Here is a 49,090-nt window from a genome sequence, read left to right on the forward strand (position 1 = left end):
CTGAAGTCGACAATCGCACGTGCAGTATCAGGATCGCAGTACGAGTAGACTTTCAGGAACCTCTGCGCCCGCCCGGAGCGCAGCGCCAGTTCGTTTGAAAGAAACAATTCGCCGACTGGTCGGAGGTTGTCTTCTGCTGCGACACTGGTGAACGCTTCTTCGATCTCCTGGATCGACACGCCAGGAGCGACCTTGCGCGACCAGGTGGCTGCCACAGCGGCATCGCCGCCGGCGTGTACCCACTTGCCAAACACCGTGGCAGCTTCGTGTCCGGCGCCCGGCTCGGTGCGCGCAAGGACGCCCAGGGTATTGCAGCCCGAAATCGTAGCTGCAAACGAAATGACGAGAGTGATATGGCGAATGGAAGGATGCATGAGGTTGTTTCAGCCGGGAATCGTGCCAGCAGCATATTCTTCAGGCAATTCCTGCGCAAGTAATTTGCATGGCTCCATCCGCGAACGCGACCTTGCTGGACATCGACACAGGCATACCCAAGCATGGCCCCTCATCACCATTTACTGTGATCGTGGCTGTCGCGCCTGAGCTTGCGCCAGCTTGTTCCTGCCCCCGGGGACATGCCTACCCCATGCGAAAACCGCTACCGTTCGTCACAGTTCTCCATACGAGTGCAGGCCCGACAGGAACATATTCACGCCGATGAAGGCAAAGGTCGTCACCAGCAGGCCCACCACCGACCACCAGGCGGCGACGCGGCCGCGCAGCCCGTTCATCAGGCGCAGGTGCAGCCAGGCCGCGTAGTTGAGCCAGACGATCAGGGCCCAGGTTTCCTTCGGGTCCCAGGACCAGTAGCCGCCCCAGGCCTCCGCCGCCCACAGCGCGCCCAGGATAGTGGCGACGGTGAAGAAAGCGAAGCCGACCGAGATCGACTTGTACATCACGTCGTCCAGCACTTCCAGGCTGGGGAGGCGGTCGGCCAGGATGCCGTGGGATTTCAGCAGGTAGGCACAGCCGACCATCGCGGCCAGAGCGAAGGTGCCGTAGCCGATGAAGTTGGCCGGCACGTGGATCTTCATCCACCAGCTCTGCAGCGCCGGCACCAGGGGCTGGATTTGGGCGGCATCGCGCGACACCGTGTACCAGAGTAGAAAGACGACCGCTGCCGCGATGATCAATAGGACGAAGGCGCCCAACTGGAGCGTGGCGTNCGGCACCAGGGGCTGGATTTGGGCGGCATCGCGCGACACCGTGTACCAGAGTAGAAAGACGACCGCTGCCGCGATGATCAATAGGACGAAGGCGCCCAACTGGAGCGTGGCGTAGCGCTCCTCGTAATACAGGTGGAACAGCGCGGTGATCAGCGCGAATAGGATGAACACTTCGTACAGGTTCGACACCGGAATGTGGCCGACGTCCGCACCCATCAGGTAGGACTCGAACCAGCGCACCGCCATGCCGGTGAAACCCAGGACCACGGCGGCCCAGCACAGGCGGGAGCCGAGCGCACTGCTTGCGTGCGAGCGTGCCAGCATGCCGATCCAGTAGAACACGGTCGAGAACACGAACAGCACGCTCATCCAGAGGATCGCCGACTGGCTCGACAGCATGTATTTCAGGAAGAAATTTTGTTCTGCCGCTGCCAGTGAACCGTCGTAGAGCGACACGGCCCACAAGGACAAGAGCGCAGACAGCGGGAACAGCCAGCGTACCGGCTTCCAGTGCCAGCCGAGCGCGGCCAGCGTCGGCGCGGTCAGCAACAGGATCGCGCGCTCGTAGCCATCCATGAAAGCGGCATAACGGTTCAGCGTGAACAGCGCAGCGGCCAGCAGGCCGGCGCCAAACATCCAGTCAAAGCCCGTCAGACGACGAAAATAGCCGGGTGCCACCTTGTAGGCGGCGCCCGGATTCGGTTGGGATGCTTCCATGCTTGTCTCCATCAATCATTGTTATAATTGCGCCTTGTTGGCGCACACTAGCGAGTGCTTCTCGATGTCGGCCTTCCTAAGCAGGGACTTCGCCGCCACCGAAAGCGCGACAATTCACGCGGCTCAGCACAGACTCCGCCGCCGGCAAGACCACCGCCTGGCGATTACACGGCTTTTCTCGCGACCAGGCCGACGAGTGCCGAACGCCCTGCGTGTTGCGTTCCTTCGTCAAGATTTGCCTCGTATTCCCGCAACTCGACAATGTCCAGAGCACCGAGTTCCGTGCCCAGCATTTCCTCGGTATAAAGATTCTCCAACACCCCAGGACCGCCTGTCTTGTATTCGAGCTGCTTGGGCGTATATCCCTGCAAAATCAGGATGCCGCCCGGCTTCAGCGTGGCGATGATGTTTTCGAACAAGCGAGCCCGCAGTGCCGGGTCGGCAAACTGAACGAAGATCGCAGCGACCATGTCGTAATATGCCGGCTTCCAGCTCCAGGCATCGCAATCGGCAATGTGGAAGTCCACCGCCACCTGCGCATCGCTGGCAAGCAGCCTTGCCTTGCCGACGGCCACTGACGAGACATCGAAGGCGTCCACGCTCAGGCCCTGGCGGGCGAGCCAGACGCTGTTACGCCCCTCCCCGTCTGCGACCGCCAGCACCCGCATCCCCGGCCGGAGCATGTGCCGCTGGCTGGCCAGGTAGTCGTTGGGCGCCGTCCCAAAAAGGAATTCAGGTGTGCCGTAGCGCTGGTCCCACAGGCTTGCCGCCGTTGCCGCTGTATCGTCCGTCATCGCATTCCTTGTCGTTCAGCAGGCTCGCCGCAGTCTGACCTGTCATGTACTGTTCATCATCCGGGATGTGCAGCGCTCACCCGGCCGTGAGGGGCGAACGCTGCATGCGTCAGACGCTATGCGGCAAACCCAGGTTCTGGTTCGCCGGCACGGCGACGTCGATCCGTTTCGGTTTTGGCAGGTTCAACTCGCCCATCAACTGGACGAACTCGTCGCGGCTGCGGTTGGACAGCCGCGCGTTGTGCTGCTTCTCCCAACCGATCGTCGATACCACCTGCCCCTTGTAGTCGTGCCCCGGCCACATCAACATGTCGTCTGGAAGCGAAAACAGCTTTTTCGTCACGCTGTCGAACAAGGCGTCGGCGCTGCCGCTCTGGAAATCGGTACGGCCGCACCCGTTGATCAAAAGGGTGTCGCCGGTGAACACGTTGTTGCGCCACACATAGCTCATGCTTCCTCCGGTATGGCCGGGTGTATGCAAGACCAGGATTTCTTCGCTGCCGAAGCGAAGCACATCGCCGTCCTTCAACTGGATGTCGGCAGGCGGGATACCGCAGCCGCTCGGGACCGCCGCCTTTGCGCCGGTCAGCTCGCGCAGTTTGCCGGCCGACGTGACGTGATCCGCATGCGCGTGTGTCTCGAGGACGTAGGCCAACTTCAGGTCGAGGCGCCGCAGGTGCGCCAGGTCGCGCTCCCAGTGCTCGTCGACAGGGTCGATCAACACAGCCTCGGCACCAGCCTGGGTCGCGAGAATATAGGTAAAGGTCGAAGACTCGGGGTCAAACAGCTGAATTGGTCTGAGATTCATGGCAGTTCTCCTTGAATAGGATGAGCGCCGCATGGGCGGCTAGAATTATCGGTACAGCACCTTGGCGATCATGCCCACCGCGACGAGTGCCGACACAGCGGCAAAACCGATCTGCAACTGCGGACCGGCGAGCCGGTCCGATACAATGCGGCCGCCCAGCATGCCGGCCAGCGCCCCTGCGGCAAACGGCAGGGCCACCGCCCAAGTCATCGAGCCGGCAAACGCACTTGATGCTACGCCAGTCACCGACACCAGGGCGATCACCGCCAGCGAAGTCGCCACGGTCGATTGCATATCCAGATTGGTATACCGCTGCAGCGCAGGCACCATCACGAAGCCGCCGCCAACACCGAGCAGGCCGGACAGCAAGCCCGCGACCGTGCCGGACAGGGCGAGCGAACGCGCGCAACGCGCAGTCCAGACAAAGCGGCCTGTGCCGCTGTCACGCATACATGGCTGCTCGAGGTCGTCGGCACTGTCCTGGCGGACGGCCTGCTTACTGGTGGCACGCCGGAATGTCTTAAACGCCACAAACAACAGGACCAGTGCGAACAGTACGCTGAGCCAGCGATTGTCGATACGGTGCGCAAGCCACAAGCCGACTGGCGACAATAGCATCCCTGTCGCCGAGATCAGGACGGCGGCCCGGTAGCGTACGATCCCGGCTTTTAAACCCAGGATGGCGCCGAGGGCCGCAGCCATGCCGACCGCCAGCAGGCCAATCGGACCGGCCTGGGCAACCCCCATCTGCATGCCAAAGACGAGCAGCGGCACCGCGAGAATGCCGCCGCCGGCACCAGTGAGCGCAAGCACCACGCCAACCACTAGACCAAGCCCCAGACTGATCAGCATGACGTTGCCCTCACCGTGGCGTTGCGGTTACGCACGCTGCTTGCTTGGGGCAGCTGGCAGGCGCTCCAGCAGCTCGAAGATCGCCATCCCGGCCAGCAGTGCGCCGGTAAAGATGAGCGGCTTCTCACCACCGCCGACCAGCGACACCAGCGCCGGCCCCGGGCAATAGCCCGCCAGGCCCCAGCCCACCCCAAAGGTCAGGCCGCCGAAGACCAGGCGCCGGTCGATCTGCGTGGCGGTTGGCAAGCGCATGGCATCGCCGAGCAGCGACTTTTGGCGTCCGGCGGCAAAATGGAAGGCGATCAGGCCGACTGCAATCGCTCCGCCCATGACGAATGCCAGCGAAGGATCCCAATTGCCGGCCAGGTCGAGGAAGTTCAGGACTTTCGCCGGGTCGGCCATGCCCGACACAAGCAGACCGATACCGAAGACAAGCCCGACGATCAATGCCATTACGATTTGCATGAAAAATTCTCCTTAAACCATTAGGTGACGCACGACATACACGGTGACGAATCCGGCCAGCATGAAGCTCGCCGTGGCGACCAGGGAACGCGGCGAACGCCGCGACAGGCCACATACGCCGTGGCCGCTTGTGCACCCTGCCCCATAGCGCGTGCCTAGGCCGACCAGCAATCCGGCGACGACCAGCGTTCCGGTGCCGGCCTCGATGCGGGCCTCCGGCAGGGTGGCAAACATCCCGTACACCAAAGGTGCACCGAGCAGTCCCCCAAGAAACGCGACACGCCAGGCGATGTCGCCCCGAAGTGGTCGCAGCAAGCCGCCGAGCACGCCGCTGATGCCAGCAATCCGCCCGTTGAACAGTACAAACAGTGCGGCCGATAGACCGATCAGCAAGCCGCCGAACAGCGACGCCCACGGCGTGAACTCGCTCCAGTTGATGGTCATGATTTACTCTCCTTAAGCGTTTTACAGTACAGCTCGTATAGAACTTCCATCACTGCCATCGCGTCCTTGCTCGCGATGGTGTAATAGATCTGCTTGCCCTCCCGGCGTGTATTGACCAGCTGCTCATCACGCAGCACGCCAAGCTGTTGCGAGAGCGTCGGTTGGCGAATGCCGGTCAAGGCTTCGAGCTCGCTGACACAGAACTCCCCTTGGGTCATCTGGCAAAGCAGCAGCAGGCGGTCGGGATTGCCCAGCGCCTTCAACAGGCCGCAAGCCTGCTCCGCGGCGCGGCGCATCGATTCGATATCGATGCCGTCGGCAGGACACAGCCCTTTTTCTTCATCCGTTGTCAGCATCCTACTCACCATTCAAAATACATTTTCATAGTATATCGTGTATCGAACTATTTTCAAGTATATTGTCACTTGTGTCGGCGATCGGCGACATTGTGTGTGCGTGCCGGATCGGGAGTCAGGCGTATGCTTAGAAATGTCACCTGAATTGCTGCAGGCGAGGAATTGTTAACACGACAATTTTTGACCTTCCTTGATCCGCATGGCCGGGCAGCGGCGCTCCTTCTGGCGGCTGTCAGCTCGTAAGCACAGTTGGTCAGACGGAAAAATCAACCATCCAGGAGATCCCATGAAATTCAAGCAGCTCAGCCCGGACCTCGCGGTCTCGCAACAGGTTCAACTTGAGGACATCCCCGCCTTGGCACAAGACGGTTTTCGTTCAATTATCTGCAACCGGCCGGATGGCGAAGGACCAGACCAGCCTGCGTTCAGCCAGATCGAGCAGGAGGCTGCACGGTTCGGCATAGAAGCAAGGTATCTTCCTGCGGCACCTGACAATGTCACCGACACCCATGCGGCCGCGTTCAAGCTACTGATGGCCGAATTGCCAAAGCCGGTACTCGGCTATTGCCGCACCGGGCGGCGCTCGACGTCGATGTGGGCGCTTTCCCGTGCAGGGGAGGAATCACCCGCCAAGTTGCTGGAGGCGGCCTCGCAGGCCGGCTACGATCTCGGCGCACTCGCGCCACGCCTTGAAAAAAAATAACCCGGAGGTAGACATGTCCGCATCACATGAGGTGCTCATCGTCGGCGGCGGCGCGGCCGGTATCGCAGTGGGGGCCAGTCTGCAAGCGCGGCTGCCCGGCATCGACATCGCCATCATCGAACCTGCCACCACCCACTTTTACCAGCCTGGCTGGACCATGGTCGGGGCTGGGATTTTCAAGGCCGGCGATACCGCGCACGACATGGCTTCGGTCATGCCGCGCGGAGTTCGCTGGATCAAGGCCGCGGCTGCCGAGTTCGCACCGGAACGCAACGCAGTGGTACTTGCCGACGGCAGCGAGGTGGCTTACCGCAGCCTCGTGGTCTGCCCGGGCTTGAAGCTCGACTGGCAAGGCATCGAGGGCCTGGCCGATGCGCTTGGCCGCAATGGCGTCACGTCGAACTACCGCTTCGACCTGGCGCCCTATACCTGGGAACTGGTCCAGCAGTTGCGGCGCGGCCGCTTCCTGTTCACCCAACCCGCCATGCCAATCAAGTGCGCAGGAGCGCCCCAGAAAGCGATGTATCTGTCGGCGGACCACTGGAAACGTACAGGTGTGCTTGACGAAATCGATATCGACTTCTGCTCCGCCGGCGCAGTGCTGTTCGGTGTCGCGGACTATGTGCCGGCACTCATGGAATACGTGCAGGCCTACGGAATCGGGCTCAACTTCGGCGAGAACCTGACCGCGATCGACGGCGAAAGCAAGCGGGCTACTTGGGGAGAATAGGGAAAACGGAAAAAATCGGGCGCTAAGCCCTGTTACCGATTCTTGAAGTCCGCAGCGGCCGATATTTTTCTCATCAACCTTCTTGCTCTTCCTTCAAATGTAATATCCGGTCCCGTAGATGTGCTCCCAGGCCAACGAGGACACGAAACTGCAGCATACTGGCGTCGGGGAGCTGCCAGGACCGCGCGCAACCTGTGTCGCCCGCTCCAGAAACACCGCATGCCAAAGAACGATGGCGCCCGTCACCAGGTTTAAGCCGCGGTCGCACATATCACCTAAGAGACGGTTTAATAACTCACCGGAAACGCATCCGGTGCAGTAATGAAGAGCCGAGCGCGATGAAAATCATCGCTTCCGACACATCAAGGCGCTGCTCGTAGTCCCGGACAAGACGGCGATAGCGCATCAGCCATGCAAACGTGCGCTCGACGACCCAGCGTCGCGGTTGTACCTGAAAGCCGTCCTGGCCCTGTAAGCCACGTACGACTTCGACGGTAAAGTCGAGATAGGCTGCCTTGTCGAGCAAGGTGCGTCGGTCGTAAGCCGCATCGCCGAACAGATGCTTGACCCATGGCCAACGCTTGACTAAAGCATCGAGGACCGATTGCGCACCTGTTGAATCGGCGATGTCGGCAGGCGTCAGATTCACTGCCAGCAGTCGCCCGTCGGTATCGACCGCGATATGTCGTTTGCGGCCGCTGATCTTCTTGTGTGCGTCGTAGCCGCGCTCACGTGCGCCTGGTGCCTTGACGGACTGGCTGTCGACGATGCCGGCCGAGGGGACGACTTCGCGCTGTTCGCACATTCGGTCCAGCATCAATGCCAGATCGTGGATCGTTCGGAAGAGGAAGCGTCGCACTAGCCGACGGAACCAGTAATACACCGTTTGATAGGGAGGAAAATCGTTTGGCAACATGCGCCATTCGCAGCCCGAACGGACCAGATAACGAAGTGCATTGATCACCTGGCGAAGTTCCGTCCTGCGGGGGCGACCAGTACGAGCAGCGCCCGGCAGTAATGGCTCGATGAGTTTCCATTCCTGATCACTCACATCAGTAGGATAACCCTTGCGCTCCTTGGGAACCCGGACCTTATGCCGTGTTCGTTGCTCTGCTGTCCACATGGCGTACTCCTATCGAAGAGGACCATTTGGACATCATAGTTGCTTCCGAGTTTTCAAACCGTCTCTAAGCGATGAATCAAGACCGCTCTGGCAAGCGCATTGCGCGACTGCTTGCCAAGCGTATCAGACTGTAACTTTCTGCAATACCACCAAGTTTCTCGTATTAAAAAAATACAGATCCTCGATTTCTAACGGTAGCCGCTAATCGGGCAGTGCTTCAAACGATGCCGAGCATTTTTATCAGGAAAAAACTGATGACTGCCAACGCCAGCAGCGACAACACGACAACTGCGGCGACCCGGCAACCGGCCCGCATGACTGAGCGCGCATCGACGCCGAGTCCGAGTGCGGCCATCGACATAATGGTGAGGAAATTCGCCGTCACGTGCATCGGCGCAATTGCCGCCTCTGGAATGGCGCCGAACGAGCGCAAGGTCAGCAGTAGCAAAAAGCCGACGATGAACCACGGGACCATATGCGACAGCGCAGGACGACGACCACCTTCGCGCCGACCAATCAGCGACAGTACCAGCACGACTGGGCCCAGCATCAGCACCCGCACCAGTTTCACCAGGGTGCCGATGTGGACGCTGCTAAGCGATATCGATGAGGTCGCGGCCAGCACCTGGGGCACCGCGTAGACGGTCAGCCCGGCAAAGACACCGAACTGCGTTGGTGAAAACGACAACAGTGACACCATTAGCGGCAGCACCAGCACCACGACAACGCCAAGCACGGCAGTGAAGGCGATCGCCGCAGCGACGTCCTTTCCATCCGCATCGATAACCGGGGCCACCGCGGCAATGGCAGAGTTACCGCAAATCGAATTGCCGCAGGCAATCAAGATGGCCATCTTGCGCGGCAGACCAAAAGCACGGCCAAGGGCAAAGCTGAGCGCAATCGCGATGGCGACCACTGCCGCGATGCCGCTCATCAGACCGATGCCGTTTTCGAGCAGCGCACCGGCGCTGACCGAAGCGCCCAGCAGCACGACCGCGATTTCCAGCAATAATTTCGCACCGACTTGGATGCCGTCTTCGAAGCGAGTATCGAGCCGATGCACCGTCCGCACGGCGGTGCCTAGAAGAATGGCCAGCACCAGGCTTTCGAGCCATGCGTGGCCAAATAAAGCGCTTTCGATGTTTTCCATTGCGTAAGCTATCGCAGTAACCACAGCGCAAAGTGCCAAGCCTGGCAGCGCGTTGCGAACGAGTTTTAGTGGTTGCTTGACCATTTGCCGCTCCTGATTCTCGAATTCAATAGAACGATTATCAAGTCGACAGATTGTTATGTCCATCTTACAATATCGAATATATCGTTCAATAGAATTGAACAATCAGATGACACTAGAACAATTGCGGATTTTTGTTGAAGTCGCCGAGCGACAGCATTTGACCCAGGCCGCCGCAGTGTTGGCGCTCACCCCTTCAGCGGTAAGTGCTTCGATCAAGGTGCTGGAAGAACGCTATGGTACTGCCCTATTCAATCGCGTCGGCCGCGGCATCGAGATCAGCGAAGCGGGCCGTATTTTCCTGATAGAAGCACGCCGCACGATCGCCAGCGCGCGCGCCGCCGAACTGACATTGGCCGAGCTGGGTGGAATGAAACGTGGCACGCTGACCATTCATGCGAGTCAGACTATCGCCAGCTATTGGCTACCCGAGTACCTCGTGCAATTTCGCCAAGCGCATCCGGCGATCGCACTGAGCGTGACCATCGATAACACCCATAATGTCGCCCAAGCAGTGCTTCAGGGGGGCGCCGACCTTGGCTTTGTCGAGGGCGCCATCGACGAGCCGACACTATCGGTCGATGCCATCGCATCCGACCAGATCGTCGCTGTAGTCGCAGCGCACCATCCATGGGCTTCAGGGAGGAGGCTGCTGCACGCGGATCTTCTTGAGGCACAGTGGATCTTGCGCGAAAAGGGGTCCGGCACGCGCTCGGCGCTCGAGTGCGCACTTCAGGCGATGCATGTCGACTTCGATGCACTCGATATCGCACTCACATTGCCGTCCAACGAAGCGGTCCGCTCCGCTGTGATGGCCGGCAAGTTCGCCACCGCCATGTCGGAACTGGTAGTAGCCTCGCATCTGCGGGCAGGTTTGCTGGCGAAAGCAAACATCGACTTGCCGGAGCGCGCGTTCTACATGTTGCGCCATCCCGAACGGTACAAGACAAAGGCATCTCTGGCGCTGGAAGCGATGATCCGCCTCTCCCAAATAGCGCGCGACGAAACGCCTGCGAAAATTAATTTGAAATAGATGGAATAAATCATCCGCAGATCCGTTCACCTCGATAACACCGGTTTTTTCCGTCCGACTGACCCAACCAGGGAGAATTTCATGAAACAAGCGACCTTCGCCGTCATCCTCGCTATCGCTTCGATCGGCAGCGCTGTCGCCAGCCCGATGAGCGATGCCGCGCAGATTCACTTTAGCGCCATTGGCGCCGGTGACACGTCCGTCATCATGCGTGGCTATGCCGACAACGCCCAGCTGACATGGGTCGGCGGGCCGCTTGACGGCATGTACGCCGGTTCCGATGCCATTCGCGCCACCTGGGAAAAGTTCGGCAAGGCTGTCGGGCCGGCGCGCGTGACTGTGCTTGCTCTGGAGGAATCGGCGAACCCAAAGGGTGCGACGATCGTCGCCAAGGTGCAGTTCGAAGGCAAGGCACAGGTCAATGTGCGCTATGTGCTGACCTACCGCGATGGCAAGCTGGTCAACGAAACCTGGCAGATCGATCCGAAACTGACCGCAGCAGCTTATTGATTAATCGACCGATACTCCAGTGACATCCATGCCCAATTCGCGCGACCAGCTGCTGGCCTGCATTCCCCGTCTGCGCCGCTATGCGCGGGCATTGGTCGGCGATCGGGCCGGCGCCGACGACCTGGTGCAGGACACGGTCGAGCGCGGATGGGGGAGACTGGCGTCATGGGAGGGTGGTAGCGATATGCGCGCATGGTTGTTCAGCATCATGCACAACCTGCGTATCGACCAGGCGCGGCGGCCTTCAGTGCCGACGGAAGCGCTCAACGAGGAGACATCGATGGCACTAGCACCTGGCAGTCCTTCAAGCGGACTCGAACTGCGCGACATGGAAACGGCCTTGCGTGCGCTGCCAGAGGAACAGCGTGAAATCCTGCTGCTGGTGGCCTTGGAAGAAATGAGTTACGACGACGTCGCGCAAACGCTCAAGATTCCCATCGGTACGGTCATGTCGCGCCTGTCGCGCGCGCGTGAAAAAATGCGCGCGAATATGGAAGGGAGAGCGTACATCGCACCCTTGAAGGTGGTCAAATGAATACCCTACCCATCACGGAAGCCGACTTGCACGCCTTCGTCGACGGCAAGCTGCCTGCCGCGCGCCGACTCGAGGTCGACGCCTATCTGGCGCAGCGCCCGGAAGAGGCGGAGCGGCTGCGCGCCTATACAGCGCAAAACGATGAACTGCGCGCGCTTTTCAATCCCGTGCTCGACGAAGCGGTGCCGGAGCGCTTAAGCGCAGCGCGACCGCGCCAGTGGCAATGGCAGCGGCTGGTAGCCGGTCTTGCCATCGCCCTGTTCAGCGGCACGACAGGGTGGCTGCTGCATGGCCAGCAGGCAGGCGAGATTCAGTACGCCCAAGGTGATTCCATGCAGGCCAGGCCGGCGCTGTACGTTGCCGGCTTGGCCCATCAGGCCGCAATCGCCCACGTTGTCTATAGCCCGGATGTCAAGCGGCCGGTGGAAATCGGGGCTGACCAGGAAGAGCAGCTAGTGGCATGGCTGTCCAAACGCCTCGGCACGGCAATTCGGCCACCCCGGCTGGGCAAACTCGGCTACGAGCTGATCGGTGGTCGCCTGCTCCCTGGCGCCCAAGGCGCGGTGGCGCAGTTCATGTACCACGACGCGACCGGGCAGCGCCTCACCTTGTACGTGTCGACCGACCAGGCGCACAACAAGGACACAGGTTTTCGCTTCGCCCAGGAGGGACCGGTGAATGTGTTTTATTGGATCGACGGCAAATTCGGCTATGCGCTGTCGGCTGGAATTAACAAGGCCGAACTGGCGCGCGTTGCCACCGCCGTGTACGACCAACTGGAGAAACCGTCATGACCTTAATGAATCGTCCCTTGTACCTTCGACGCTTGGCCACGTTCGCCGTTGCCGCCCTGATTGGCGCTAGTGCTCTCGGACAGGCCATGGCCCACCATCATGGCCAGTCGCCAGCGGCAAAGCCCCCCGTATTTATCGCCAGCACGGCCAAGCCGTTTGCCGCGCTGACGGACGATGCCATGGCCGTCATGGATGACGGCATGAAGCGCGCGCCAATGAATGGCGTTGCGGAACATGATTTCGTGACGATGATGATTCCGCACCACCAGGGCGCCATCGACATGGCGAAAGCGCTCCTGCTCACCACCAAGGATCCTGAATTGCGCAACGTCGCCCAAGGCATCATCACGGAACAGCAAAACGAAATCAACATTATGCAGGCCTGGTTGCAGCGCTACCAATCGGCTCAGGCAAAAGTTGCTCCCACTTCGATCACCAAGAAAGAATAAATCATGCAACTCCGTCACTGCGTTTTCTCGTTGACCGTCAGCAGCCTGCTCACCGCCTCCGCGTTTGCCGCTCCTGGCGCGCAAGACCGCGTCTACACCGCTGACCAGAATACCAATACCGTTTCAGTGATCAACCCGGCGACCAATTTGCTGCTCGGCCAGATCAAACTGGGCAACCAGCGTCCGGACGTGTTGTCGCCGCTATACAAGGGCGAGATCAATGTGCACGGCCTGGGCTTTTCGCCCGACCACAAGACCCTGATTGCCATTTCAAACGGCTCTAACTCGGTGGCATTCATCGACACGGCGACCAACAAGGTCAAAGGAATCACCTATATCGGTCGCTCGCCCCATGAAGGGTTTTTCACTGCCGACGGCCGCGAAGTCTGGGCGGTGGTGCGCGGCGAAGACTACATCTCGGTGATCGACCCGGTCACCTTCAAGGAGAAAAAGCGGATCGAGACGACCGCCGGCCCCGGCATGGTGCAGTTCCTGCCGAACGGCAAGCTGGCGTTCGTCGTCTCCAGCTTCAATCCCGTGGTCGACGTGATCGACATGAAGTCGCACAAGGTCATCAAGCACATTAAGGTCGTCAGCCCGTTCTCGCCGTTCCTTCAGTTCACCCCTGATTTCAAGGAAATGTGGATGACGCACAAGGATGCCGGCAAAGTGACGCGCATCGATACTGCCAGCCTGGAAGTAAAGGGCGTCATCGATACCGGCTTCATTACCAACCACTTGGCGTTCGCGAAGACTGCGGCTGGCACCCGTGCTTACGTAACGATCGGCGGTGAGAATGTCGTCAAGGTGTACACCACCGACGCCACGCCGACGCTGGTTGCGACGATCCCTACCGGCGCGTTGCCCCACGGCATCTGGACCTCCGACGACGGCACACGTCTGTATGTGGGACTTGAAAACGGCGACGCGGTCGATGTCATCGACAGCGCCACCAACAAGGTGATTGCGCGCGCACCGGTCGGCCAGGCGCCGCAGGCACTGGTGTACGTTTCGAACGCCGTGCCGCACGGCGACGGCATGACCAACCTGGTCCCGCGCGCCAACAGCGAGCCAATCAACATTGCGCTTAAACCCGCTGCCGGCGAGGCCAAGGGATTCGTTGTGGCCCGTAACCTGGGCGTGGTGGACGCGCTGGAAGTGTCGCTGTTCAAACTCAAGCCGCAGACCGCGTACAGCGTGTACGTCACCGGCCAGGCCGCGCCGGTGGCCAGTTTCAAGACGAATCCGATGGGGATGGCGAACGGCACTGCGATCGGACCGATGCGCGCCGTGAGCAACAGCCTCAACGACAAGGCCGCGACGGCGAGTCGCATCCTGGTGATGGAAGGGGACGTGGCCGTCGATCCACAAAAAGCCGTATTGAGTAGCGTGCAGTAAGCAAATCACGACAATACTGTGGCAGTATCGAGCTAACCGATTTCACAATAATAACGGAGACCAGTATGGCGAAGAACTCGTTGATATTGACGGCGGAGGCGTTGCGGCGCCGTTCCTTTATGAGGCAGGCCGGCACGCTCGGTGCCGCCGGCGTGTTCGGCAGTCCGGTATTGAGCGCGCTCGCGGCGGAGGCAGGCTACGTCACGCTGCCGTTTGAAAACGGCGAGCGCGAACTGGTCGTGTATCCTCAAAAGCGGCCGCTGATCCTGCTGACCGCCCGTCCGCCGCAGCTGGAAACTCCGTTCAGTGTGTTCAACGAATCGGTGATTACGCCGAACGATGCGTTTTTCGTCCGATATCACTGGAGCGGCATTCCCACCGCGATCGATGCGCAAACATACCGTCTCAAAGTCGGCGGCAATGTTAATACGCCGCTGGAGCTCTCGCTCGCCGACCTCAAGCAAATGGCTGACGCCACCGAACTGGTTGCCGTGAACCAGTGTTCCGGTAACAGCCGCGGCCACCTGTCGCCGCGCGCCAACGGCGGCCAGCTATCGAATGGTGCCATGGGCAACGCACGCTGGACTGGCGTGCCGCTACGCAAGGTGCTGGAAAAGGCCGGCGTCAAGGCCGGGTCGGTACAGGTCTCGTTCAACGGCCTTGACACGCCGCCCGTTGGCGACGGGCCCGATTTCATGAAGGCGCTCAATATCGACCATGCGCTCGACGGCGAAGTCATGTTGGCCTGGCAAATGAACGGTGCCGATCTGCCGATGTTGAATGGCTACCCACTGCGCCTGGTGGTGCCCGGCTACTACGGCACCTATTGGGTCAAGCATCTGTCCGACATTACCGTGACCGACAAGGTATTCGACGGATTTTGGATGAGCACGGCCTATCGCATCCCCGACAATCAGTGCGCCTGTACCGAGCCGGGAAAGGCGCCGACCAAGACCGTCCCGATCAATCGCCTCAACGTGCGCTCGTTCGTGACCAGCCTGACCGACGGCATGCACGTCAAGGTCGGGCGCCAGACGGTGGTGCGCGGGATTGCGTTCGACGGCGGCTACGGCGTGAATGAGGTGGCGTTTTCATCCGACGGTGGCAAGAACTGGCAAGCCGCACAACTGGGCAAGGACCTGGGGCGCTATTCTTTTCGAGAGTGGAGCGCGGCGTTCACGCCGAAACAAAAAGGAAACCACGAACTGCTGGTTCGGGCGGGCAACCGGATCGGTCAAGGCCAACCCGCGAGCGCCCTGTGGAACCCTGCCGGCTACATGCGCAATGTGGTCGAATCGACGCGCGTCGTCGCGGTATAAGGGGAACCACATTGAAACATCCACTGATTTGCTCTCTGTTCACCATCAGTCTGATGGCTGCGGCCCCAGCTTTCGCCCTCGACATTCAGCTTCCGCCTGAAACTGCTGTCTTCAAACCCAGCGAGTTGCCGGGATATGCGCTGGCCCAGCGCAACTGCATGACATGTCACTCGGTCCATTACATCCAGTCGCAGCCCACGACATCGCCGCGCGGCTACTGGGATGCCACCGTGAGAAAGATGAAGAAACCGTTCGGTGCGCAATTCTCAGACGCGGATATCCCGGACATGGTCGATTACCTGGTCAAGACCTACGGTGCCGAACGCAGTAACGCAGTGCCGATTGCGAACGCGGCGATAAAGCCAGCTGCAGTTGCACCGAAGGCCGGCGCCACCGCAGCAATCGATACGAAAGCGTTGCTTGCCGCAAATGCTTGCATGGGATGTCATTCGATCGACAAAAAGGTCGTCGGGCCGGCATTCAAGGAAGTGGTGGCAAAGTACAAGGGCAAGGCAGACGCGGTATCACTGGTGGCGAGGAATATTCGAGCGGGCGGCGCTGGCAAATGGGGGCCTGTACCGATGCCAGCTTTCTCCCAACTGAGCGAGGGCGAAGCGATGGCCTTGGCGCATTATGTCCTGGCGCAATGAATTTGATGCCATCCCCTTCCTGTAGACGCCTTTACTGAGCATGCCCGCCGGGGACGTGCTTCGCGCCATGCCGTCGCTCGCCCCGGCACAGCCGGGGGCCGGCCGGTGCTGCTTTTCAACAACGGGCAAGCGGGCGCTGAGACAAATCAGGCCGGTTTGACCCGCTTACGCAGCAGACTGCCGGCCGCGTTATCCTCGAACCGGCTGGCCTCCTCAATGTAGCCATGGACCGTGCCGTCGTGGCGCCAGCCTCCTTGCTTCTTGATGTCGCGGAAGTCGGCTCCGGCGCGGTGCGCGCTGGTGGCCATGCCACGCCGCAGACTGTGACTAGACAGGTCTAGCACGTAGTCGAGTTTGACCAGTGTCGCGCAATCCTCCAGGATCGTATTCACGCTGCCCACGCCCAGAGCGGCGCTGGCCACCGTCCCCCACTTGCTGATAGACCGAAACACCGGTCCGGCCATGATGTCGGCGGCGTCGAGCCAGGCGCGCAACGCCGCCGCCGGGCAGCAAGGGCCGTCGCTGTACGGGATCGCCTTGATGATCCCTTCGCCCAGTTGGTCAGTCTTCGAGCGCGGCAGCATGATCTCGATGCCCTCGGGTGTCCAGCCAATATGTCCGACCTCGATGGCGACCAGCTCGCTGCGCCGCAATCCGCCGAAAAAACCGATCTGCAAAAGTGCGTTGTCGCGCGTCGCCTTCAACGTGCCGGCGCTGACCAGCTGCACCACGATACGTTCCAGGTCCTCGATTGGAAGGGCCTTGGCCCTCTTCTTCGGGCGGCCGTGCGTGCGTGCGATCCCCGTCAGTGTCTTGCGCACGGTCGGTGTCGAAGCCGGATTGGGGAAGCCCAGGTGGACGTGCCACTGCGACAGTGCCGTCAGGCGCAACGCCAAGGTGCGGGGATTGAGGGTCGGCGCGTAGGTGAGCAGGTATCGGATGATCGCCGCTTCGTCGGCCGGCAACACGCCGCCCCACGCCAGGTAGTGGTTTACGGCGGACCGGTACGCCCGGCGCGTGTTGTCGGCCGTGGCGGCGGCCAGGACGGCGCGGTGCTGGGCTGCGAGCACGGCGTCCACAGCTGTAACGGCAGAGTGCAGCGCCGACGCTGGGTGTGCATCGTTATTTTCGGCGCCGTTGTCGGCGGGTTCGGGGGTGGCCATGGCTGTGTTGCTCGCGGTCGGGCTTGTAACGGGGGTTACGGCAGGATAGCACGCTGCGGATCGGCATCGGTGTCGATAATCTACATTATCGAGCCTAATTATTCACTCATTTCGGATCGATTTTATATCGTAATATAACGTACCATTACGTATTACACCGCACGTTATCTTATCCAAGGAGCGATCATGGCCAAAGCCGGTATCCTGTACTCCCACGTCGCCAAGGCGGCCGCCCAGCTGACCGCCGCCGGCAAGAACGCCACCGTCGACACCGTGCGCGAGGCCTTGGGCGGCACCGGCAGCAAGAGCACGATCGCGCCAATGCTTAAACAATGGAAGGCGCAGCACGAAGGCGAGGTCGCGGCGGCGGGCGCGGGCGTGCCGGCCGATCTGCTGGAGGCGATCAAGGGCGTCTACGACCGGGTGCAGGTAGGCGCGCAGGTTCAGGTCGAGCAGCTGCGCATTGAGCACCAGCTGGCGGCACATAAAGTCGCACAAGCGGCGGAGGCGCTGCGCGAAGAGGTGCGCCAGCTTGGCATAGAGCGCGAAGCCCTGAAAGCCGAACTGCACAGCGTAATGGCGGCGTTCGCGCGCGAGCAGGCTGCCCGGCATCAAGATGCGGTGGCGATCGCCGCCCTGGAATCAGAAAAGACGGGGCAGGCCCAGCGCCTGGCCGACCGCACGGCCGAGGTCCGGGAGCTGGCGGACCAGCTGGCGCAGGCGCGGCGCCAGTTCGAGCACTTCCAGGAGGCGAGCGCGGCCCAGCGGCAGGATGACAAGCACGCCTACGAAACGCGGATTGCCCGCGCCGAACAGGAGGCGGCCACGCTGCGCGCCAACTTCCAGGACGGCCGCGAGGCGCTGGCCGTGCTGCGGAGCGAGAAGGCCCAGCTGGAACACACATTGCACGAGCAGCGAGACGCGGCCAGGGAGCAAGCCCGCAAGCTGTACGAGGCCACGGAAGGACTGACGGCGACGCGCGAGTTAGCTAGCAGCAGGCAGTTTGAACTGGAAATGGTGGTGGAACGCCTGGAGCATGCCCACCAGGCGAATGAGCGGCTGGAGGCTCGCGTTAGCGAGCTGGAGGGCGAGAACGCGGATTTGAAAAAGAAACCCGCCGCAGCCAGTCCGAAAACACGGAAGACAAAAACGTAAAGCGCTTTACCTTTTTAAATTTAATGGGTTCGAATGATGCGAACCATTGTCAGGGCGATCCTTCTACCGGCGCACCACACAAACCTTTCAGCGAAGGATCGGACCGAATGCCACGCCGCTCACTGCTGTCCGATACCGAACGCGACAGCTTATTGGTATTGCCACAAAGTCAGGATGATTTGATTCAGCAATACAGCTTCACGGATGCCGACCTGGCGTTGATCCGGCAGCGGCGCGGGGCAGCGAATCGCCTTGGGTTTGCGGTCCAGATGTGCCTGTTGCGCTATCCCGGCTACGCGCTTGCCAGCGACACCGCGCTGCCGGATTCGGTGTTGCACTGGATCGCCAAGCAGGTGCGCAGCGACGCCGGCGCCTGGCCGGAATACGGCGAGCGGGAGAAGACGCGCAACGAACACCTGCACGAGCTGCGCGCCTACCTGGGACTGTCAGTCTTCGGCCTGCCGGACTTCCGCAAGCTGGTGGACAGCCTGGCCGACCTCGCTATGCAGACCGACAAGGCGATGGTCCTCGCCGCGCATTCCCTTGAAACGCTGCGCCAGAAGCGCATCATCCTGCCGGCGCTCACTGTCATCGAGCGGGCCTGCGCCGAGGCCGTGACGCGGGCCAACCGGCGCATTTACCGCGCGCTGATCGATCCGCTGGAGCGGCACCACAAGCGCTCGCTTGACAACCTGCTCAACGTGGCGCCTGACATGAGCATCACCTGGCTTGTGTGGCTGCGCCAGTCTCCGCTCAAGCCCAATTCCCGCTACATGCGCGAACACATCGAAAGGCTCAAGGTGTTTCAGTCTCTGGCACTGCCGGAGGGGCTTGGCCGCCAGATCCACCAGAATCGCCTGCTGAAGATGGCGCGCGAGGGTGCGCAGATGACGCCGCGCGACCTGGCGAAGTTCGAGGATGAGCGGCGCTATGCGACACTGGCGGCGCTGGCCATCGAAGGCATGGCCACCGTGACGGACGAACTGGTCGACCTGCACGACCGCATCATGATCAAGCTGTTCAGCGCGGCCAAGAACAAGCATCAGCAGGACTTCCAGAAGCAGGGCAAGGCCATCAACGACAAGGTGCGCCTGTACAGCCGAATCGGGCGCGCGCTGGTCGAGGCCAAGGAATCCGGCATGGACCCGTATGCCGCGATCGAGGCCGTGCTGCCGTGGACAGACTTCACGCAAAGCGTGACCGAGGCGGCAGAACTGGCCCAGCCCGAGACGTTCGACCACCTGCACCTGGTGGGAGAGCAGTACAGCACCCTGCGGCGCTATACGCCTGAGTTCCTCGATGTGCTTCGGCTTAAAGCTGCGCCGGCGGCGCAAGCGGTGCTGGACGCGATCGACGTCCTGCGCGAGATGAACATGACCGGGGCGCGCAAGGTGCCGGACGATGCGCCGATCGCGTTCGTGAAGGCGCGGTGGAAGCCCCTGGTCATCACCGACGACGGTCTTGACCGCCGCTTCTACGAGATTTGCGTCTTGTCGGAGCTGAAGAATTCGTTGCGGTCGGGCGACATCTGGGTGCAGGGTTCGCGCCAGTTCCGGGACTTCGAGGAATACCTGCTACCCACGGAAAAGTTCGGGGCGATGAAATCAGCGCGCGAGCTGCCGATCGCGGTCAACCAGGACTGCGACCAGTACCTGCACGACCGCTTGCTCTTGCTCGAACAGCAACTGGCCACCGCCAACCGGCTCGCGCTGACGAACGAACTGCCCAATGCGATCATTACTGAGACAGGACTGAGGATCATCCCACAGGACGCCGTGGTGCCGGACGAGGCCCAGGCGCTGATTGACTTCGCCAGCGGCATGCTTCCCCGGATCAAGATCACCGAACTGCTGATGGACGTGGACGACTGGACCGGTTTCACGCGCCACTTTGTCCATCTTAAGAGCGGGGAGCAGGCCAAGGACCGGACGTTCCTCATGTCCGCGATCCTGGCCGACGCCATCAACCTCGGCCTGACCAAGATGGCGGAATCGAGTCCCGGCGCCACTTACGCGAAACTGTCCTGGTTGCAGGCCTGGCACATCCGGGACGAAACCTATTCGGCCGGCCTGGCTGAACTGGTCAACGCCCAGTTCAAGCACGCCTTCGCTGCGCACTGGGGCGACGGCACAACGTCGTCGTCGGACGGCCAGCGCTTCCGCGCGGGCGGCCGGGCCGAGAGCACGGGCCACATCAACCCCAAGTACGGCGCCGAGCCCGGCAAGCTGTTCTACACCCATATTTCCGATCAGTACGCGCCGTTCAGCACCAGAGTGGTCAACGTCGGCGTGCGCGACTCGACCTATGTGCTCGACGGCCTGCTGTACCACGAATCGGACCTTCGCATTGAGGAGCACTATACCGACACCGCCGGCTTCACCGACCACGTGTTCGCGCTAATGCACCTGCTGGGTTTCCGCTTCGCGCCGCGCATCCGCGATCTGGGAGACACCAAGCTGTACGTGCCGGCCAAAGTGGGCGATCACCCCGCCTTGCGCTCGATGATCGGCGGCAGCCTGAACGTCAAGCACCTGCGCGCACACTGGGACGACGTGCTGCGCTTGGCCGCCTCGATCAAGCACGGCACCGTCACAGCGTCGCTCATGCTGCGCAAGTTAGGCAGCTACCCGCGCCAGAACGGCCTGGCGATCGCGCTGCGCGAGCTGGGGCGGATCGAGCGCACGCTGTTTATCCTGGACTGGCTCCAGAACGTCGAGCTGCGCCGACGCGTACACGCCGGTTTGAACAAAGGCGAAGCGCGCAATGCGCTGGCCAGGGCGGTATTCATCCACCGGCTGGGCGAGATCCGCGACAGGTCGTTTGAGCAGCAGCGGTACCGCGCCAGCGGCCTGAATTTGGTGACGGCCGCAATCGTACTGTGGAACACGGTCTACCTGGAGCGGGCGACGCAGGCCTTACGTGAGAAAGGCAAGTTGCCAGACGACGGTATGCTGCAATTTTTGTCACCGCTGGGCTGGGAGCACATCAACCTGACCGGGGACTATGTGTGGCGCCAGCAGCGTATAGCCGAAGGCGGGTTCAGGGAGCTGCGCAAGCCCCAAGAGTAGGAAATATTCTAGAAAAGGGAAGATTCAGTTCGCGGCTGCGTGAATCGATTCCCCCGCCCCTCACGCAAGATTCTTAGCTTCTCTAAATAAACCAAGCCCTGCCAGCCTGGTGTGGCCAGATTGAGCCCTGGGTATTGCCGGCGGCAGTTTTCCAGGGCAGGCGACTGAGCATTGCGTTCTTCGTCACGCAGCGCATCCGAGGCGCCTCTGATAATTCGTGCAGCTTCCTCGCGCTCTCGCTGTTCTTCTTGTCTAGCGCGTAAATCCAGTGCTCGGGCATGCTCCAGTTGAAGCCGCTGTACCTCCAGCATGGCAATGAAGCGTTCAGTGTTTTCGGCTAGTAGCTGACGCTCGGCGTCGGTAAGAAGCTGGCCAGCGCTTGATCCATAAACGGGCACCGCCCCGGTGTCATAGGAGCCGTATAGGAGCTTGAAGCACTCGGAGCCGAGGACGGTGAACCGCCCATTCTCCCGCACGATGTGGATGCGTTTGTACACGCTGTGGCGACAGCCGTCGCGCTGACAAATTATCCGATCTCCTTTGTCTACCTCGACTACTGCCATCAGCTGCGCGTTCGACATCTTTTATTTTTCCAAGCAAAGACCGCCCCCGGTCATAAATGTCGACTATACAGTATAGGGTCAGGGCGTTTGCAAGTCGACTGCGCGGAATGGTTTGCGGGCGATATGCTCGGCCAAATCGCCTTAGCGCCCGATTTTTTCCGTTTTCCCTATTCGCCCCTTTGTAAGGGGGTTCTGGTTTGCGAGTACCCGACATCGAACTGACCGAGCGAGAGACCGATCTCCTGAACCAAATCAGGTTCCGCTACACATCGCATGATGAGCTCCGTGCGTCTCTTATGCCGATGGCAGGCCTGACCGAGTCGTTATTGGAACGCGGTGCGATCCCCGAGGTGCGGCTTTTATACTTCACCGATCCCGAGCGCAATCCAGGAGGGCGCGGGAAATCCCGTCAGCAGGTTTTCGAGAATAACGGCATCTCAGGTACTGAAATCTATGCTCATGGGAATTTCCTGAAGTTTCTCGAATACTTCATTTATGGCCCTGCCCTTCCGCCGAATATCGTCGCGAAATTCACGGAGGCCATGTCGTTCTCCGGGCATTTGACCTATGGGGACATCAACGACCTGGCTCCTGCTGCACGTGCCGCTGTGCGATCAGCTCGGCTTAATCCACACGAGGCCGCGGAAGAGTTCCACAAGTTAGCGCTTGAGTGCGGCGCAATGCCGTCTGGGGCCGAGAGTATCCGGAAGTCGGTCCTCGCTGTGCGCTAAGCCCCTAGGCTCCAGCGACCCGACCTTACGACCGGACGAGTGGTCCTCGCCCGCCTGAGCACATTGTGAGTCCGCCGCAGCCAGACGATCAGCGAAATTGCGCACTACCTGCTCTTGCCGGCCCTGCCAGGCTTCCTTCTGCCACGCGTATTGGTTTCTTTCGTCCGGCTTTTGCGGCCGCGACGTCGCTGAACCTCGCCGTAAGCGATGAACCCGGCCGCGATGATGCCAAAGATAACCCCGACCAGTACCGTCAGATCCCGCATCTCGTCCGTAACAACCAGGTTCATGTGGTACTTCCCCTCAAGCGCAGTGCATTACCGATCACCGATACCGAACTCAGGCTCATGGCCAGCGCGGCGATCATCGGCGATAGTAGCTGCCCGGTGAAGGGATAAAGCAGACCTGCGGCCAGCGGAATTCCCATGGCGTTGTAAACAAAGGCGAAGGCGAGATTCTGCCTCATGTTGCGCACAGTCTCCAACGAAAGAAGTCGCGATCGCGAAATGGCACGCAAGTCGCCCTTGATGAGTGTGACGTGTGCCGAATTGATGGCGACGTCAGTACCGGTACCCATTGCAATCCCAACGTCCGCTTTCGCCAGCGCCGGGGCATCGTTAATGCCATCGCCGGCCATTGCCACTACCTTGCCCTGTTGCTGCAGCCTTTCGACCAGGGCCAGTTTATCCTGTGGCGTGACCTCTCCGTAGACCTCCGAAATCCCGAGCCTCGACGCGACCGCCTTCGCCGTGGTCACGCCATCTCCGGTCGCCATCACCACCGTCATGCCGGCATCGCGCAGCGTCGCCAGCGCTTCCGGCGTCGTCGCCTTGACTGGATCAGACAACGCGATCAGGCCGACAAGCTTTCCCTGAAGTGCCAGGTACATGACGCTTGCACCGACTTGTCGAAGCTCTTCCGCGGCCTTCTGTAGTGGCGTCCAGTCGACCTTTTCGGTGTCCATGAGCGCCGTATTGCCCAACGCAACCCGCTCGCCCTGCACTGTGCCCCGTACACCGATCCCACTGGACGATTCGAAGGTTTCAGGCTTGTGCAGCGGCAGATTCCGCCTGCGTGCTTCCGCGACGATGGCGTGTGCCAGCGGGTGCTCGCTCCCCTGGTCGATACTTGCCGCGATCCGTAGAACATCGACTTCCTGGAACCCGGGGGCAGCGATCGCCCGGTCGAACGCAGGTTTTCCTTCCGTGAGCGTGCCGGTCTTGTCGACGATGAACGTATCGACCTTGCGCATCGCTTCGATCGCCGCGGCATCGCGGAACAGCACGCCCTGGGTGGCGGCGCGGCCTGTCGCGGCCATGATCGACATCGGCGTCGCCAAGCCCAATGCACACGGGCAGGCGATGATCAGGACCGCAACGGAGTTTACGAAGCCGTAGACCCAGCTGGGCTCGGGCCCGAACAGCCCCCAACCGATCAAGGTAAGCAGCGCGACGGCCACGACGACGGTGACGAAATAGCCGGCCACCACGTCGGCCAGGCGCTGCATGGGCGCCCGCGAACGTTGCGCCTGCGCGACCATCTGCACGATCTGGGACAGCATGGTCTGCGATCCTACGCGCTCGGAGCGAATGACGAGACTGCCGCTCGTGTTGATGGTTGCGCCGATGACCTTGTCGCCGGGGCGCTTCGTCACCGGTAGCGGCTCGCCAGTGAGCATGGCTTCGTCCACCGCGCTTTCGCCCTCCAGGACCACCCCGTCGACCGGCACCTTCTCGCCAGGCCTGACCCGCAGCGAATCGCCGATGTGGACGTGCGAAAGCTCGATGTCTTCCTCGGTGCCATCGGCGCGGATCCGCCTGGCCGTTTTCGGCGCAAGGCCGAGCAAGGATTTGATCGCAGCCGATGTCTGCGAGCGTGCACGCAGCTCGAGGATCTGACCGAGCAGGGTCAGCGAAACGATGACGGCGGCGGCCTCGTAGTAGACGCCGATACGGCCGTGCATCGCGAAGTTCGACGGAAACAGGCCCGGGAACACGGTCGCAACCAGGCTGTAACCATACGCCGCGGCGACCCCGATACTGATCAAGGTCCACATATTGGGGCTGCGATTCTTGAACGACTGCGCACCACGGACAAAGAAAGGCCACCCGGCCCACAGGACGACCGGCGTGCTGAGGACGAGCTCGATCCAGCTCTGGTAAGCAAGGCCTCCGCTGAAGATCCGGTGCCCTGCCATCGCCAGGATGGTGACGACGACCGTCAGCGGCAGCGTCCACCGGAAACGACGGCGGAAGTCCTCCAGTTCCGGATTCTCTTCATCCTCCAGCGACGGCAGCATCGGCTCCAGGGACATTCCGCATATCGGACAATTACCCGGGGTGGCTTGCTGGATTTCCGGATGCATCGGGCAGGTGTAGATCGTCCCTGGCGGCGCCTCGGGCATAGCCGCGGGGGCGCCTTTCTCCGTATAGCTGGTGGGATCGGCGCGAAACCTGTCCATGCACTTCACGCTGCAAAAGTGATAGAGGACGCCGTCGTGCTCGACGCGCCGATCCGGCCGGTCGGCAACGTTCATCCCGCATACGGGATCGGTATAGGGCTTATCGGACGCAGCAGTCGGATGATGTTGGGATGCACCGGCCATGCTTGCACCGGAGGCGTCGACGGCATGATGCCCGTGCGCGTGGTGGCATTCGTGGCCCTTCTGCTGGTGACCGACGTGATCATGCACTTCATGTTTCATGGCAGCTCCAGTAAAAACCATTGTCCTCGCGCGGCCCGCCTGTCGCAAGCGGTGCGCGACCTGTGATGTCTATCCGTTTTCCTTGGCGTGATTCAGGGAATACCGTGGGATCTCGACCGTAAGATCCGCCTCCGCGACAATGGCCTGGCACGACAACCGGGACAAGTGCTCCACGCCCCATGCCCGGTCGAGCATGTCTTCCTCATCCTCGCTCGCTTGGACGAGGGACGAGTATCCCTCCCTTACGATGACGTGACACGTCGTGCAGGCACCAACCTTGCCGCATGCATGCTCGATGTCGACGTCATTCTCCAGCAGCGCGTCGCAAATGCTGGTGCCGGGAGCGGCCACGATCGATGCGCCGGAAGGCGCGCACTCAGGATGCGGTAACACAGTAATTCTAGGCATGTGCCAACTCCTTTCCGGCACCTGGACTGCGGTACCGGCAGAACAGACAGCGTGGTGTCACTGGCGTCTCGTCCGAATCGGAAAGGGCACTCCCTGCCTGCTTCGCACGCGCGAAGTCGCGCAGGCCTGTACTTGGCATTGCGGCCACGCGCTTGTCTGAGCTGTGGGCCTCGCGACGGGTGGATTCATACATAAAACGCCTCCGGAAAGTGGACTATTCCACTGTAAACCTTCCAATGATGGAAAGGTCAAGCGGAATTTCCGCTGAACGAAGGCGCAGGTAGCGGCATGCCTTCCAGGGTGAAGCGGCGCCGCGTGCGACGTAGGAAAACACTGCGCGTCCATTTCCGATTCTGGAAGAAGTCCGACGACCCATGCTGTGCGCTGACGCACCCTGTTTGCATATCTCGCCAATGCGGCGTACCTGTCGCCCTGACTTTAGTCAGCCTTAAGAGCTGCTTCAGGCCAAAAAATGTCGTGCTATACTCGCGACACCTATGAACCGCGCACTCAAGACATTTCTGGTTTGGCTCCTGCTGGCCGTGCTTCCGCTGCACGCGCTTGCGGCCAACCGTATGTCGTGCGGCCCGGCTCACCAGCAGTCCAGCCAGATTTCGATTGATCCGGGCATGCAGTCCCACGAGCACATGGCCGATGCGCACGCTCATCACGGTGGCGAGCATGCAAGCCAGTCGGACGACTCCCTGGTCGACGCCGATCCGGCAGACTCCAAGGCAGGTAAAAAGCCGCACTCCACCTGCAGTGCGTGCTCCGCGTTCTGCCTGGGCGCCGTCGCGCCACCCTCCACTCATTTCGCTGTCCCGGCTTTCGACGGCTCCAACGCAGTCGTCGTTGCTCCTGCGGCCTTCGCCGTTGGCTTCATCCAGGACGGCCCTCAACGCCCTCCCCGGCACCAATCCGCTTAATCGTAACAAGAGCTGACCCGCTGTCCTTTGGCGGCGCCGTCGTCGCTCTTGAGCACTCGTGCGTGCCCGTGCACGCCCTGTTACCGATTTTGAGGATTGTCCATGACCTCCAAGCTTTTGGCCGCCGCTATAGGCGCCTTGCTGGTCCTGCCGATGTACGCGCACGCCCAGCAATCCCGTCCGCTGCCAGACCCTGCAGACCCCGCCGTCGCAGTGCCACCGACCGTGTACGAATCGGTCATCACCAGATCTTCGCCGGCGCCGCAGGCCGACCAGGCCACGCCTGACAAATCCTGGCGCGCCGCAAACGATGCCGTTGCCGGAGCGCCGGGACACGCGGGACATGGTGCCCACGGCGGTGAACAGAATCACCACGGCCATAAAGAAGCGCCGGCTCCGTCCGCACCAGCGCCCACGTCGCCAGCGAAGCCGGCCAGTCCTGCGCCTGTGGATCACAGCAAACATCATTAAGCCGAACACATAATGACAACAAAGCTTTCAATTCCCACAATGCGTGCCGTCGCGGCAGCTGCCATGGCCCTCGCGTTGAGCGGTTGCGCGACGTTCTCCAAGGACGGCGGCCTGGACGCAGTCTCATCCTTGACCGCCGAGCGCACCGGCCAGGACGTTCGCCTGCCCAAGACGAATGCCAATGGCGCGGCCATCCAGGACGAGCTGAACCAATTGCTGAAACAGCCGCTCACCGCCGACAGTGCCGTTCGCATTGCCCTGATCAACAACCGGGGCCTGCGCGCCTCGCTCGCCGAGCTGGGTGTCGCCGAGGCGGACCTGGTGCAGGCGGGCCGAATGGCTAATCCAGGTTTCAGTTTTGGCCGCATGTCCGGCGGCGGCGAAACGGAGATCGAACGCAGCGTCATGTTCGATCTCGTCGGTTTGGTGACCATTCCGATCCGCCGCGATATCGAGTCGCGCCGCTTCGAGAGCGCCAAGCTGGTCGCGGCAACCGAAGCGGTCCGGCTCGCGCTTGACACTCGCAAGGCCTACTTCAATGCTGTTGCCGCTGTGCAGTCGGCGCGCTACGCAGAGCAGGTCCGCGAGGCGGCCGGCGCGAGTGCCGAGCTGGCGCAACGCATGACCAAGGTCGGACACCTGAGTGCCCTTGACCAGGCGCGCGAACAGGCATTCTCGAGCGAAGCCTCGACCCAGCTTGCGCGCGCGCGCCACAATGCGACCGCTGCGCGCGAGCAGCTTGCGCGGCTGATGGGTGTGTGGGGAGAGAACACGACGTTCCAGCTTCCCGACAAGCTGCCGGAGCTGCCGGCGGCGCCACGTGAGGCAGGCAATATCGAGTCGCTCGCCATGCAGCAGCGCCTCGATGTGCGCCTGGCAAAGCTTGGGACCGAGTCGACCGCGCGCGCCCTGGGACTGACGAAGGCAACCGGCGTCATCAACGTGCTCGACGCTGGCTACGTCAACAAGAGCACATCCGGCGCGCCACGTGAGAACGGTTACGAGATCGAGCTCGCCCTGCCGATCTTCGACTGGGGAGGCGCACGTGTCGCAAAGGCCGAGGCGCTGTACATGCAATCGGTCCACCGCACCGCCGATACCGCCATCAATGCCCGGTCGCAGGTCCGCGAAGCGTATTCAGCTTACCGGACCACCTATGACGTCGCCAGGCAGCACCGCGATGAGCTGGTACCACTGCGCAAGAAGATCTCCGAAGAGAGTCTGCTTCGCTACAACGGCATGCTCATGAGCGTGTTCGAACTGCTGGCCGACGCACGCGCACAGATAGCGGGCGTGAACGCGGCCATCGATGCCCAGCGTGATTTCTGGATCGCGGAAACGGATCTGCAGGCCGCCATCAGCGGCAGCGGCGGTTCGTCGCTCTCCATGGCTTCCTCCGCCGCGTCCACCGAAGCCGCCGCCGAACATTAAACAAGGATTGAATCAGCAATGAGTTCTCGTCGAGATTTTTTCACTGGCGCAGCCGCCCTGGTCGGCGCCGGACTGGTCAGCCGCGCTGGCGCGGCCACCCTCCCGGAAGCCCCGGTCATGACCAGCGCCGCCACGCAGCCGCCACCGCCGCCGCCCAACGGCAGGCCGTATAACCCCGTCGTTACCCTGAACGGCTGGTCGCTGCCCTGGCGAATGAACAATGGCGTCAAGGAGTTCCACCTGATCGCCGAACCGGTCGTGCGCGAGATCGCGCCCGGCATGAAGGCGAACCTGTGGGGCTACAACGGGCAGAGCCCGGGGCCGACCATCGAAGTGGTCGAAGGTGACCGTGTGCGTATTTTTGTCACCAACAAGCTACCGGAGCACACCAGTATCCACTGGCACGGCCAGCGCCTGCCGAACGGGATGGATGGCGTCACAGGCCTGAATCAGCCGGGCATCCAGCCGGGCAAGACCTTCGTCTACGAGTTTGTCGCCCGGCGCCCTGGCACCTTCATGTACCACCCGCATGCCGACGAAATGGTCCAGATGGCGATGGGCATGATGGGATTCTGGGTCACGCACCCGAAGAATCCGGCCCACCACCGCGTCGACCGCGATTTCGTGTTCCTGCTCAACGCTTACGACATCGAGCCGGGCAGCTACACGCCGCGCGTGAACGAGATGCTCGACTTTAACATCTGGACCTTCAACAGCCGCGCCTTCCCAGGCATCGACACCATGAACGTGCGCCAGGGCGACCGCGTGCGCATCCGCGCCGGTAACCTGACGATGACGAACCACCCAATCCACCTGCATGGCCATGAGTTCGAGGTCACCGGCACCGATGGCGGCTGGACCCGTCCGGAGTCGCGCTGGCCGGAAGTGACGACCGATATCGCCGTGGGCCAGATGCGCGCCATCGAGTTCATCGCGGACGAGCCGGGCGACTGGGCCTTCCACTGCCACAAGTCGCACCACACCATGAACGCGATGGGACACGACGTGCCGAACCTGATCGGCGTCGACCACCGCGGCGTCGCCGAGAAAATCACGAAGCTCGTGCCCGACTACATGGTGATGGGCGAGAAAGGCGGCTCGATGGGCGACATGGAAATGCCGCTCCCGGAGAACACCCTGCCGATGATGACCGGCCAGGGTCCCTTCGGCGGCGTCGAGATGGGCGGCATGTTCACCGTGCTCAAGGTGCGCAAGGACCAGAAGCCGGGCGACTACAAGGACCCGGGCTGGTACAAGCACCCCGCCGGCACCGTCGCCTACGAGTGGAAAGGCGAGCCGCCGGCCGCAGTGCGCAGCCAGAGCGCGGGCGGCCAGGCGATGCCCGCTGCCAAGCCTGGGGACGTCGAAGTCACCGTCCGCAAGCCGACCAGCCACAAGGGTCATCACTGATCGCAACAGGAAAGGACGAACCCATGATCCGACGACTAGCAAGCAAGATCGCGCTCGCCGCTGCATTGTGCGCTCCGGCGCTCGCAATGGCGGCCGCACCGGTTATCGACGTCTTCAAGAGCGCCTCGTGCGGGTGCTGCACCGCTTGGGTGGAGCACCTGAAAACGAACGGCTTCCAGACTAGGGTGGCCAACGTCGACAATCCTTCGGACTACCGCGAACGTGGCGGGATCCCGAATGAACTCGGCTCTTGCCATACCGCGATGGTAGGCGGTTATGCCATCGAAGGCCACGTCCCTGCCAGCGACATCAAGCGCCTCCTTGCCGAGAAGCCCAAGGCAAAAGGGCTGGCAGTTCCCGCGATGCCGCTCGGCTCTCCGGGCATGGAGGGCCCGCGCAAGGATCCGTACAACGTCCTGCTGGTACAGGCCGACGGCAGTACCAAAGTATTCAAGCACTACAACTGAACAGTATTTCCTCACGAACGAAAGGAATGAACATGAACGCACTCTCGAAACTGACTCTCGCAATCACCCTGGCCGCCGCAGCGTCCGTTGCCACCGCCCAGAACGGCGCGCACAGCGCCCATGGTGCTCATGACGCTCATGCTGGCCACGCGGCGCCGGCGACGGCTGAACTCACCGATGGCGAAGTCAAGAAGATCGACAAGGAAGCCGGCAAAATCACGCTGCGCCATGGCGAATTGAAGAACCTCAACATGTCAGCGATGACCATGGTGTTTCGGGTTAAAGACCCGGCCATGCTGGACCAGGTAAAGGCGGGCGACAAGGTCAAGTTCGCAGCCGACCGCGTCAACGGCGCGGTCACGATCGTCCAGCTCCAGGCGGCCCAGTAAGCCCACCGAGCCCATCCATCAACCGGAGGCTCGGTACGCTTGAACCGCGTTTGGCGAGCCTCCCAGGAGACCAGCATGAAAATCAAATCTTTCTTTGCAGCGGCAGTAGCGGTAGCCGGACTGGTGGCGACTTCCGCCGCGTCCGCACACGCCAAACTCGAGTCGTCGTCGCCACAAGCGAATGCGATAGTGAGCCCGGCGCCTTCGCAAGTGCGCCTGCAGTTCAGCGAGCAACTTGAGCTGCCATTCAGCAAGGTCAAACTGGTTGACGAGAAAGGCGCGGTCGTCGAGGCAAGCAAGACAGCCCTCGACGATGCGAATCCCAAGGTGCTGGTCGCCACCGTTCCGGCCCTGCACTCCGGGGCCTGGCGGGTTCAATGGTCCACGGTTACACGGGACGGTCACAAGGTCAAAGGCCAATTCGACTTCCGGGTAAAGTGACATGGAGGCTGACCTCGCACTGGCACAACGCTTCGTCACGGTCGTCCTGAACCTGTCGATGGCCATACTTATCGGCGCCAGTGCAGCCCATATCTGGCTGCGCAGCGCACGGTCGGCATGGGGCATCGGCATGGTTCCGCGACTGCGCAAGCTCATGCTTCTTACGGTCTCGGCGGCAGCGGTGGCGTATGTCGCGGTCCTGTGGCTCGAAGCGGCATCTATGGCGGAGGTTCCGATAAGCGAGGCTTTTCCCGCAGTGCGGTCCGTCATCACCGCGACGCATTACGGACTCGCCTGGATGATCGGCGCAGCGGCGCTGCTCGTCGTTGTCTTCACCCTCCGGGCACACCATGGCGAACGGCCGGGTGCCGCAGCCGCGCTGGTGCGTGCGGTTGCCCTGGGCGTACTGCTCTATTCGCGCAGCATGGTGAGCCACGCCGGCGCCGCTGGCGACTTCACCTGGGCTGTGCTCGTCGACTGGGTCCACCTCGTGTTGATCAGCATCTGGATCGGCGAAGTCATCGTGGCCGGCCTGGTCACGCTGCGCACCCAGCCTGAATGGGAGTCGAAGAACCGCGGCGAATGCGCACGCTTCGTGAAGTCGCTGTCGACATCGGCTACCGTCGCCCTCGTCGGCATCTTCATCACGGGTGTGCTGAGCGCCTGGCGCGGACTGGGAAGCTTCGAGAACGCATTCGGCAATCCCTATGGGACGACCCTGCTCATCAAGATCGGACTGGTGCTGTCCGCAGCGGCACTGGGTGGCCTGAACCGGTTCGTCGTGATGCCCCAGTTGCTGGCACAACTGCGCAAGCCAAAGCCGGAAGGCGGCGCCGATGGGAGGTTTGCTCTCATCCTTCAGGTCGAGGCATGCATCCTGGTGGCCGTACTCGTCGCAGCAGCCGTCCTGAGTTCCACCTCACCGCCGACGGCGTCGTGAGGACTTCATCTTCCAAGGAATAATAATGAAAAAGAAAACCATTCCAGCGCTCGTCCTGAGCGCTGCACTCTTCGCGGTCTCCGCAGCGAGTCTGGCGGCGTCACCGAAAGAGGCGCTCGCAGCCTTCCATGATGCCCTCACGAGCGGCGACAAGGCGAAAGCACTCAGCCTGCTGTCCCCGGAAATTGCGATCTATGAATCGGGCTACGTCGAGCGTTCGCGCGATGAATATGCGAGCCATCATCTGGGCGGCGACATGGAATTCGCAAAGAACTCGACGCGGAAGGTACTGAAGCAGACCGAACGCATCGATGGCAATACTGCCGTCGTGTGGGAGGAAACTGAAACCACGGGCACTTCTAAAGGCAAACCAGTGCACGTATTCGGAACAGGCACGGCGGTCCTCGAAAAGAAGGGCGATATCTGGTCCATCGTGCACGTGCATTGGTCCTCTAGGAAGGCTAAGTAATCGCAAGCCTTGCGCCTGATACTTCGAAACGAGGAGCATTGCTCCTCGCTTGTACAGCGAAATCTGACGGCGAATCCAGCAAAACACAGTGAACTCAGCATCAGATGTCCCCTGTTGTGATACGCGCGCAGCGATGTACGCAACGCACAACAAGATGGCGCTTACCTGAAAATCAGCCTCTACCGCGCTCTATCTCCTCGTTTGCCTCGAATCACTTCCGCTTTTAAAAATTGGACCTGAACAAAGACATTCCGTGTCTCGACGGTGTCTTACACATATTTTTTTGGCAAAAAATTCAGATCTCGCAGCGTTTCATTTTCCCTCAAGCTCTAGAATAAGAGCTTTCATCTCCGCTATTTCCCTCCTCTGCGATTCGACGATTTGATCAGCGAGTTTCTGCACGCGTGGATCGGAAATATTCGCTCGCTCACTGGTCAAGATCGCAATCGAATGGTGAGGAATCATTGCCTTCATCCAAGACACGTCATCGACTGTGCTCTGACTGCGTGCCAGCCATAACGCCACCGCAAACAATACGATGCTGCCGACAAAGATACCTACATTGAGCCTATTATTTGAGTACATGCCGAGCATAAATCCGAGCATAACTACCGCCATTGCCGCGCCCATCACTAAGGCCATATACAGCCGAGTTTCGCTGAAAAATATATGCGCCGACTCATAGACGTTCAAATACATCAAGCCAAACATTACCACCGTAGATGCTGCAATCATCGTACCGAACCGCAAATAACTATTCATGGCTACTCCTGTCATGTTGAGTGAAAAAATCTTCAGGCTCGAAGATTCATCAGTGCGAGTGCTTTTTATGGAATAAACTGCTAGTGCGAATGAGCGGGGGAATCTCCATTCGCATGTGTCGAACTCGGGTTACTGTTGTGCTCCGCGCGACCACTAAGATCTTCGTACTGCTCGATTGAATATTCAGGGAGCTTCTTGAGAAAAGCAACGATATCCCATAGCTCTTTATCGCTGTGTGTCGCTCCCCACGCAGGCATCCCTGTCATCTTGATACCGTTCTTTATAATCCAAAACAAACTCTCGTCTGACTGATGGCTATTTTCTTTGGTAAATAAAGGTGGTTGCGGATTTAACCCAAGGTGTATTGGCGTTGGCTCGACACCAGGCCCGAGATGACATATCTGGCACATTGCTGCGTACGACCTCGCGCCGTTCTCGATTCGTCGCATGTCAGCGAGATCGGCAGGGACCCTTATACTGTCGTCACGACGATCAATTGACTGGTTGCGCGTAGTTTCAAGCGCCCAACGGACTGGCGCCGTATGCATATCATTTGCCGCAATATTATATAAGCCAGAGTATATAAACGCGAATCCAGCGGCAATTACTATCACGGCCGCCAGAAGCAATGTTTTCAATGCCACCATCAGTCACCTCAAAGAACGGAAACTTAATTTGTGTTTTTACCTTCCCCGATACTACGCTAATAGCAATTTTAAGCAGTGACATCTAAAGCATTAAAAGATGCCTAAGATGTCACTGACAGCTCATGCAAGGCGTCTGGCCTTACAGCGGGAAGACGTAATTAGAGCCAACCGTACTTACCCCAGCGATAAAGGCAGGCTCTTCATTAAACATGAAGTCGGACTGGCGTAGATCCGCCATATAGACACCCTGCAGCAAGACCGAACCGTCCGCCGCGCCATCCCCATTCGTGTCCCACGAGATCAAGGCACCAGCCGTCGCATCCTGGACAGATACCTGGTCTGGCATGATGTCGATGAATGCGATGTGATCGAAAGCCCCTTGGGCAGCACCACGCGCTTCGAAGTCAAGTACGACATCGTTACCGCTGTCAGGCATGACCATGAATGCGTCTGCGCCAGTACCGCCGCGTATGGTATCGTTACCCATGCCGCCTTCAATCATGTCGTGACCAGCGCCCGCATCGATGACGTCGTTACCGTCCCCTCCCATGACCTCGTCTTCCGCATCGCCACCGTCAAGTTGGTCATTACCCATCCCGCCGTCGAGCCTATCAGACCCTGCGCCACCTTCCAGGCTATCGTCGCCTGCGTCGCCTTGGAGGATATCGTCACCACCATTGCCGAAGAGCTGGTCGTTGCCATCGCGACCAAAAAAGTGATCCCATGTCTCGGCCCCATCGAAGGTGTCTGCGACCTCCGTACCTACTTTCACCCTGTAGGTTTCATCACCGGTAAAGCCGAACTGCACCGGTGTATCACGCCTTAACATTGCATCAGCGATGCGATCAAACGCTGGATTGCTTCTGTCCGAACCGTTAATCACAGGTCCTTCTTCGCTCATAGTCGGCCGCTCAGGCGTAGGAGCGTCAGCCGGGCGTGAGGATGGTGGAAGCTCAGGAGACTCGGCAAACATGAAATCGTCTTGCGATAAATCCGCCTTTGTCACTCCATTCATGAGCACCGAACCACCGTCCCAGCTGATCTTGACACCGTCGGGAGTGTCGGCAAACGAAAGGTCCGCCCAGCTCAGGCCGTTGATCGCGAGGTGATCGAACATTCCTGGCCCAGCAGTGAAGTCGCGAATGACGTCATTGCCGCTGTCGGGCGAGATCATGAAAGCGTCCGCGCCCAAGCCCCCGATCAGGATGTCGTCGCCGGCGCCGCCGTTGAGGTCGCCATGGCCCTCGCCCTCGTCAAGCAAGTCGTTACCCGCTCCTCCCATCAGACCGTCTGCTTCAGCACCTCCATACAACCGGTCATTACCCATCCCTCCCATCATCCGGTCGCCACCATCGCCGCCGACGAGCAGATCGGCGCCTGCGTCCCCGAAGAGATTGTCTTCACCAGCACCGCCATCGAGCGCATCATCGCCGCCCAGGCCCCACAGATAATCACGCGTTTCGCTGCCCGACAATGTATTGACTGCGCCAGTGCCGACACGGATTGCATAGTCATAAGGGGCGCTACCAGCGTCGAAATCAAAAGAGATGCCATCACGTTTTGCGTGCTGTGCTCCAACCCGCTCCAATGCCCGGGCGCCCGCATCCTGTGCATCCTTTGCCCTGTTCATGTTATTTGCCATAATCTGCTCTCCTTGAATGCAATACTTGTTCCAAAAAGGGGCTACAGTCGGTTTTCATCCCATCGATGACTGCAGCCCATACGCTTAGTGGGATCCGATTTGCGATCCAGACATCGATGCGGCTCCAGCGGCCGACTGACTCATGTTTCGGCACTCTTGTGCGCAACGGCGGCATGCGGCAGCGCAATCCTGGCAATGCTGCGCCTGGTGCTGCGCGCACTCGTCCCCACAAGCTTCGCAAATGTCGGCACACAGCTGGCACACTTGAATTGCGTGCTCGGTCGAGCGGCTCATGAGCTGCGCAGCAAGACGGCAGATCGCAGCGCACTCGTTGTCCAGTTCGATGCAGCGAGCCATCATCTTTGGATCCGGTTCCTGAAGGCAGGCCGCAGCGCATGTGTCACAGGCTTGAGCGCATTCGTAGCAAGCCTGAATGCACGATTGGAACTGATTTTGGATCATGATCTTCTCCTTAAGCGTTCATTGAAAGGTTGCCTCTTCCATTAATCCCGCACGCTTTTCAGCGTGTCTCATACGAATTCGCTTCTTTATTTACTCAATCCAGAACTAGAACCAGAACCGGATGCCGGCAACAGCCTGCACCTCGCTTTGGCCCCGCCCACGAATGCGCGTGAAGTCGGCGGTTTCGCCGAATTGCCGACTCCATGTCACCCCGATGTAAGGTGCAAACTGGCGTGTGACTTCATAACGCAGCCGCAGGCCCGCGCTGATGTCGGACAGGCCGCTGCCTATCTCACGTTCCGGATCGCTACGGCTGTAAAGGTTCGCTTCCACCTCGGGCTCAAGGATCAGTCGGGAAGTGAATAGAACCTCGTACTTGACACTCAGGCGTGCTGCCAAGCCGCTGCCAGGACGCCAGTACGCTGTCGCCTCGGTCTCGAACCAGTAGGGAGCCAGGCCCTGCACGCCAAAGGCTAACCAGTTACGGCTTTTGCCTTCGCCGCTATCGTGCCGAACACCTACTTGCGTGCTCCAGAATGTTGCAAACGCCCGGTCCCATAAGAGCTCAGTGCGCGCCGACTCAAGTGCCTCGCCACGGCGCTCGCCTTCCGCCTTCACCCAGGCCTTGTCGTAGTCGTTGCCATACCAGGCCTCGAACTCCACATTCTGGCCTTGCTCACCGTCGCCTTTCGCCGCCTCGGCCTTGTCGAACAGGACTTTCCAGAATGGCGCGTTGTCGTTCATCTCATGATTACCGAGGTGCGCGAACTTCGTGCCCTCGTTATACGCGTTCGGGTCGCGCGCGTCGGCCGGCGGTGGACCGCCTTGCATGCGCCCCATCTGCATGTCCTGTCCGCCGGCGGCGGGCGAAACTATGGCTTGGGCGGCATGATCCATCCCAGCATGGGCGTTACTGGCGGACGCTCCGGGGGGCGGTGCATGGCCCATCGCCGAGTGATCCATATTCTGCGCTTGAGGCGCGTTGCGTTGCCCCTGCACTGTCGGACTTGCTTGCGCTGGCATCGCGTGTCCTGCGTGCCCTGAAGCCGGGCTCTGCTCTCTTACCGGCTGCCCAACGTTTCCTGGTTCCGGAGCCGTAGGCGTGCCTGAGCGATTGGCTGGAGCTGTCGTATGATGGCCAGTATGTTCAGATCCTTGTCCTTGTTGCTGATTCTGCTGTTCCGCCCGTGATGTCTTTGCTTCCGTTGGGACAGAATGAGCTGCTTGTCCAGAACTTTGTCTGGCATCTGGTTTTGCAGGCACTGCTGGTTGCAGAACAGGCTTAGCTGGAGAGCTCGGCGGTGTCACGTGACCCATGGCCGCATGATCCATTGTCGAGTGAGTGTCCCCCGTCAATGATTGCACCGAGGGGACCTGCTGGACGGACGCAGTCGCTTGCGCGGCAGCATTCTGCGAAAAAAGCGAGGCGATCACCAAGGCATAAGGAATCGGCTTCCTCAGTTGATTCTTCATGACACTACTACCTCCCTGAACATTCCGGCTTCCATGTGATAAAGCAGATGACAGTGAAAAGCCCAGTGGCCCGGCGCATCTGCGGTCACCCGGAAGCTGACGCGTTGCGCGGGCTGAACGTTAATGGTGTGCTTGCGCACCTGGAATTGTCCGGTTGCAGATTCAAGCTCGCTCCACATCCCGTGCAGGTGGATCGGGTGATTCATCATCGTGTCGTTGACAAGCACAACGCGCAACCGCTCGCCATACCTGAAATGAATTGGCAGGGACTCCGAAAATTTCTGGCCATCGAACGACCACATGAAGCGCTCCATGTTCCCTGTCAGGTGCAGTTCAATCTCCCGCGTGGGCTCCCGAGGATCAACTGGTCCTCCAACCGTACGCAAGTCTGCATAGGTCAGTACCCGCCTGCCGTTATCCCGCAGGTTCACGCCAGGGTCGTCCAGATTCGTCCTGGGCATGTCAACACGCATGTCAACGCCCGGGCCATACTCAGTTCGCGCATGACGTACCTTCGGCGCTTGAGCTGGCTTGGACGTCGATGCTGTCGTCGACTGGCCATGGCCTGCATGCGAGTCAGCCGCTGTCGGCGCATCCTGTGCATGGTTTTGGTGCGTCGCTATGGCCTCACGACTTGCCGTACTGGATGAGGACGAGTTTTGCATTGCTCCATGGCCGCCGTGGCCGCCATTTGCGCCCGACATGGCCATTGCTCCCATCATGTCAACCATAGTGAGCCAGTGTGCCTCGTCAATTTCCGGAACAGGTGCCTGCATCCCTTGGCGGGGTGCGAGGGTTGCGCGTACCGATCCGGAGCGGCCGATGGACTGAGCGAAGATTGTGTAAGCCTGCTCTTCAGTCGGCTCGACGATGACATCGTAGGTTTCAGCTACCGAGACACGAATCTCGTCGACCGTCACCGGCTCCACATCCTGCCCGTCGGCGGTAACGACGGTCATTTTCAAACCTGGAATGCGCAGATCGAAGATAGTCGTTGCCGAACCATTGATGATCCGAAGTCGAACCTTCTCGCCAGGGCTGAATATTCCAGTCCAGTTGCTCTCTGAGGTCGAGCCGTTGATCAGGTACCTTAGTGCGCTACTGATGTTCCGGCTAGCCGTGACATCGCTGAAGTCAGTCGGCATCATGCGCATCTGATTCCACATCTTGCGCTTTTCAACCGCGCCCGAAACACCCATGCGCTGGGCATCTTGCATAAACTCACCGAACGTCGGCTGTTTGTTATTGAAGAAGTCGCTCATCTTTTTAAGATTAGCGAGTACGCGCTCAGGCTTTTCGTCGGTCCAGTCCGACAGCATGACTACGTAATCACGGTCGGCCGAAACTAGCTCACCGTTTTTTGGGAGCACAACGATCGGACCGTACAATCCTGTCTGCTCCTGGAAGGCTGAGTGGCTGTGATACCAGTATGTGCCTGCTTGCTGCACTTTGAACCGGTAGGTGAAGGTCTGACCTGGCGCAATGCCTGAAAAGCTTATTCCCGGAACGCCGTCCATTTCCTCCGGAAGCAAGATTCCATGCCAATGGATGGAGCTAACGGTCTGCAGTTGGTTGGTGACCCGGATGGTCACGGTATCGCCCTCGTCCCAACACAAAATCGGGGCAGGAACCTGGCCATTTACCGCGGTAGCGATCCGCGCGGCGCCCGTAAAGTTGACGGGCATGGGAGCGATCACTAGGTCAAAGTCGGTCCCGCGCAGAGTCCCCCGGTCGCTAGGCTGCGCAAAGAGTGAACGGGGATTCAAGCTTGCAAGACCGATCGCTGCACCGGCACCCTGCAGGAAGCGGCGGCGCCAGTTGCTATTGCAGCTAGCGTCGATATCGAACGAATTCATCTGGTTCTCCGATTAATCGATAGATCATTTGACGACTCAGAATGCGGAATGCAACGCATCGGGCTTCGTCAAAAATTTTTGGCTATGGGTGCGCAAAGTAGGCCAGCCAATACTGCCACTAATGAAGTAGCAAGTACGGCGTGATTCGGCATCAGCTTGATGGAACAGATTGTCCAACGGCCAGCGCTGCCCTGGCATGCTTGAATCGAGGAACAGGCACGCCGCGGACCAGCCTACTATGATGCGAGGGAATGAGAGGATCGTGGCGGTCGCTCCAGCCGTGGCGGGAAATGACCAGTGAAGGAGAAAGTGGCTTTTGGCTTGGCAGTTACAGCCGAATCTTGCACAGCAGCGAGGCTGAAAACTGGTGGAGGCGCATAGCTACCAATACAGCACCCGGAACATGTTCCGCAATTCGCGCCCTTGTGACTACGCATGCGCTCACAATCGCCAGACGCAGCGTCGTCTCCAGAGGTGACGATATCACTAAGGTTCGCCGAGATTTCAGGCGTGGGATATACAACTTGTTGAGCGCTGTCGGGGTCAACTTGATGATGCGCCATGCTACAAGCGAACTGCGCGACCCCGGCGATACTCTGTATCGGCAGGGTCACGAACAATAGGCAAAGCAAGAAGGTTTTTAACCGGTGGTGCATATGGCAACCTTAGCATGGTCATCGAACACCATTCCACACGTTTCGCACGGGCACCAAGCACGCCACACTCGACGGGCCACTTGTTCGAAGGCGATGTAAAGCTGCTTTGAGTCAATCGGTACTTGCCTAAGCGAACACGCAAGGTAAACACAACGTTCCCTACTGCGGTCGCGTTACACCTTGAAATCGTCGAACGAGACGTTGCGGTCGTCTATTCCCTTCGCGCGGCATTCTGCATGTAGCGTTGAGCATTGCTGGAGGGCCGCATAGGTAACATTCGAGCGAGGTGGGGGAAGGCCACATCCGTGTTAAGCGAAGATCACGACTAGTCGGCTGCCTAGTTAAGAAGTGAGACTTTTCTTCATCCGTCTCACGTATCAAGCTGTGAAATACGGCTAGAATGTCACGGACCGCCGTTACCTTTCCAAACCCGATGCGACGCTCCTTCCCCGCACTGTTCAGATGCATTGCACTTCTCCTCGTCATGACCTTCATGACGTCGGGCATGGCGATGGCATCGTACGTGTGCCCGGAGATAGTCGGCAAGCAGGCGCCCATGCAGATGATGGATGGGGAGCTCTGCGCCGGCATGGACATGGAGCGCCCCGTCCATTGTGCCGAGTTCTCGGCTGACACCAAGGCGTCCGTCGACCACCATAACCCGGCTCCTGCGCTGAGCCTGCTGTCTCCCGCCGGCCTCGTTCGGATCGTCGCACCCGTCTCGACGCTTGCGGTCTCCCTGCCCTGGCTCGGCGACCTCCCCGCGCCGGACGCTGACCCGCCCTACCTGCGAACTCTGCGTATCCGAGTCTGACCACCTCCCGTCTGGCATGTGCCCGGCCAGTTGCCGGCGCTCGTTTTCATTCGCGGAGGATGTATGTATTCTTATCTCATGTCACGTCATGGCGTGCCGGCCAAGCCCGCACGCCTTGGCCACGCTCTGGTCGTGGCCTTGTTCCTACTTGTTCCGAGGGGCGCATCTGCTGCCCCCGTTGGGCTTTCCCTGAACGAAGCCCTGGCACTTGCAACGTCCGTTTCGTCCTCAGCAAAGGCGGCACAGGCCTCGGTCGCCTCAAGCGAGCATGCTGCCGCGCGCGCGGACCAGTTGCCCGACCCTACCCTGAAACTGGGCATCGATAACCTGCCCGTAACGGGCCCGGACCGCTTCCGCCCCAAAGCCGATTTCATGACAATGCGCCGGATCGGCATCGAACAGCAATGGGTTTCCCGCGGCAAGCGGGAGGCCCGGACGCAGGTGGCACGCCGCACGGTCGAGGCCGCCGAGGCGGCGCATCTCGACAAGGTCGCGAATATCCGTGTCGAGACCGGAAAAGCGTGGCTGACCGTGCTGTACAAGCAGCGAGCGGTCGGCCTGTCCAGGTCGATTGCGCACGAAATGGAAAGCGAACTTTCGGCCCTCCAGGCATCGCATCGCGGGGCCAAGGCCTCGGCCAGCGACGTCCTTCAGGCAAGAGCCGAGCTCGTGCTCAGCGGCGACGACGTCGATGCGGCCGAGCAGGACCTGCAGACCGCGCTCCTCCAGCTGCGCCGCTGGACCCGCACCGACTCCAGGGCCGGGTCTGATGAGGGGCCGAATCTGGACACTGCGGCGACCCGCTTGGCGATGTCGAACCTGGAAAGCATGCATCCGGCCATCCTCGGCGCACGCCGCGCCGTCGACCTGGCCGACGCCGACGCGGGCGCGGCCGTACAAGAAAGCCGGCCCGACTGGTCATTCGAAGCCGGCTTCGCCCAGCGCGGCGGACAGTTTTCAAACATGGTTTCGTTTGGCGTCAGCATCCCCTTGACCATCCACCGGGCGCAGCGCCAGGACCGCGAGATCGCGGAGAAAGCCGAACTGGGCACACGGGCAAGGCTGGAGTACGAGGAGGCTTTGCTCGAGACACGGTCGGCTATCGAGGCCCAGTTGGGGCAGCTCGAGAGCCTGAAGCGCCGCATCGCCCGGCTCGAGAAGGAACTGCTGCCGACGGCGGCACGGCAGGTCGAGACCGCGCTGGCCGACTATCGCGGCGGGATGGGAACGCTGACCTCGGTATTCAAAGCCCGGCGTGCCGCTCTCGCGCGCAGGCTGCAGGTTAATGCGCTCGAGCTGGAGGCCGCACTGGTGTGGGCGGGACTGGAACTGCGCCTGCTTCCGCAGGACTTGGCAAGTGCCGGGAGGACTGGCAAATGAAGCGCTCCCTTGCAACGAAGACTCTGATCCTTACTGCTGCGGGTGCCCTGATCGGGTATGGGGGCTACTGGCTGGGCGCGAACAGGTCTCCAGGCGGCTCCGGCGGACACGGCGACAGGAGCGCGCCGGCCACCGCCTCCCCATCGGATCCGGGCAGGCGCGTCCTGTATTGGCACGATCCGATGGTTCCCGGAAAACGCTTCGACAAGCCCGGGAAAAGCCCGTTCATGGACATGCAGCTGGTCCCGGTGTACGCCGACGGCGGTGAAACGACCGGGGTCAGGATCTCGCCGACCCTCCAGCAGAATCTCGGTATCCGGTTCGCGACCGTGCGGCGCGAGGTAGTCACCGAGTCGCTCGATCTGGTCGGCACGACCCAGTTCGATGCCAGCCGCGAGGAGGTCATCCAGAGTCGTACCGCCGGCTACATCGACAGGCTTCACGTTCGCACGCCACTCCAGCAGATCAAGCGCGGTCAGTCCGTCGCTTCGGTATTCGTCCCGGAATGGATCGCCCCCCAGGAGGAGTATCTTGCGCTCAGACGGGGCGGCGACACAGCGCTTGCCTCCGCCGCTCGCCAGCGCATGCGCGCACTCTCGATCCCCGACTCTCTTGTCGCGGAGCTGGAGCGTACCGGGCGTGTGCAGACGCACCAGCTGCTCACCTCCCCCGTTTCCGGGGTCGTCAGCGAACTCGGGGTGCGTGAAGGCGCCCAGGTAACACCGGGCATGACCATCGCCAAGGTAGTCGGCATGCAAACCGTCTGGCTGCTTGCCGAGGTGCCGGAAGCCCTGATCGGCTCCGCTCGAGCCGGCATGCGGGTGAGCGCGACGGCGGAAGGCAATGCCCGGCAAACCTATGAAGGCAAGGTGCGTGAAATCCTGCCAGGCGTGAACGCCGCTACCCGGACTGCCCAGGCCCGCATCGAACTGGACAACCGCGACGCATCACTGATGCCTGGCATGCTGATGCGCGTCCGGCTGAGCGCTGCTGCAGCACAGCCGCGCCTGATGGTTCCGACCGAGGCCGTGATCGCATCGGGTACACGTTCCATCGTACTGGTCGCTCAGGGCGACAGCCTGCGTCCTGTGGTCGTGACAACCGGCCGCGAGATCGGGAATGACACCGAGATCCTGAGCGGCGTGGACGAAGGCCAGAAAGTCGTCATCTCGGGGCAGTTCCTGATCGATTCCGAAGCGAACCTGAAATCGGTCCTCCCCAAGTTCGAAAGTGAAATGCCGGCGGCACCCACCAATGGCGGCGGGGCCCAGACGCCTGCACCCAACCGTATGGACGCCATGAAGAAGTCGCCGAACGCCGCTGCACAGCCAGACAAGCCAGGCAAAGCGGCAATGGTACATACGGCGGTCGGCAAGGTGGAGCAGGTCTCGGAAGATGCCATCACGCTGTCGCACGGGCCCGTCCCGACACTGCAATGGCCGCCCATGACGATGGATTTCATGAAGCCTGCGCCTGATGCATTCAAGGACATCCAGGCTGGCCAGACCGTCGAATTCGACTTTGTCGAGGGTGCCGATGGCTACCTGCTCAAGCGGGTCGTGGTAGCGAAGGACGGCAAGCAATGATCGCGCGCATCATCCGCGCGTCGATCGCCGCCCGGGTCTGGGTTCTCCTTGCCGCCGCCCTGCTAGCGGCATGGGGCGTCCACTCGCTGCGCACGACCTCGCTCGACGCCCTGCCCGACCTTTCCGACACCCAGGTCATCATTCGCGCCCAGTTTCCCGGCAAAGCGCCGCAGCTGGTCGAAGACCAGGTGACGTATCCATTGACCACTGCCCTGCTGTCCGTGCCCGGAGCGACCTCGGTGCGGGGGTACTCCTTCTTCGGCGACTCGTTCGTCTACGTGCTGTTCGATGACGCGACCGACCTGTACTGGGCGCGCTCGCGTGTGACGGAATACGTCAACCAGGTACAGAACCGCCTTCCCGCCGGCGTGCGGGCCGAACTGGGACCCGACGGTACCGGCGTCGGCTGGGTATTCGAGTATGCGCTGGTCGACAGGACCGGCCGGCACGACCTCAGCCAGCTGCGCGCCCTCAACGACTGGTTCGTGAAGTTCGAGCTCAGGACGGTGCGCGACGTCGCGGAAGTCGCCAGCATCGGCGGCATGGTCCGGCAATACCAGATCGTCCTCGACCCGGACCGCTTGCGCGCGTTCGGCATGTCACACACCTGGGTGCTCGATGCGGTCGCTCAGGCCAACCAGGAATCCGGAGGCTCCGTCGTCGAAATCGCGGAAACCGAGTACATGGTCCGCTCGCACGGCTACCTACGTTCTCTGGAGGACTTCCGCAACATCGTCTTGAACGCGAACGAAGCCGGCACGCCGGTCCTACTGGGGGACGTCGCCTCGGTGCGCCTGGGGCCCGAGATGCGGCGCGGTATCGCCGAGCTCAATGGCCAGGGCGAGGTCGCCGGCGGCGTCGTGATCATGCGGTCCGGGAAGAACGCACTCGACACCATCGACGCCGTCAAGGCCAGGCTCGAAACGCTCAAGCATTCGCTCCCGGAAGGTGTGGAGATCGTCACGACCTATGACCGGTCGACGCTGATCTCGGCATCGGTGGCGAACCTGGGGAGCAAGCTCGTTGAAGAGTTCATCGTAGTCGCGATCGTGTGCGCGGTCTTCCTGTTCCATGTGCGTAGCGCGCTCGTGGCCGTGCTCACCCTACCCTTGTGCGTGCTGGCGGCATTCATCGTCATGCGCTACCAGGGTGTCAATGCGAACATCATGTCACTTGGGGGCATCGCGATCGCCGTAGGCGCCGCTACCGATGCCGCGCTCGTCCTGGTCGAGAACGTCCACAAGCACCTCGAGAGCTATGCGGAAACCAACGCGGCCAGCGCGCCCGACGCCAGGACCCGCTGGGAAATCATTGCCCAGGCATCGGTCGAAGTCGGGCCGGCACTGTTCTTTTCGCTCCTGATCGTGACCCTCTCCTTCATCCCCGTGTTCGCGCTCGAAGCCCAGGAGGGCAAGCTGTTCTCGCCACTTGCCTACACCAAGACGTACACGCTTGCGGCGGCCGCCGGACTGGCCATTACCCTGGTTCCTGTACTGATGGGCTATCTCATCCGGGGCCGGATCCCGAAGGAGTCCGCCAACCCGATCAATCGCCTGCTCATCAAGGGTTACCGCCCGCTGCTCGACGCCAGTCTCCGGCACCCGAAAACCACGCTGGGTATCGCCATGATCGCGCTTCTGCTGACGGCCATCCCTATCTCGCGGCTGGGCGGCGAGTTCCTGCCGCCCCTGAACGAGGGCGACCTCCTCTACATGCCCTCGGCCCTGCCAGGCCTGTCCGCCGCAAAGGCAAGCGAATTGTTGCAGCAGACCGACCGCTTGATCAAGACAGTGCCCGAGGTGGCGACCGTTTTCGGCAAGGCGGGTCGCGCGGAGACCGCGACCGACCCGGCGCCGATGGAAATGTTCGAAACGACGATCCAGTTCAAGCCGAAGGACCAGTGGCGGCCGGGTATGACCACCGAAAAGCTGGTGGAGGAGCTTGACCGCATCGTGAAGGTGCCTGGGCTATCGAACGTGTGGGTGCCGCCGATCCGCAACCGCATCGACATGCTCTCCACCGGTATCAAGACGCCGGTAGGCATCAAGGTTTCCGGGCCGGACCTGGGCCAGATCGATAAGGTGACGACGGCCATCGAAGCCGCCGTCAAGACGGTCCCCGGCGTCAGCTCCGCGCTTGCCGAACGGCTCAGCGGCGGCCGCTATATCGACGTGACCATCGACCGGCTGCGCGCCGCGCGCTATGGCATGAGCGTGGCCGACATCCAGACGGTCGTATCGACGGCGATCGGTGGCGACAACGTGGGCGAAGTCGTCGACGGGCGGCAGCGCTTCCCGATCAACGTGCGCTATCCGCAGGACTACCGCGATTCGGTTCAGGCCTTGCGCGAACTGCCGGTCGTCACCGCGCGGGGCGCGCAGATCCGCCTAGGCGACGTGACGACGATTGTCGTGATGGACGGGCCTCCGATGATCCGCAGCGAAAACGCGCGCCTGTCCGGTTGGGTGTATGTCGATGTCCGCGGTGTCGACCTTTTGACTGCCGTTCGCGCAATGCAGGAGCGCGTCCGGGAAAAGGTCACGCTGCCGCCGGGTTATTCCGTCGGCTGGTCGGGACAGTTCGAATATCTCGAGCGCGCTTCCGAGCGCTTGAAGACCGTCGTCCCGCTTACCTTGCTGGTCATCTTCCTATTGCTATACCTGGCCTTCCGCTCCACGGCGGAAGCGCTCCTTCTGATGGCGACCGTGCCGTTCGCACTCGTCGGCGGGTTCTGGCTGGTCTGGCTGCTTGGCCACGCCGTGTCCGTTGCAACTGCGGTCGGGTTTATCGCGCTCGCAGGGCTCGCGGCAGAGTTTGGTGTCGTCATGCAGGTCTATCTGCGCAATGCGCTCCAGAGCCGGCTCGATGCCGGGCGTGCTTTGACCAGCGAACTGGTGATGGAAGCGATCACGGAAGGTGCGCTCCTGCGGGTACGTCCCAAGGCGATGACGGTTGCAGTCATCGTGGCCGGGCTGCTTCCCATCATGTTCGGAAGCGCGGCCGGCTCAGAAGTCATGCAGCGCATTGCGGCGCCGATGATCGGCGGAATGGTCACTGCACCGCTGCTGTCCTTGTTCGTCATCCCGGCAGCGTGGCGTCTGTTACACGAACGCTCCCTGCATGAAGCGCGCAATGTTGGTGCCTCATCGGGAGATCACAACTAAGGATATGAAACTGTAGGTAGTGCCGGTGCGCGGCCCTGTGCATGGGACGCGTACCGGGCTGAATCACTGCAAGATCCCGTCGTCCGCTGGCGTCCTGGAAAGCACGGATTTGCTATTTGGTCAACGCAACCGGTATACTGGTTCCGAATGAAACATCTGTGATTGTCGACGCCTCTCGGTGATGCAATAATCGATCACGCACAACCCTGGGACTCCGTTCATGCTTACAGCCTTGTTGTTTGCCGCCGCCTTGACTACTACCGTTATCGTAAGCTCGGACGACAGTTACCACGTCCCGCAGATCGAGCGTTCGATACTTGAGGGTAAGTGCCAAGACCGTGAACTCAAGCTCACCGAGCAGCGCGGCAAGATGACTTTGGCGGTCGACGGCGAAACGCGCGACATCAGCGGCAGCACCTTTGCGAAAAGCTACCTCTCAGGCAGCTACCTCGGGCGCTTTACGATAGCGTGCCGCAGAGACAATCAGGGCTTCTCGCTCAATTTCTTCGGCGTAGAGGTTCCAAAAGACGGCGTCCCTAGCCCCGCGGCGGGGGCGATCGGCTACGACTCGACACTGTCCGTCACATCGGACTCAGCTATTACCCGGCAAGAGATCGACCTCTACCAGTTCAATGTGAAGCGAAACGGATATTGGCTTCAATAGTTTTGCTTGCCATGGCATCGTGCTGTTCCGAGAAGTGCCGCCGATTCTTGAAGCCACTGACCTCTTCCGTGGCATGCACTACCCACGTTGCTGTAGCGTCCACAAACTGTTTCCGAAGCACTACGAACGCTAAGGGCGCCTGTCTGGTACTTAACGCTAAGTAGTCACCCAAAATTCATCGTGAGTTTGCTCCCGAAGCCGCTCATCAAGGACTGAATCTCATCAAGCAGATCTGTGCCGTTCTTGGCAACGAAGCGGCGCCAGTAATGGTTGGCGCGCTTCCACAAAATCTCGATTCAATTGAGTTCAGGGCTATAGGGCGGCAGATAATACAGATACAAGCCATCCTTGGCCCACTGGCTCCGCTTCTTGTTTATATGGTCGCCCTTGTGGATGCTGGCGTTGTCAATCAAGACGATTCGTGGGACCTCGTGCAGCTGCGCCACAACCTGGTCGAAGAACGCGATTACATCATCGTTCGGAAAGTTTACTACGCAGATCGTTAAGGAGAGAGAGTTCGTGTGAGCAGGAACTCGGGGGTTATATACGGTTCTGTCGAATTAACGGAACCGCCACTGGGATCGGGTAGACTTTTACGCCCAAGCCTGTGAACGATGACCAGGCTCCACTTCGAAGGAATGCGTTTCCTGATCGGCGTCATCCTGGTGCGCATCCGTTAATATGCGGCTTACCCGCTGAGCTACCTGCACATTGGAGAAGTGATGGAAGAGCGCGGCGTATGGGTTGACCATTCAATCATCAATCGGTGGGCGATTCCCTTCCTCCTACTCATCGAGAAAATGGCTCGCAAGCACAAACGTCCGATCGGCAGCCGTTGGTGTATGGACTGCGCGACAATCGCAACCTCAGCGTATCGGTACGCGTCGGGGTAACGCGCGATATGCCCGATGTGTACCTGCCCGTGCATGTGCCTGCCACATTCTGATTTCATTGCGCCACCGTCCAAGCGGTGGCGATTCATCATTTGTTCTAGCAGCCTTCGATGGCCTTCTTTACCTGCTCACGTGCTGACACGCATCAGACATTATTCCCATTATGTCGAGTGTTTTCGTCATGGGCGCGGCACTCGTTAGCCCGCCAGCTCTTTTGCGTCTTGGTCGACGATAAAAGCATGGTAATCCCCCCATTTTTAGAGCACGCTAAAAGTAGA

The 49,090-nt window shown here is 60.7% G+C and carries 48 protein-coding genes and 1 pseudogene (1 of these 49 only partly in view); 26 read left to right on the top strand and 23 right to left on the bottom strand.

The window, feature by feature from the left end:
• The 8 genes from QPK27_RS18100 to QPK27_RS18135 all read right to left on the bottom strand — a co-directional run.
• A protein-coding gene (locus QPK27_RS18100) for a DUF302 domain-containing protein (RefSeq protein ID WP_027868012.1) crosses the window boundary here: on the bottom strand, positions 1-374 show its 5' portion. Its footprint begins 196 nt before the window's first position; 374 of the gene's 570 nt are visible here — the first part of the coding sequence; the start codon lies at positions 372-374; its stop codon lies off the left edge, out of view.
• Between the two features lie 234 nt (positions 375-608).
• Complete coding sequence (gene ccsB / locus QPK27_RS18105; RefSeq protein WP_290419603.1) at positions 609-1,883, bottom strand: c-type cytochrome biogenesis protein CcsB; 1,275 nt, start codon at positions 1,881-1,883, stop codon at positions 609-611.
• Positions 1,884-2,047: 164 nt separating this feature from the next.
• On the bottom strand, positions 2,048-2,677 hold the full coding sequence (locus tag QPK27_RS18110) for a bifunctional 2-polyprenyl-6-hydroxyphenol methylase/3-demethylubiquinol 3-O-methyltransferase UbiG (RefSeq protein ID WP_027868010.1): 630 nt from the start codon (positions 2,675-2,677) through the stop codon (positions 2,048-2,050).
• 109 nt (positions 2,678-2,786) lie between these two features.
• Positions 2,787-3,485, bottom strand: a complete 699-nt coding sequence (locus tag QPK27_RS18115; protein WP_027868009.1) for an MBL fold metallo-hydrolase — start codon at positions 3,483-3,485, stop codon at positions 2,787-2,789.
• A 45-nt stretch (positions 3,486-3,530) separates the two neighbouring features.
• Positions 3,531-4,337 (bottom strand): sulfite exporter TauE/SafE family protein, encoded by an 807-nt coding sequence (locus tag QPK27_RS18120; RefSeq protein ID WP_027868008.1) that lies wholly within the window; start codon positions 4,335-4,337, stop codon positions 3,531-3,533.
• A gap of 27 nt (positions 4,338-4,364) precedes the next feature.
• Complete coding sequence (locus tag QPK27_RS18125) at positions 4,365-4,802, bottom strand: YeeE/YedE family protein (RefSeq protein ID WP_027868007.1); 438 nt, start codon at positions 4,800-4,802, stop codon at positions 4,365-4,367.
• 12 nt (positions 4,803-4,814) lie between these two features.
• Entirely contained in the window at positions 4,815-5,246 is a 432-nt protein-coding gene (locus QPK27_RS18130) for a YeeE/YedE family protein (protein ID WP_027868006.1), read from the bottom strand.
• Positions 5,243-5,602 carry a helix-turn-helix transcriptional regulator gene (locus QPK27_RS18135; protein WP_051306780.1) on the bottom strand — a complete coding sequence of 120 codons (360 nt, stop codon included), beginning with the start codon at positions 5,600-5,602 and terminating at the stop codon, positions 5,243-5,245. The genes QPK27_RS18130 and QPK27_RS18135 overlap by 4 nt, the downstream gene beginning before the upstream one ends.
• A gap of 286 nt (positions 5,603-5,888) precedes the next feature.
• Between QPK27_RS18135 and QPK27_RS18140 the strand changes: the two are divergent.
• Positions 5,889-7,026: pseudogene (locus tag QPK27_RS18140) on the top strand (TIGR01244 family sulfur transferase); the annotation flags it as partial.
• 102 nt (positions 7,027-7,128) lie between these two features.
• On the opposite strand, the gene QPK27_RS25520 reads toward QPK27_RS18140, so the two are convergent.
• The 3 genes from QPK27_RS25520 to QPK27_RS18150 form a co-directional block, all read right to left on the bottom strand.
• A complete protein-coding gene (locus QPK27_RS25520) occupies positions 7,129-7,305 on the bottom strand; it encodes a Tn3 family transposase (RefSeq protein WP_136223706.1) in 177 nt (58 codons plus the stop codon).
• 25 nt (positions 7,306-7,330) lie between these two features.
• The gene (locus QPK27_RS18145) at positions 7,331-8,158 is read right to left on the bottom strand and encodes an IS5 family transposase (protein WP_027868003.1); all 828 of its coding nucleotides are present in this window, start codon (positions 8,156-8,158) and stop codon (positions 7,331-7,333) included.
• A gap of 217 nt (positions 8,159-8,375) precedes the next feature.
• Positions 8,376-9,392 carry a YeiH family protein gene (locus QPK27_RS18150; protein WP_075791083.1) on the bottom strand — a complete coding sequence of 339 codons (1,017 nt, stop codon included), beginning with the start codon at positions 9,390-9,392 and terminating at the stop codon, positions 8,376-8,378.
• A gap of 106 nt (positions 9,393-9,498) precedes the next feature.
• Here QPK27_RS18150 and QPK27_RS18155 point away from each other — a divergent pair, with 106 nt between their 5' ends.
• The 8 genes from QPK27_RS18155 (at position 9,499) to QPK27_RS18190 (ending at position 16,077) form a co-directional block, all read left to right on the top strand.
• Positions 9,499-10,422, top strand: a complete 924-nt coding sequence (locus QPK27_RS18155; RefSeq protein WP_036216428.1) for a LysR family transcriptional regulator — start codon at positions 9,499-9,501, stop codon at positions 10,420-10,422.
• Between the two features lie 81 nt (positions 10,423-10,503).
• Entirely contained in the window at positions 10,504-10,932 is a 429-nt protein-coding gene (locus tag QPK27_RS18160) for a nuclear transport factor 2 family protein (RefSeq protein WP_091874566.1), read from the top strand.
• 28 nt (positions 10,933-10,960) lie between these two features.
• Complete coding sequence (locus QPK27_RS18165; RefSeq protein ID WP_075791081.1) at positions 10,961-11,467, top strand: RNA polymerase sigma factor; 507 nt, start codon at positions 10,961-10,963, stop codon at positions 11,465-11,467.
• Positions 11,464-12,261 carry an anti-sigma factor gene (locus QPK27_RS18170; protein WP_075791080.1) on the top strand — a complete coding sequence of 266 codons (798 nt, stop codon included), beginning with the start codon at positions 11,464-11,466 and terminating at the stop codon, positions 12,259-12,261. Before QPK27_RS18165 ends, QPK27_RS18170 begins: the two co-directional genes overlap by 4 nt.
• Before the next feature lie 5 nt (positions 12,262-12,266).
• A complete protein-coding gene (locus tag QPK27_RS18175; RefSeq protein WP_051306793.1) occupies positions 12,267-12,710 on the top strand; it encodes a DUF305 domain-containing protein in 444 nt (147 codons plus the stop codon).
• A gap of 3 nt (positions 12,711-12,713) precedes the next feature.
• Complete coding sequence (locus QPK27_RS18180; RefSeq protein WP_091874567.1) at positions 12,714-14,108, top strand: beta-propeller fold lactonase family protein; 1,395 nt, start codon at positions 12,714-12,716, stop codon at positions 14,106-14,108.
• Between the two features lie 119 nt (positions 14,109-14,227).
• Positions 14,228-15,427, top strand: a complete 1,200-nt coding sequence (locus tag QPK27_RS18185) for a molybdopterin-dependent oxidoreductase (protein WP_374047090.1) — start codon at positions 14,228-14,230, stop codon at positions 15,425-15,427.
• Between the two features lie 11 nt (positions 15,428-15,438).
• Entirely contained in the window at positions 15,439-16,077 is a 639-nt protein-coding gene (locus QPK27_RS18190) for a c-type cytochrome (RefSeq protein ID WP_228892616.1), read from the top strand.
• Positions 16,078-16,223: 146 nt separating this feature from the next.
• Here QPK27_RS18190 and QPK27_RS18195 read toward each other — a convergent pair whose 3' ends face one another.
• Entirely contained in the window at positions 16,224-17,240 is a 1,017-nt protein-coding gene (locus QPK27_RS18195; protein ID WP_083684450.1) for a tyrosine-type recombinase/integrase, read from the bottom strand.
• A gap of 186 nt (positions 17,241-17,426) precedes the next feature.
• On the opposite strand from QPK27_RS18195, the gene QPK27_RS18200 reads away from it, so the two are divergent.
• Together QPK27_RS18200 and QPK27_RS18205 are read left to right on the top strand one after the other, a co-directional pair.
• Positions 17,427-18,395, top strand: coding sequence for a DNA-binding protein (locus QPK27_RS18200; protein WP_290419605.1), 969 nt, complete (start codon positions 17,427-17,429; stop codon positions 18,393-18,395).
• 107 nt (positions 18,396-18,502) lie between these two features.
• A complete protein-coding gene (locus QPK27_RS18205; RefSeq protein ID WP_290419606.1) occupies positions 18,503-21,463 on the top strand; it encodes a Tn3 family transposase in 2,961 nt (986 codons plus the stop codon).
• 8 nt (positions 21,464-21,471) lie between these two features.
• On the opposite strand, the gene QPK27_RS18210 is transcribed toward QPK27_RS18205, so the two are convergent.
• Positions 21,472-22,044, bottom strand: coding sequence for a hypothetical protein (locus tag QPK27_RS18210; protein ID WP_051516974.1), 573 nt, complete (start codon positions 22,042-22,044; stop codon positions 21,472-21,474).
• A 179-nt stretch (positions 22,045-22,223) separates the two neighbouring features.
• Here QPK27_RS18210 and QPK27_RS18215 point away from each other — a divergent pair, with 179 nt between their 5' ends.
• On the top strand, positions 22,224-22,757 hold the full coding sequence (locus QPK27_RS18215) for a hypothetical protein (RefSeq protein ID WP_157225732.1): 534 nt from the start codon (positions 22,224-22,226) through the stop codon (positions 22,755-22,757).
• A gap of 104 nt (positions 22,758-22,861) precedes the next feature.
• Here the strand turns inward: QPK27_RS18215 and QPK27_RS18220 are convergent, their stop codons facing one another.
• The 3 genes from QPK27_RS18220 to fdx all read right to left on the bottom strand — a co-directional run bounded on the left by QPK27_RS18220 (position 22,862) and on the right by fdx (position 25,869).
• Positions 22,862-23,047 carry a hypothetical protein gene (locus tag QPK27_RS18220; protein WP_040778113.1) on the bottom strand — a complete coding sequence of 62 codons (186 nt, stop codon included), beginning with the start codon at positions 23,045-23,047 and terminating at the stop codon, positions 22,862-22,864.
• Positions 23,044-25,461, bottom strand: a complete 2,418-nt coding sequence (locus tag QPK27_RS18225) for a heavy metal translocating P-type ATPase (protein ID WP_374047089.1) — start codon at positions 25,459-25,461, stop codon at positions 23,044-23,046. Before QPK27_RS18225 ends, QPK27_RS18220 begins: the two co-directional genes overlap by 4 nt.
• A 69-nt stretch (positions 25,462-25,530) precedes the next feature.
• Positions 25,531-25,869 carry an ISC system 2Fe-2S type ferredoxin gene (fdx, locus tag QPK27_RS18230; RefSeq protein ID WP_109343465.1) on the bottom strand — a complete coding sequence of 113 codons (339 nt, stop codon included), beginning with the start codon at positions 25,867-25,869 and terminating at the stop codon, positions 25,531-25,533.
• 497 nt (positions 25,870-26,366) lie between these two features.
• On the opposite strand from fdx, the gene QPK27_RS18235 reads away from it, so the two are divergent.
• The 8 genes from QPK27_RS18235 (at position 26,367) to QPK27_RS18270 (ending at position 32,813) form a co-directional block, all read left to right on the top strand.
• Positions 26,367-26,795 carry a hypothetical protein gene (locus QPK27_RS18235; RefSeq protein WP_040778120.1) on the top strand — a complete coding sequence of 143 codons (429 nt, stop codon included), beginning with the start codon at positions 26,367-26,369 and terminating at the stop codon, positions 26,793-26,795.
• A gap of 534 nt (positions 26,796-27,329) precedes the next feature.
• Positions 27,330-28,697: a TolC family protein gene (locus QPK27_RS18240; RefSeq protein WP_005670877.1), complete on the top strand. Its 1,368-nt coding sequence runs from the start codon at positions 27,330-27,332 to the stop codon at positions 28,695-28,697.
• 18 nt (positions 28,698-28,715) lie between these two features.
• Positions 28,716-30,107 (top strand): multicopper oxidase family protein, encoded by a 1,392-nt coding sequence (locus QPK27_RS18245; protein ID WP_109343467.1) that lies wholly within the window; start codon positions 28,716-28,718, stop codon positions 30,105-30,107.
• 23 nt (positions 30,108-30,130) lie between these two features.
• Entirely contained in the window at positions 30,131-30,574 is a 444-nt protein-coding gene (locus QPK27_RS18250) for a DUF411 domain-containing protein (protein ID WP_005670881.1), read from the top strand.
• A 32-nt stretch (positions 30,575-30,606) separates the two neighbouring features.
• Positions 30,607-30,963: a copper-binding protein gene (locus QPK27_RS18255; protein WP_005670883.1), complete on the top strand. Its 357-nt coding sequence runs from the start codon at positions 30,607-30,609 to the stop codon at positions 30,961-30,963.
• 75 nt (positions 30,964-31,038) lie between these two features.
• Positions 31,039-31,404: a copper homeostasis periplasmic binding protein CopC gene (copC, locus tag QPK27_RS18260; RefSeq protein ID WP_005670885.1), complete on the top strand. Its 366-nt coding sequence runs from the start codon at positions 31,039-31,041 to the stop codon at positions 31,402-31,404.
• A 1-nt stretch (position 31,405) separates the two neighbouring features.
• Complete coding sequence (locus QPK27_RS18265; protein WP_290419607.1) at positions 31,406-32,344, top strand: copper resistance D family protein; 939 nt, start codon at positions 31,406-31,408, stop codon at positions 32,342-32,344.
• A gap of 25 nt (positions 32,345-32,369) precedes the next feature.
• Positions 32,370-32,813: a DUF4440 domain-containing protein gene (locus QPK27_RS18270; protein ID WP_005670889.1), complete on the top strand. Its 444-nt coding sequence runs from the start codon at positions 32,370-32,372 to the stop codon at positions 32,811-32,813.
• 312 nt (positions 32,814-33,125) lie between these two features.
• Here the strand turns inward: QPK27_RS18270 and QPK27_RS18275 are convergent, their stop codons facing one another.
• From QPK27_RS18275 to QPK27_RS25360, 4 genes are all read right to left on the bottom strand, one after another.
• Entirely contained in the window at positions 33,126-33,575 is a 450-nt protein-coding gene (locus QPK27_RS18275; RefSeq protein ID WP_005670891.1) for a DUF305 domain-containing protein, read from the bottom strand.
• A gap of 80 nt (positions 33,576-33,655) precedes the next feature.
• Complete coding sequence (locus tag QPK27_RS25525) at positions 33,656-34,222, bottom strand: cytochrome c (RefSeq protein ID WP_081590007.1); 567 nt, start codon at positions 34,220-34,222, stop codon at positions 33,656-33,658.
• A 139-nt stretch (positions 34,223-34,361) separates the two neighbouring features.
• Positions 34,362-35,864 (bottom strand): calcium-binding protein, encoded by a 1,503-nt coding sequence (locus QPK27_RS18280; RefSeq protein ID WP_005670894.1) that lies wholly within the window; start codon positions 35,862-35,864, stop codon positions 34,362-34,364.
• A gap of 84 nt (positions 35,865-35,948) precedes the next feature.
• Positions 35,949-36,158 (bottom strand): four-helix bundle copper-binding protein, encoded by a 210-nt coding sequence (locus tag QPK27_RS25360; RefSeq protein ID WP_307189495.1) that lies wholly within the window; start codon positions 36,156-36,158, stop codon positions 35,949-35,951.
• Here QPK27_RS25360 and QPK27_RS25365 point away from each other — a divergent pair.
• The gene (locus tag QPK27_RS25365; protein WP_307189510.1) at positions 36,060-36,371 is read left to right on the top strand and encodes a hypothetical protein; all 312 of its coding nucleotides are present in this window, start codon (positions 36,060-36,062) and stop codon (positions 36,369-36,371) included. The two genes, QPK27_RS25360 and QPK27_RS25365, sit on opposite strands and share 99 nt — an antisense overlap.
• A gap of 60 nt (positions 36,372-36,431) precedes the next feature.
• Here the strand turns inward: QPK27_RS25365 and QPK27_RS18290 are convergent, their stop codons facing one another.
• Positions 36,432-37,349: a copper resistance protein B gene (locus tag QPK27_RS18290; protein WP_290419608.1), complete on the bottom strand. Its 918-nt coding sequence runs from the start codon at positions 37,347-37,349 to the stop codon at positions 36,432-36,434.
• Positions 37,350-37,795: 446 nt separating this feature from the next.
• Entirely contained in the window at positions 37,796-39,655 is a 1,860-nt protein-coding gene (locus QPK27_RS18295) for a copper resistance system multicopper oxidase (RefSeq protein WP_290419609.1), read from the bottom strand.
• 1,140 nt (positions 39,656-40,795) lie between these two features.
• On the opposite strand from QPK27_RS18295, the gene QPK27_RS18300 reads away from it, so the two are divergent.
• From QPK27_RS18300 to QPK27_RS18320, 5 genes are all read left to right on the top strand, one after another.
• Complete coding sequence (locus tag QPK27_RS18300; protein WP_005670903.1) at positions 40,796-41,125, top strand: hypothetical protein; 330 nt, start codon at positions 40,796-40,798, stop codon at positions 41,123-41,125.
• A 63-nt stretch (positions 41,126-41,188) separates the two neighbouring features.
• A complete protein-coding gene (locus tag QPK27_RS18305; RefSeq protein WP_290419610.1) occupies positions 41,189-42,505 on the top strand; it encodes a TolC family protein in 1,317 nt (438 codons plus the stop codon).
• Positions 42,502-44,091 (top strand): efflux RND transporter periplasmic adaptor subunit, encoded by a 1,590-nt coding sequence (locus QPK27_RS18310; protein ID WP_005670907.1) that lies wholly within the window; start codon positions 42,502-42,504, stop codon positions 44,089-44,091. Before QPK27_RS18305 ends, QPK27_RS18310 begins: the two co-directional genes overlap by 4 nt.
• A complete protein-coding gene (locus QPK27_RS18315; protein ID WP_005670908.1) occupies positions 44,088-47,255 on the top strand; it encodes an efflux RND transporter permease subunit in 3,168 nt (1,055 codons plus the stop codon). Before QPK27_RS18310 ends, QPK27_RS18315 begins: the two co-directional genes overlap by 4 nt.
• Positions 47,256-47,475: 220 nt before the next feature.
• On the top strand, positions 47,476-47,919 hold the full coding sequence (locus tag QPK27_RS18320) for a hypothetical protein (protein ID WP_184236228.1): 444 nt from the start codon (positions 47,476-47,478) through the stop codon (positions 47,917-47,919).
• 296 nt (positions 47,920-48,215) lie between these two features.
• On the opposite strand, the gene QPK27_RS25530 is transcribed toward QPK27_RS18320, so the two are convergent.
• Positions 48,216-48,365: a transposase gene (locus tag QPK27_RS25530; protein WP_370659805.1), complete on the bottom strand. Its 150-nt coding sequence runs from the start codon at positions 48,363-48,365 to the stop codon at positions 48,216-48,218.
• Positions 48,366-49,090 lie beyond the last annotated feature (725 nt).

Origin of the sequence: Massilia sp. YIM B02443 (assembly GCF_030411955.1) — a bacterium.
GTDB lineage: Bacteria > Pseudomonadota > Gammaproteobacteria > Burkholderiales > Burkholderiaceae_D > Telluria.

Bases quoted from the DNA above. Each gene is read 5' to 3' on its own strand.
- QPK27_RS18110 (WP_027868010.1), bottom strand. From the start codon at position 2,677: ATGACGGACGATACAGCGGCAACGGCGGCAAGCCTGTGGGACCAGCGC.
- QPK27_RS18115 (WP_027868009.1), bottom strand. From the start codon at position 3,485: ATGAATCTCAGACCAATTCAGCTGTTTGACCCCGAGTCTTCGACCTTT.
- QPK27_RS18120 (WP_027868008.1), bottom strand. From the start codon at position 4,337: ATGCTGATCAGTCTGGGGCTTGGTCTAGTGGTTGGCGTGGTGCTTGCG.
- QPK27_RS18125 (WP_027868007.1), bottom strand. From the start codon at position 4,802: ATGCAAATCGTAATGGCATTGATCGTCGGGCTTGTCTTCGGTATCGGT.
- QPK27_RS18130 (WP_027868006.1), bottom strand. From the start codon at position 5,246: ATGACCATCAACTGGAGCGAGTTCACGCCGTGGGCGTCGCTGTTCGGC.
- QPK27_RS18135 (WP_051306780.1), bottom strand. From the start codon at position 5,602: ATGCTGACAACGGATGAAGAAAAAGGGCTGTGTCCTGCCGACGGCATC.
- QPK27_RS25520 (WP_136223706.1), bottom strand. From the start codon at position 7,305: ATGTGCGACCGCGGCTTAAACCTGGTGACGGGCGCCATCGTTCTTTGG.
- QPK27_RS18145 (WP_027868003.1), bottom strand. From the start codon at position 8,158: ATGTGGACAGCAGAGCAACGAACACGGCATAAGGTCCGGGTTCCCAAG.
- QPK27_RS18150 (WP_075791083.1), bottom strand. From the start codon at position 9,392: ATGGTCAAGCAACCACTAAAACTCGTTCGCAACGCGCTGCCAGGCTTG.
- QPK27_RS18155 (WP_036216428.1), top strand. From the start codon at position 9,499: ATGACACTAGAACAATTGCGGATTTTTGTTGAAGTCGCCGAGCGACAG.
- QPK27_RS18160 (WP_091874566.1), top strand. From the start codon at position 10,504: ATGAAACAAGCGACCTTCGCCGTCATCCTCGCTATCGCTTCGATCGGC.
- QPK27_RS18165 (WP_075791081.1), top strand. From the start codon at position 10,961: ATGCCCAATTCGCGCGACCAGCTGCTGGCCTGCATTCCCCGTCTGCGC.
- QPK27_RS18170 (WP_075791080.1), top strand. From the start codon at position 11,464: ATGAATACCCTACCCATCACGGAAGCCGACTTGCACGCCTTCGTCGAC.
- QPK27_RS18175 (WP_051306793.1), top strand. From the start codon at position 12,267: ATGAATCGTCCCTTGTACCTTCGACGCTTGGCCACGTTCGCCGTTGCC.
- QPK27_RS18180 (WP_091874567.1), top strand. From the start codon at position 12,714: ATGCAACTCCGTCACTGCGTTTTCTCGTTGACCGTCAGCAGCCTGCTC.
- QPK27_RS18185 (WP_374047090.1), top strand. From the start codon at position 14,228: ATGAGGCAGGCCGGCACGCTCGGTGCCGCCGGCGTGTTCGGCAGTCCG.
- QPK27_RS18195 (WP_083684450.1), bottom strand. From the start codon at position 17,240: ATGGCCACCCCCGAACCCGCCGACAACGGCGCCGAAAATAACGATGCA.
- QPK27_RS18200 (WP_290419605.1), top strand. From the start codon at position 17,427: ATGGCCAAAGCCGGTATCCTGTACTCCCACGTCGCCAAGGCGGCCGCC.
- QPK27_RS18205 (WP_290419606.1), top strand. From the start codon at position 18,503: ATGCCACGCCGCTCACTGCTGTCCGATACCGAACGCGACAGCTTATTG.
- QPK27_RS18210 (WP_051516974.1), bottom strand. From the start codon at position 22,044: ATGTCGAACGCGCAGCTGATGGCAGTAGTCGAGGTAGACAAAGGAGAT.
- QPK27_RS18220 (WP_040778113.1), bottom strand. From the start codon at position 23,047: ATGAACCTGGTTGTTACGGACGAGATGCGGGATCTGACGGTACTGGTC.
- QPK27_RS18225 (WP_374047089.1), bottom strand. From the start codon at position 25,461: ATGAAACATGAAGTGCATGATCACGTCGGTCACCAGCAGAAGGGCCAC.
- fdx (WP_109343465.1), bottom strand. From the start codon at position 25,869: ATGCCTAGAATTACTGTGTTACCGCATCCTGAGTGCGCGCCTTCCGGC.
- QPK27_RS18235 (WP_040778120.1), top strand. From the start codon at position 26,367: ATGAACCGCGCACTCAAGACATTTCTGGTTTGGCTCCTGCTGGCCGTG.
- QPK27_RS18240 (WP_005670877.1), top strand. From the start codon at position 27,330: ATGGCCCTCGCGTTGAGCGGTTGCGCGACGTTCTCCAAGGACGGCGGC.
- QPK27_RS18245 (WP_109343467.1), top strand. From the start codon at position 28,716: ATGAGTTCTCGTCGAGATTTTTTCACTGGCGCAGCCGCCCTGGTCGGC.
- QPK27_RS18250 (WP_005670881.1), top strand. From the start codon at position 30,131: ATGATCCGACGACTAGCAAGCAAGATCGCGCTCGCCGCTGCATTGTGC.
- QPK27_RS18255 (WP_005670883.1), top strand. From the start codon at position 30,607: ATGAACGCACTCTCGAAACTGACTCTCGCAATCACCCTGGCCGCCGCA.
- copC (WP_005670885.1), top strand. From the start codon at position 31,039: ATGAAAATCAAATCTTTCTTTGCAGCGGCAGTAGCGGTAGCCGGACTG.
- QPK27_RS18265 (WP_290419607.1), top strand. From the start codon at position 31,406: ATGGAGGCTGACCTCGCACTGGCACAACGCTTCGTCACGGTCGTCCTG.
- QPK27_RS18270 (WP_005670889.1), top strand. From the start codon at position 32,370: ATGAAAAAGAAAACCATTCCAGCGCTCGTCCTGAGCGCTGCACTCTTC.
- QPK27_RS18275 (WP_005670891.1), bottom strand. From the start codon at position 33,575: ATGAATAGTTATTTGCGGTTCGGTACGATGATTGCAGCATCTACGGTG.
- QPK27_RS25525 (WP_081590007.1), bottom strand. From the start codon at position 34,222: ATGGTGGCATTGAAAACATTGCTTCTGGCGGCCGTGATAGTAATTGCC.
- QPK27_RS18280 (WP_005670894.1), bottom strand. From the start codon at position 35,864: ATGGCAAATAACATGAACAGGGCAAAGGATGCACAGGATGCGGGCGCC.
- QPK27_RS25365 (WP_307189510.1), top strand. From the start codon at position 36,060: ATGCTGCGCCTGGTGCTGCGCGCACTCGTCCCCACAAGCTTCGCAAAT.
- QPK27_RS25360 (WP_307189495.1), bottom strand. From the start codon at position 36,158: ATGAGCCGCTCGACCGAGCACGCAATTCAAGTGTGCCAGCTGTGTGCC.
- QPK27_RS18290 (WP_290419608.1), bottom strand. From the start codon at position 37,349: ATGCCAGCGCAAGCAAGTCCGACAGTGCAGGGGCAACGCAACGCGCCT.
- QPK27_RS18295 (WP_290419609.1), bottom strand. From the start codon at position 39,655: ATGAATTCGTTCGATATCGACGCTAGCTGCAATAGCAACTGGCGCCGC.
- QPK27_RS18300 (WP_005670903.1), top strand. From the start codon at position 40,796: ATGACCTTCATGACGTCGGGCATGGCGATGGCATCGTACGTGTGCCCG.
- QPK27_RS18305 (WP_290419610.1), top strand. From the start codon at position 41,189: ATGTATTCTTATCTCATGTCACGTCATGGCGTGCCGGCCAAGCCCGCA.
- QPK27_RS18310 (WP_005670907.1), top strand. From the start codon at position 42,502: ATGAAGCGCTCCCTTGCAACGAAGACTCTGATCCTTACTGCTGCGGGT.
- QPK27_RS18315 (WP_005670908.1), top strand. From the start codon at position 44,088: ATGATCGCGCGCATCATCCGCGCGTCGATCGCCGCCCGGGTCTGGGTT.
- QPK27_RS18320 (WP_184236228.1), top strand. From the start codon at position 47,476: ATGCTTACAGCCTTGTTGTTTGCCGCCGCCTTGACTACTACCGTTATC.